Genomic DNA, 48623 nt, shown 5'->3' with positions numbered 1-48623 from the left:
CTTATCCGGATGGCAACCGTTCACTGAAAAACAATGATATTACCGACGACACCACGCCGACCTTTAATGGTAAAGGTGTCGCGGGCGACATTATCAAGCTTTATACGGTTGATGATAAGGGTGAGCGCACGCTTATCGGCCAGACAGTGGTTCGTGAGGATGGAACATGGTCTGTTACGCCGACGGTCGCTTTGACCGATGATCCAAAGCATAGTCCGACAAAATATACATTTATTGTGACAGAGACGGATAATGTCGGCAATGAAAGCAATCCGACAGACGACTATAATCTTTTCATCGACCGCGATCCACCGGTTCTTGATGACAAGACCATCAAGCTTGTCGATGACAAGGAAACGAATGTCGGTGACTTCCCGAACTGGATCGAGAAGGATGACGGTAAGGGTGGAAAAATCAAGCTTACCAATGATGATACGCCGACAATGAGCGGGCGTGCGATTTCAAGCGACACCCAATCGGTCAATATTTATGACAAGGATTCGGACGGCAAGTTGATATTGATCGGTTCTGCCAAAGTTGACAAAAATGGCGACTGGAGTTTCACGCCGTCAACAGAACACGGTCTTGCCGATGGCGTGCATGAATGGATAGCGCGTCCGGTTGATAAAGCCGGCAATGAAGGTCAGCCAACACCGGCCTATAAATTCGAGGTTGATACCAAGGGACCGACAGGGACACTTGGCAGTGACATCGGTTTGTGGGATGACGAGGGGCCACAGACTGGCGAATTTGATGGCGCCAATGGCACCACGGCATGGAACATAAACGATGCCGGGCATAAAGTAACCGACGACAAAACACCTGAGATCAAGGGCAAACTTCCGGCAGGAAGCGATGTCACGAAAGTCCATATCTATATTGATGGTACGCTTGCCAGTATTGTCGATGTTGCAGCTGATGGCACATGGTCCTATACGCCGCATTTGAGCTCGGGCACACATAAAATCGAAGCCCGTCCGGCAGATGATGCGGGTAATGAAGGTGAGGCCAAGACCTGGGATTTCGACATTGCGGGGGCGGCCCCGGGAATGCCGGCCATTACCGGCATTTACAACAATGAAGAAAAAGAGATTGATGCATCCCATCCGGATGGCAAGTTCATTGATAAAAACCAGTTTACCAATGATGCCACACCGCTCATCAAAGGAACCGGTGATGCCGGTTCGTTTATCAATATCTATATTGGTGACAAACTTGTTGCCAAGGGTGTTAAGGTCGGGGGTGACGGCCATTGGGCTGTCGCGATTGATCCTTCATTGGCCGGTATTTTACCAAATGGCGAGAGCTGGCAAATTCGCGCTTCTGCAAGTGACAGTGCCGGACAGGAATCCGACAAGACAGGGTTCTGGCCGATCAATGTCGATACGTTGAAGCCGCTCACACCGGATCTGCCGAAGTTGGACGACCATGTCGGTGATAAAAAGGGAGACGTAGAGAAAAACAGCACAATTGATGACAAAGCACCGACAATTCATGGAAAAGCTGCCGAGGGCAGTGTTGTTGTCAATATTTATGATACAGTTGATGGCAAGACAAAACTTGTTCAGACTGTTATGTCCGATGCCGAGGGAAACTGGAGCTATACGCCAACCGACCTCGGACAGGGCAACCATTCGATTACCACGACTTACACCGATAAGGCTGGCAATATCAGTGACAAGAGTCCGGCATTCGGCTTTATCATAGATAGTTCGTCAATTCTCGTTTCGATCAATTATGCTGCAGATAATGCAGGCCATATTGTCAAAGACCTTGCAAATGGTGAGACGACGGATGACACGACACCGACGCTTTTTGGTTCAACCAGTCCCAACACTGTTGTCACTATTAAAGAAGGTGACAAGGTTATTGGCACGGTTACGTCCGACGGGCATGGCAATTGGTCGTTCGAGCTTCCTGAACAAACAAATGGGCACCATGTTTATACCGCTGTTGTGACAGCTCAAAACGGCAACAATGCCCATTCCGATTTTGCCCTTGATATTGATAATACGCCGCCTGCATCACCGAACATTACGCGTGTTCAGGATGACGTACCGCTCAACACCGATGATCTTGTTTCGGGTGGCAAAACCAATGATACCAAGCCGACATTTTATGGCGAGGGCAATCCCGGCGATACAATAACCATTTATGACGAGATTGATGGCAAACTGGTCAAGATCGGCACGGCCACTGTTGGTAATGATCATCAATGGGTATGCACGGTTGACGAGCTTGCCCCGGGTGCCCATCATTTCAAGCTCCAGACAACCAACAAGCTTGGTGTCGATAGCGAAAAATATACCGAATATGATCTGACGGTGAAGACAGATGCACCGACCGAGACGACAAGACTTGTTTCGATTACGGAAGATCGCGGTTTGAGCGACAGCGATTTCAAGACCGGCGATGACAGTCTTGTTTTCAAATTCGGTGTTAGTGAAAAATTGCCGGCCGGTTACAAGGTTCAGGTCAATGTTGACGGCAAATGGTATGATGCCACCTATGACGAGACTGACGGTTACTGGTATTATGACCACTCGAACATTCATCTTGCTGAAGGCGTCCACAAAATTTACGGGCGTGTTGTCGACGATGCAGGCAATGTCAAAGACGGTCCGGCGCAGGACGTTGTTATCGACAAGACTGCGCCAATCGGTGGCGACTATCAGATTGTGATTGACAGCTTTATTGATGATGTCAATGAGGAAGGCGGGTCGAAGAGCCGTTCCAATGGTGAAGCAACCAATGATAATACGCCGACTTTGATTGGTCATACATCGGGTATGAAGCCTGGTGACTATGTCACTGTGCAGGTCAAAATCGGTGACGATTGGGTAACAATCGGCACGGCAAAAGTTGATGGCTCGGGCAATTGGAAGTTCGACGTCAAGGGAATACCCGGAGGCACGGCAAAAGACCATCTTGATGACGGCTATCACGAGTTTAGAGGCGTTATCACCGATGAAGCGGGAAATCTCGGACAAGCTTCTTCAGGCTTTGGCCTGGATGTTACGACAACACCGCCACCTGTAATCAACGAAAGCGGCCTTGATCTTTTTGACGACCAGTTGCCGACAACCGGCACAATTGAAAAGGGTACAACCACTGATGACAGCCGTCCGACATTAAAAGGGGCTGCCAATTCGGTTGACCCGACAAAAGTGGAAAAAATCAATCTTTATGACAATGGCAAACTGATCGGAACGGGTAAAGTCAATAGCGACGGGTCATGGAGTGTCGAGCCGACTGTACCGTTGCGTCAGGGTAATCATAGTTTTGTTGCCAAACCGGTTGATTACGCCGGAAACGAGCAACCGCAGGGAACAACGGCATGGGATTTCAACTTTGTCGGCCATGCACCGGCAACACCTTCTATCATCAATGTTCTTGATGACAATGGCGAAACAATCCAGAAAGATGCGGTTACAAGCGATTCCACACCGCTTATCAAGGGCACAGGCACAACCGGTTCGATTGTTCATATTTACGTTGACGGGGTGGACGTTGCCCAAGTTGCTGTGAAGGAGGATGGAACCTGGGAAACTACGCTTCCGGCGCTTGCCAATCCGGCAACAGACCCGAATGGTACCCGCCATGTCATTACAGCCAAAGCATTGGATAAGGAAGGCAAAACATGGAGCCATGAAACGGGCGAGTATCCGGTTGTTGTTGACAGACAAGCGCCGGATGCACCCGATGCACCGACGGCCAAAGATGATCAGGGCAATACAATTACCGGAACAACGGCCGATTCAACACCGACTTTAAGCGGCAAGGTCAACGGGCATCAACCCGGTGACAAGGTCAATATCTATCAGGATGGTGTGAAAGTCGGGGAGGCGAAGGTTAACGACCAGGGAGAGTGGTCATGGACACCGAAGGATCCGTTAGGGAAAGGCAATCACCAGTTCCAGACGTCTTTAAGTGATGCGGCCGGTAATGAAAGCGGCAAGGGGACGGCGACCAATATCACGGTTGACACAAGTACGGTCAATGTCAGCATTGACTATCTTGTTGATGATCAGGCACCGCTTGAATCACACATCACAAACAATAGTAAGACCGATGACAGAACGCCGCTTATTGTCGGTAAAGCAACACCGAACTCCGATGTTGTTCTGACATATACCGATGCCAATAATCAGGTTCATGAGCTTGCAAAGGTCAAGGCCGATGGTGAAGGCAATTGGTCCTATCAGGTCAAGGATAGTGAAAAATTCGGCGAAGGCCATTATATCATTCATGCTGAAACCACGAGCCCGTCGAATGTAAAATCGACAGCCGATTTCAATTTCGATGTTGATATAACCAACAATCAAAAGCCGTCGATTGATAAAGTAATCGATGATGTCGGCGCTATTCAGAATGATGTTGTAAATGGTGGCAGCACCGATGATACAACCCCGACAATTATCGGCAGTGGTGCAAAGCCATATCAGAAAGTCAATATCTATGATGCGGGCGAAGATGGCAAAAGCCAGCTGATCGGTTCGGTCATAGCTGATGGCGAGGGAAAATGGAGTTTCACGCCACCTTCTCCGCTTGGAGGAGGGGAAACACATCAAGGGGGAATACATCATTTGACAGCCACCACTGTCGACGAGGTTGGCAACGAAAGCCAGCATTCGTCCAATTATGATGTGATTGTTGATATTAGGCCACCCGAACCGATCGCCGATGACACAGTTTCGGTGACCGATGATGTCAAAAACGATGCCAATGATTTTACCGGTCAACTTAAAAAAGACCAGTATACCAATGACAATCGACCCGAATATTCCGGAAAAGCACCTTCGGACGCAAAAACTGTCAATATTTACGACAATGGCAAGCTGATCGGTTCGACCGACGTCAAGGAAGACGGGACATGGTCGTTTACACCTGACGAAGATCACAAGCTTTCTGAAGGTCAACATACATTGACTGCCCGTCCGGTGGACGCAGCCGGCAATGAAGGCACAGATTGCCAGGGGTCGGAATTTATTGTCGATACAATTGCACCAACTGCAATACCGACAATCGACGGCTTGTTGACCGATACCGGTACATCAGACAACGACTTTATCACGCAGGACAAAAATCCGACGATTTTTGTGAGTGTGGATAAGCCGCTTGCTGATAACGAACATGTCGAGATTTCGCTCGATGACGGGCTGACATGGATAAGAGCCGAATACAATCCGGAAACCAAACAGTATTATTATTCTGTCCAAAAGGGGCATGAACTGACCGATCAGGTCTATCATGTCAAGGCTCGTGTGGTCGATGCGGCAGGCAATGTCGGTCATGATACAGCACGGGATATGACGGTTGACACCACCCCGCCTGACGATGGTTGTAAAGTTACGATTGACAAATTCCATGACGATGTCGAAAACAATGTCGGCGATTATCCGTCAGGAACGACGACCAATGACAAGACGCCACTTCTTAAAGGCACGGTGAGAGGTGCACATGAGGGCGATGTTGTTCACCTTTATTATCGTGATTCCCAAGGCAATCTTCATAGTGTTGCCGACAATATTCACCTCACACAAAACGGTGATGGCAGTTATAGCTGGGAGTACCAGCTTCCCGAACTTGCCGAAGGCGATTACCAATATGTTGCAATTGTCAAGGATGCTGCCGGAAATGAAGGAAAACAGAGTAACGATTTCTATCTTGCTGTCGATACGACACCGCCAGTTTGGGAAAATACAGACGACATCAAACTCTGGGACAACCAAGGGCCCCAGATAGGCCCGATACCGCCTTCGGGTGGCTACACTGATGACAATTATCCGGAAGTTCAGGCGGGCCCCGGAACTGTTACGGGGACTGAGAGCGGCATTGTAGAACTTTATGATGGAAAAACCAAAATCGGCGAGGGTATCATCCAGTCGGATGGCTCGTTCACGATTGTTCCAAGCAAAGCCATTACCCCCGGCGAACACAGTTTCCATCTGGTTGCTGTTGATCCGGCAGGTAACCGCACACCGCTTGATGATGTCAAATGGGACTTCAATTTTGCCGGACATGCTCCGGGTACCCCATCCATCACCAATATTATTGATGATTATAACAATCCGGATGACAAACCCGTTTACCTGCAAAAAGGCCAGTCTACCGACGATTCAACGCCGACCCTTCATGGTATGGGAACCAAAGGCACAACCGTTTACATTTATCTGAACGACAAAAAAATCGGCGAGACTGAAGTCGACGAGAATGGCACATGGACTTTCAAACTTCCTGCTGCTTATGCCTTGAAAGATACCTCGACCGATGGTCGTGGAACGGAATATAACTTTGCCGCTCAAGCGGTTGACCGGTTAGGTGCGCTGAGTTCAAAAACCGGTAATTATCCGATTGTTTATGATAATCAAGCGCCAAACCAGCCGGATGTTCCTGCTCTTCAATCCGATCAGGAACCCAAGATCGGTTCGATTCCAGATAATGACACAACACCCGACCAAACCCCGACATTCAGCGGTACTGTTCAAAACCCGCAAGTGGGCGACAAGGTTACCATTTACAAGATAGTCGACGGTCAATATGACAAAATTGGCGAGACAACGGTCGACCCGTCGTCGGGCAAATGGTCATGGACACCGGAAAATCCGCTTGATAAAGGTTCTTACGAATTTGCAACATCGGTTACCGATGCGGCAGGAAATGAAAGTGCAAAAAGCCAATCAACAACAGTCACTGTTGATCCGACAAATGTCGATGTCAGCATCCTTTACGCTGTTGATGACAAAAATGTTTCCACCGGAGATTACACCGGAAGGATTTCCGACGGTGGTCTCACCAATGATACAACACCGGAATTGCATGGACGCGGAACGCCCAATTCGAGTGTCACTATCTATAAAGTTATTGACGGAGTGAAAACAGAAATCGGCACGGTCAATGTCGATTCCAAAGGCGACTGGACATTTGTCTGGCCGGAAGGCAAGTCGCTTTCCGATGGTAGTTATACGATTGTCGCGGAGGCATTACTTCCAAATAATTCGACAAAGTCTGACAGCTTCAATCTTGTTGTCGACACGAAAAATAACAATGTTCCGGTGATTGACAGTGCCGGCGATGATGTCGGTGCGATCCAGTCGAATGATCTCGCCTCCGGTGGGGCAAGCGACGATACAACACCGACTTTGAAAGGCCATGGCGCCGAACCGAACGGCATAGTCAATATTTATGATACGGTTAATGGCAAGACGCATCTGGTTGATAGCGTGAAAGCCGATTCCAACGGCAATTGGGAATATTCGGTTCAAAGCCCGTTACCGGAAGGAGAACATCATTTTCAGGCCTCATCTGTTGATGCAGCCGGCAATGAAAGTGCCAAATCACCCGTTTTCGATTATACGATCGATTTGGAAGCGCCGAAGGCTATCGACTCCGATTCATTGGATCTTTTTGACGATGTACCGGAAACTGTCTCAACCATTGCCGAAGGTGGCAAGACAAATGACGACAGGCCGACCTATAGTGGTTTGGCCACATCGGACACCAAGAAAGTCTTTATCTATGACAAGGGTGAAAAAATCGGGGAAGCAGATGTTGTCGAAAAGGACGGGCAATATACATGGAGCTACACACCCGATACGCCTTTGGAAAATGGCGAACATCATTTTCAGGCAAGGCCGGTTGATGCTGTTGGTAATATCGGTATTCCGACCGATAACTGGGATTTTGAAGTTCTCACCGGAACTATTACAAACAATGCAAAAATTTCAGGTATCACAGAAGATACCGGTTATGAATCGGACGACTTGGTTACCAGTGATACGCGGCCGACAATCTACATTACGACCGACCGTCCGCTCGATGCGGCAACTGGTGAAAAAGTCCAGATCAATATTGGTGGACAGTGGTACGACACGGAATATGATGCGGAAAGCGGCCGTTATTTCTTCCGTCCGGTAACATCTTTGCCGGCGAGTGCCGATGGAACAGATTATATCATCAAGACACGCATTATTGATGATTATGGTCGCACATCGGATATTGACGAAAAAACGATGACCCTTGATAACGTTGCTCCCGATGGCTCGTTAACACTGGATAAATTCATTGATAATGTCGGTGTTCCAGGCGAATTCGACAGTCATACCGATAGAAACTATACCGATGACCGTACACCCGAATTGCGTGGAACAGTTACGGGTGCCAAGCCCGGTGATTGGGTTGTCATTTATCGTTCGGATAAAAACGGCAATATTTTAAAAGACGAGAATGGCAAACCGATCAAGGTTGGTTCTGTCCATCCTGACGGTACCAATTGGACATTTACCCCCGACCTTGATGAAGCCCATTATCCCGACAATTCGGAATACTATTTTGTTGCCGTGCTTGAAGATACAGCTGGTAATCAGGGATCAAAATCCGACCCGTTGGGATTGTTCCTGACCACGAAAGGACCTGACTGGTCCGGCTCGAAGGACTATGATGTCATTGACAATCAGGGTCTCGAAACAGGAAATATCGCGAACAATGGCGTCACTGATGATAACAGGCCAACAGTCAAAGGTAAAACCGGTTCGCTCGACCCAGCCAACGTTGATTATGTGCTTCTTTATGATGGTGATCCGTCAGACCCGAATGCCAAGCCGATCGGCAAAGGAACTGTCAATAGTGACGGTTCGTGGCAGGCTGAACCGGGTAGTCCGTTGATGCCGGGACATCACCATTTCTGGGTGGTTCCTGTCAACCACGCCGGTGTGCCAAGTGAGACAAAATCGGATGAGTTCGACTTCGATCTTATCGGGCATGCGCCCGGTACTCCGTCGATTACCCAGTTTGGCCATGATGATGATCCGAATGTTGATTTTCCGGATAACCAGATCCAGCAAAACGGGATCACGCGCGACAACACCCCTTTTATCAAAGGAACCGGTACAACAAGCTCTTCTGTCGATATTTACGACCGGGTCAATGGCGAAGACATTCATCTTGGACGAGTACCAGTTGATGAAAATGGCAATTGGGAAATGCAGTTGCCGCCACTTGCAGACGGGACCCATAATATCTGGGTACAGGCGTCAGATGCCGACAACAACAAGAGTGCGGCAACTGCACCTTATCCGTTTGTGGTGGATACAACTGCACCGAATGCTCCGGGACGTCCGACAATTACAAGCGATATTGCCCCTGATAAGGGCGAGATCTCCAATGCCGACACCGATCACGGAACAACAAACGACACAACGCCCACTTTCTCGGGCACGATAAATAATCCGCAACCGGGTGATGTTGTGACCATTTATGATGGTGACAAAGCAATCGGTGAGACGAAAGTTAATCCGGATGGTTCGTGGTCGTTCACACCGACAACACCGCTTGATAAAGGCGAACATCATTTTGCTACCACGGTAAAAGATGCGGCCGGTAATGAAAGCGATCGTGGTTTTGCAACCGATATTACAATAGCCGATAATGGAAATACCGTAACGGTTGATTATGCTGTTGACAATGAGGATCCGATTAAAGGCCCGATTGCCAATGGCGGTCATACCGATGATACAACGCCCGAACTTCACGGCACGGCACCGGCAGGCTCGACTGTCACCGTTTATAGCGATGCTACAAAACAAACGCCCATTGGCGGCCCGTTCACTGTCGGTTCGGATGGTAAATGGTCTATCGGTTTGACGGAACAGGCCGCCGGCGAACATAATTATTATGTCGAGGCGACAGACGCCGATGGCACTGTTCTTGCCGGCCAGGATTTCAAACTTCATATTGATAATGGTCAACCCGATCAGCCGACAATTACCAAGGTTATCGATGATGTCGGCCTTATTCAGGGTGAAGTCGCAAATGGTGGCTCCCGTGTCGACCATGGCACGACCGACGATACCAACCCGACGATTATCGGCAAGGCACCGAAGAACAGCCTTGTAATCATTTACGATAATGGCAAGGAACTTGGCCGTGTTTATGCCGATGGCAATGGCGACTGGTCTTATACAACCGGAGCAATGCTTACCGAAGGGGACCACACGTTTACGGCCGTTTCGCAAAATGCCGAGGGAAAGACCAGCACCCCTTCACAAGGGTATTTGATCAATGTTGATATTACCAGGCCAAATCAGATAATCGACGAGACTGTTCAGGATAATGTTTTGCCGAACAATACCAATGGTGAAGATGGCGAGCCGGTTATTCCTGTCAATCAAAATGACCTCACCAATGACAATAGCCCGATCTTTAGCGGAACGGCACCAAGTGACGCCAAGAAAGTGCGCATTTATGACAATAACAAGTTTATTGCCGAAGTGGATGTCAATGCAGATCATACATGGTCCTGGGAAGCGGGTAACGGAAACTCCGACGCAAAGCTTGGCGAAGGCTGGCATTCTCTTACAGCCCGTCCGGTGGACGCTGCCGGCAACGAAGGACCGGCATCTGAAGCGCATGACTTTGAAGTTGATACATATGTACCAAATGCAACGGTAACACTCATCAGTATCACTGACGATACAGGCTTTGAGAGCAGCGACTTTAATACGCAGGACAATACACCGCTCTTCAGCTTCAAAGTTGATGGAACGGTAAAGGCTACCGATAAGGTACAAGCCTTCATCAATAATCAATGGCGCGACCTTACCTATAATGACAAAACCGGTAACTGGGAACTTGATTGGCGCGATAGCAAGGAACCTATCCCTGACGGAATATATAACGTGAAAACCCGCGTTATTTCCCGTACAGGAAATTATGACCATGCTATAACTGAAAATTCCGCAACAACGGTTGTCATTGATAGTGATGGTTCGGCGCAACATTCGGAATTTATCGGCTTTACCGGTAAAGGCGGGAAACTCTTCCCGAGTGGTGATTATGTCGATGTAACAAATCCTGTTTTGAAGGGTAAAATCAGCGGCAATCTTGCCGACCTTGAAGACGGTGCGAAAATCGGCATTTATCGCGATCACGTTCTTCTGGGCTATGTCGAAAAAAGCCAGATCAATGCTGATGGCACATTCAGTTTCAAGCTGCCGGATAACAGCTTGACCGACCATCACAGCTATATCTTCACAACGGCAATTGTGTCGAAATCCGGCTATGTCGGCGAAGCACATGATGTTGAAGTGCGCGTTGATACAACCGGTTCTGCAAACGTTCCATCTTATGGAAAGTTAGACCCGACAAACTCAAATATTAAAGACAACACACTGACCCAAGCTGTTGCTCTTAACAATAACGGTGAATGGCAAGTTATATCAAACTCGCATGTTTGGGTGTTCCGTAACGATGGTTCTACTTTTTCGACTTATTTAGATTGGACTTCTATTAGTAACGATCTTAACAATAACTGGGACGGAACATATTATTTTGGCTCATTTACCATGGCTGATTATAACCATGATGGGTTTATTGATATATGGACAACGAAAAATAACTATGACGACAATATGACAGGTGCCTATGTTGGCCTTGGAGACAATCGTTGGAACTATGTCAGCGTGGCCTACGAGCAGATGGTAAATGGCAAAAAAATCAGGAACCACCTCGGCGGCATTGCTACTTTCGACATGAATGGTGACGGCTATCTTGATGTCATTCAGGGTGATTCCGGAGCGGATTCCGGTTCTATCTTTGTAAATAGAGGTATGATTTCATCAGATTTGACAGGTAGCCAATTTATTGGATTGGGAAGGAATTTTGGTAATAACCAATCCTCTCTCACAAACAATTTTATGACCGATCACCATGTTTCGGCAATCGACCTTGACAATAACGGGACGATTGATTTTGCCGGTAACGGGCTGATTAATGATACTAAAGGGTTCAGCGACAACTGGTATCAATTGATGACATTGATCAATAATGGCGATTGCACTGCCCAAGATGGCTCCAATTGGTCTCTTGGTCAATCATTTGCCAACTCGTTGCCGAGTTACGGTAATAGCAGAGATAGGGATATTAACGGCGATTATATTCGCGCTGACTCCTATAAGAATACCATTTCCATGACATGGGCCGATTATAATGGCGATGGTTATATGGATCTGTTCCTTGCCAAAAATCATAAAAATTGGAATAAGCAGAGTGAAAGCCAGATTTTTTATAATAAAGGTGATGGTTCCGGACAACTGCTTGAGGCGCAGAGGCTAGGAGACAGCCTTGACGGTCGCTGGTCCGCTGCTATTGACTGGGACCATGATGGCAAAATGGATATTCTGGAAGTACCTGGAGTGAATGGGAAAGCCAGTGATATCAAATTATGGCATAATTCCGGTAAGACGGATCTGCTAGGTCGTGTTATATGGGATGATTGGGATATTTTTGGTGCCAAGGGCGGGAGATTATCTGGTGCGAGTGGTGATGTCGATCCAAAGTCGGTTGACGGTAGCGGTGACAAGCCGGGCACCCAATCGGACGTAGAATTTAAAGGGATATTGGGTATTGGTCTTGTGGATTATGACTGGGATGGTGCGCTTGATGTCACTTTGCAAAGATCTGGAAAGTACGAATCACTCATTCTTGCCAACAAAAACAAGGTTGAGTATGGAACATCATTGCATCTTCGCATCACCGACAAGGATGGTGCCAATGTGTTCTATAACAATACCGTCCAGCTTTTTGACTCTGCCGGTAACCTGGTTGCCGTGCAGGTTATCAATGCCCAAGGTGGTATGGGTTTTTCCGACAATACCGGACTTGTCCATTTCTATGGCTTGAAAGAAAATGAAACCTATTCGGTTGTTGTCTTGCGCAATACCGAAGGGCAATCGAATGATGTCGGCGGTATTGCCCACACCCATACGACAGATTCGAACGGTAATGGCAAAGATAACGACATCGAAAACGTCAATAGTTCGTGGACAGGTCTTAAAGCTGTTGAAGCCGACCATGCTTATATCCTGAATGCCAATAAAGATGGTGAAACGGTCACAACCGGCGTTGGCAATGCCGACGATAAAACATCACAAGGCTATCGTCCTGGACTTGTCGGTACCGGTTATAATGACCTCTTTACAGCTGAAGCCGGTAGCCAAAGCTATTCGGGTGGTGGTGGCTGGCGCAACGATGCCGGTGAAAAATATTGGCAGGCAAGTGGTGGTGAAGACATTGTCGATTTTGGCAAGGCAACCACTGGTGTCACGGTCGATTTGGGTAATAGTGGCTACCAGTCGACAGGTTTCAACAACGCCAAGTTCATTGACATTGAAGGTATTTACGGGGGTAAATTCAACGATACCTTCACCGGTAATAAAGGTGACAATTTCTTTGACGGTCGTGGTGGTGACGACACCTATCACCTTGAAGCAGGTGGTCATGATCTTCTGCTTTATCGCCTCATTGAGCAGGATGATGCAACCGGTGGCAACGGCCATGACACAGCCTATGGCTTCACGGTTGGCACCTATATTGATGCCGACAAATCCAAGATTGATAAAGATGCCGATCGCATTGATGTCGCAGACTTGTTGCAAGGCTACCGTGCCGATGCCGATGGCGCTGCCCATTACGACAACAACGGCAAAGCCCAGATCGACTGGGGTGATAATATCAAGGACTACCTTTCAACCCGTGTCGAAAACGGCAATACGATTTTGAGTATTGACCGTGATGGCAAGGGGAACGCCTTCCAGTCGACCGACCTTCTGACTTTGAACAATGTCCAAACCGATTTGGAAACATTGTTGGCAAACCATCAGATCATCATCGGATGATCCTCTCTATGGCGGGCATTTTCCCCGCCATAGACCATTATTATCGGGCAGGTAAGGGTTCCTGTCTGTTGCAGTTTTAAAATCGCAGGTGGAGATAAAATTGCTGGATCTTGGGCAAGCAAAGAACATAGCGGTCATTGGTGGGGGGGTGACCGGCTGGTTTGCAGCGCTGATGCTGCGTCGGGTATTCAGCCCGAAAGTGGAAATTGTGGTTTTCGAGGATCCGAAGCGGCCACATTATTCAGGGGGCGAAGGCGGGCTTGGCAATTTCGTTCCTAATTTGCAACGCGCTTCTATTGATATTGACGAGTTTGTGAAGAAAACAGACGCGACATTCAAAATCGGGAACGCCTATCACGGCTGGCGCGACGGCGGGCAGAACGATATCTATTACCAGCTCTTCCCTTCCCCCAACGATCATGTTGAAGAAATCGATTTTTCATATCGCGGTGTTTGGCCTTACCTTGCCACACGTATTGCCACAAAGACGCCTCTTCATACGCTTTTTCCCGGTTTTTTGCTGATTGCAGCCGGCTCTTCACAAGTCGAGGCCAATGCGGTTTTCAAGTTGCGGCGAAGTGGCATTCAACCGACATTCCATTTTTCTGCCGGCAAACTCGTAACATTGTTAAAAAATGCAGGTATGTCCCGGCAGATTTCTTCCCGCAATGGTCGGATAGTCGATCTTGTCAGTGCCACGAACGGTGACGTCACTGCTTTAAAGCTTGATAGCGGTGAAGAAGTCGCAGTGGATTTCGTTATTGACGCTTCCGGTTTCGAGCGTATCAGTGCTGGCAAAAAATATAAATCCGAGTGGCGATCTTTTTCTAGAAGTCTGCTTGAAAACAGCATGTTGTCATTTTCAATGCCGAATGGACGAAAAAATCCATCCTTTGTGAGTGAAGCCACCGCACTTGGCGCAGGCTATTTATGGCAAGTTCCGCTTGCTGGTCACGTTTCGGCGCAATATGTTTTTTCGGGTCAATATACCGACGCAACACGTGCCAAAGACGAGTTGCAATCCTATCTTAATTTTACAATCACTCCGACCGGAATCACGACTTTTGAACCGGGAAATTTTAAAAAAATCTGGACAAACAATGTTGTTGCGTTGGGGGATGCATCGGGTTTTGTGAGCCCGCTAGAGACGCCATCGCTGGGGCTTATGCTGCAACAGCTTGGCGAATTGGAACGGACTTTTCTTTCTTGCCACGGGATCATCGGTGAACAGACAATTGAGGCGTTCAATAAGGCAAATGATAAAAGTTTCAGCGAGGTAGCGGATTTTCTGCGGATGCATTATGATGGAGGCCGGTGTGATTATGCGTTCTGGCGCGATGCCGGACTGGCAGAACGATCGACAAGTCTGGAAGCCATGGAGGCCTGTTTTCATAAACGTTTGCCACGCATTATTGATATTGACGGCTATAACACCGGCTGGTCGCCGCTTTATCATTTGATGAACTGGATATTTGTCGCTGCTCCTCTAGCTATTGTGAGTGTCGAAGGTGCATTGAGCGAACTTAACAATATGCCACCGCAAATACGCCAGAGAATGGAACAATATGGTCAAGAATTGATGCAGATGCGTGGTACGCCGGTTACGCAACCACAACCAAGAGAAGTACAAAAAAGAGAGTGGGTAAACGGGCAAAACTTTTTGTCTCGCGGTGTATCTTATGGTACACCACGAAGCAACGTGCAGGTTTCGGCCAAGCCGGATAGTTTTCAAGAGGAGGAAGGAAACTTACGTGCCACACACCGCTAACTTGATCCTTTTGAATAAATTGCTTGTGCTTGGCGCGAGCCTTATTGTATTCGGCTTTGGTGTTAGTGGTTGTAACAAGACAGCGTCTAAAAGCCCCCGCGTGATACGCCATCAACCTGCAAAGCCGCTTGCCCAAAATGGCGAATCATTGTCGCCAAATGTTGCGATATCAACCGGCAATGGTCAGAATAACGGCAGTGCAAAAGTTAACGCGGGTGACGTGCCCAACCAACAAACAGCCACTGGCGGAGCTGTTACATCTTCCGGAAATGTCGACAATGCGACAATCGCAAAATTACAAAGTGTAAGCGGTAAAGATGGGCCTATCAAAACAATCGGTTTGAACGGCATTGACATCAAGGATGCAGTCGGGGTTGCTCTTGCCCGCCACCCCGATATCGGGCGTTCCAATGCGGTTGTCGCTCAAGGCAAGGCGCAAATAGCTATCGAAAAATCGGCTTGGTATCCAACCCTTCAATATAGCGTCAATCCCGGTTATAACCGTTATTACAGCTCTTCCAACAACAAAAATGACCCTGGAAATGTGCGCGGCACATTGGGAGCCACGCAACTTATTTACGATTTTGGCCGTACTTCAAGCCGCATTGGTGCGGCACAAGCTACCAACGAAAAACAGATACATCAGCTTTCCGGCACGATGGAAGATGTTGCCCAGAATATGGCGAATACTTTTATCGAGCTTTCGGCTGCCCAGGATCTCATCAGTGCTGCAGAGCGTGAAACCAATTTGTTGCGCGATACACATGATAAAATTTCCCAGCGCGTCAAAGCCGGTCTTTCCGACGCTTCCGATCTCAATCAGGCTGAAGTGGCAATGGAGCGGGCAAAGTCGGATTTATTGCAGGCTACAACACGTTTTGATGTGGCAGCAGGAAAGTTTGCCCAAATTAGCGGTTTTCGCCCGACCAAGGTGGCAACACTTGCCGAGACGGCCCGTTTCATGGATAGTTTGAGCAAAGGGAAGGATGATATTGACAAAACACCGGCAGTTCTTGCGGCAGAAGCTGAAGTGAGAGCTTCCCAACAAAGAGTGCGGCTTGCAAAAGCCGATCGATTTCCTTCTGTAAGTCTTGGTGTCAGCCAATCGGGAGCGACCGGCCAACGCAATGCAACCAATGACAGCACATTTGTCGGTTTGCAATTGAGTGGACAATTTTCGACAGGAAAACGCGAAAAATACCAGATTGAGGCGGCCGAAGCCGAGTTGCGTGCGGCAAGGCAGGCACGCGACAACGAACGGCTTGTCTCGCGCACCACCAAAGGGTCTGCCGAAACGGAAGAAAAAGGCGCGAGTGCCCGTATGGATAATGCCAAACAATTGATGAATTTGTCGCTATCCTCGCGCGACTTATATTGGCAACAATATACTTTGAACAAACGCCCGCTTACTGACGTCCTTAACGCCGAGCGGGATACATTTTCGGCCGAAAGCGACCAGATCACAGCTATTTCTGATCGGCTCTATGCAAAGGTCAAAGCCTATTACGCGGTGGGGCAGTTGGTCACCCGTTTGCGTGAGCGCAGTTGAAAGTTTCAAAATGTTCGGTTCGAAAATTATCTCTGATTGGTTATCTTTTCCCTGGAGGAAAAAAACAAACAAGACGAATGCTGTGTCGCCGCTTCAAAACCAACAGGCGGAAGGTGCTTCTACATTTCAAAAAAACGCACGTGAAGAGGAACAAAAGACGTTTGCGCAATCGGCTGCAACGCTTGAAAATAAAACGCCTCGCAAGCCGGAGAACCAGTCCCCTCGCAAGCCGGAAAAAGATCGTGACGCGTTTCACAAATCTTCCGACCGGTTTGAACAAATTGATGCCTCTTTGTTGATTTCCAAATGGGTAGATGTTTTTTTATTGGCTGCCCGGCAGCTTGATATTCCGATATCGGATGAACTTGTGAGAAACGCTGCCAAATGGAGCGGAAGAAAGGCAACCGAACAATCAATTATCGATGTCGCATTGGCCTCCGGACTTGCAGCAACTTTCGTCGAGGTGGGGATTGGCGAAATCACGTCGGTTATGTTGCCCGCAGTTATACAGGTCGATGGCACCTTGGGGCTTTTGACTGGTCGTGACAAAAACATAGCCATTATCCATTTTGTAGCGGACAAAACCGCTTTTGAAAAACGGATCCCGTTTTCCGATATTGTCAAAACCGAAAAAATCAAACTGCTTCTTCTTGAGCGCCACCTTGCGGTTCACGATGACCGGCTTGACGAATATCTGCAAAAAAAACCGAAATCCTGGTTCAAAGGACTTTTTGTTACCAATTGGCCGATATTTCTGCAATTGGGATTAGGGTCACTTGTCGGCAATATGCTTGCAATCGGCACATCGCTTTTTGCCATGCAAGTGTGGGATCGGGTTGTTCCCGGGCGTTCGACAAATACGTTATGGGTTCTTGCTTCCGGCGTTGCACTCGCTCTCTTTCTTGAATTTGTTTTAAAGACCGCACGCGTTGCAGTTACCGATCATTTTGGCAAACAGGCCGACCTAAAGTTGTCAGCGATGTTTTTTGCCCGCGTCTTGAATATCCGCAATGATGCGAGACCAAGGTCGCCCGGAACATTGATTTCGCAATTGCGTGATCTCGACCAGATGCGCGAATTGTTGACGTCAAGCACACTCGGTGTTTTGATCGATTTGCCGTTTATCGTATCTTTTCTTGTTATCATCTGGATTATTGGTGGACCGGTTGTTCTGGTTCCTATTGGTGCCATTCCCTTCATTGTTCTTCCAGGAATTATAGCGCAATATCCATTGGCCAAGCTTTCCAATGAAGGGTTGGAGGAATCGGCCATGCGTAATGCCATTTTGATGGAGTCGATCTATCGGGCAGAAGATATAAAATTGTTGCAGGCTGAACCGCGGTTTCGCCGTATGTGGGATGAAGTCAACAAGGTCAGCAGCAAAATCAGCTTAAAGCAGCGTGAAATTGCTTCAATGCTCATGAATTTTTCTCAAACAATGCAGCAAATCGCCTATGTTGGCGTGGTGATCGTCGGCGTTTACGGCATCCTTGATGCCAAACTTTCATTTGGTGCTGTTCTTGCCTGTTCAATTCTTACAAGCCGCACTATCGCACCGCTTGCGCAAATTCCGGCTATTTTAAGCAAATTGCAAAATGCAAGGGTTGGGAAAAGAGGCCTTGACGGGTTGCTTACTTTGCCTGTCGATCATGATACCGACAAGGAGTACTACCATAAGCCGGTTTTAAAAGGTCAGTACCAGATGCAAGACCTTGTTTATCTTTATGGCCCGCAGGAAAAACCGGCTTTGATTATTCCCAGACTTAGTGTCCGTCCCGGTGAAAAAATTGCAATCCTCGGTCGTGTTGGAGCCGGTAAATCGACTTTGCTTCGCTTGTTTGCCGGTCTTTCCGCGCCGGTTCAGGGCAGAGTGTTTCTGGATGGTACGCCGATCGGCATGATCGACATTGCAGATATCCGTCGTGATATCGGAGCAATGTTTCAGGAGTCAAGTTTGTTTTACGGCACATTGCGTGACAATCTTCTAGCCGCTAATCCTTTAGCAACAGACGAACAACTTCTTGAGGCTTTGCGGTTATCCTCGGCCGATCAACTTCTTCTCAACCAGCCACACGGGCTCGACCTGAAACTTCGTGAAAGCGGTGTCGGCCTTTCGGGAGGGCAAAAACAAACATTGATGCTGGCGCGCCTTTTCTTGCGTTCCCCCCATATTGTGCTTCTTGATGAGCCGACGGCATCTCTTGATGAAGCAACAGAGGTAGCAGTGCTTGAGCGGATGCAATCATGGCTCGGCAAGAGGACATTTATTGTAGCTACCCATCGTTATCCGGTTTTGCAGCTCGTTGACCGTATCATTGTTGTTGATAAAGGACGGATTGTCCGCGATGGACCGAAAGACGAGATTTTGGGTATCCATCCGGTTAACACGGTAACACCCGAAGGATCTTCGCGGTCAAAACAGGGGGCATGACGATGAATGTCGATTCACTTGTAAAAATTCACGGCATCAATCGGCGAGCCCATGTCATTTTGTGGGTCATCATTGCAATGATCTTGATATTCATGGTCTGGTCTTATTTTGCCGTACTAAACGAAGTGGCAATTGGCGAAGGCAAAGTGATGCCGGCTTCAAAAGGCCAGATTATCCAAAACCTTGAGGGCGGAATTCTTGCCGAATTGATGGTGCGAGAGGGAGACGAAGTCAAGGAAGGGCAAATTCTTGCTTCTCTTGATCCGGCAAAAGCCAAATCCAATGTTGATGAAACGCTTGCAAAAATTGTGGCTCTTAAAGCGCGCGCCGCACGCCTTGACGCTGAAATGAACAATCAGGAAAAAATCAATTATCCGCAGGATATACGCCAACAGAAGGAAGTGATTGATCGCGAGACCCAGCTTTTTTACACCAATAGACAGGCTTTTAAGGAAAATGTCCTCAACCTCACTGAACAAGTCAAACTTGCAGAAAATCAGGTTGAAATTGCCAAACCGCTTCTTAAAACTGGTGCGGCAAGCGAAGTCGAGGTTTTGAAACTTCAACAAAATGCTGCCGAACTTTCTTCACGCCTTGCGGCTACAAAAAACGAATATTATGTCGCATTGCGTGGTGATTTTACTAAAACCATGGCCGATCTCGAACCATTGTTAAAAGCACGGGAAGGATTGGCGGACCAGTTAACCCGCACCGTCATTCGTGCCCCCACAAGAGGCATTGTCAAAGATATCCGCGTCACCACCATTGGTGGTGTTGTCGCGCCGGGTGGCACGCTTATGGAAATTGTGCCTCTTGGTGACCAGCTTCTTATCGAAGCCAAATTAAATCCGCGTGACATTGCTTTTATCCATAAGGACCAGAAGGCGAATGTGAAAATCACCGCTTATGATTCAGCAATTTATGGTTCGTTGCCTGGCCATGTGCAAATGGTTTCACCGGATTCCATTGAGGACGATGTCGACAAGCGTGTCTATTATTATCGCGCCTATATCCTGACAGACCACAGCTATCTTGAAACCAAAGATGGCAAAAAACACCAGATTATTCCGGGAATGGTAGCAACTGCCGAAATCAGCACCGGTGAAAAAACCGTACTTGATTATCTTATCAAACCGCTCAATCGGGCTAAGGAGGCTCTACGCGAACGTTAGAAAAATGGGACAATTGCAGGGTGATAGACCAAACCCTTCTTTCACCCATTTTGTCCCAGGCCCGCTCTTTAAACCCCAACAATAGAAGAGTGGGCCACCTATCTTCATCAACATGTATCCGAGAACACATGTTTTGAAATGTCGTTATTTGTTAATAACAAAATAAAGTAGATTAACATAGTAACATTTATTGATAATATCCCAATTAACAATAAACTTTATTCTTAATATACGAACCGGGCAAAGACAGGATTTGCTTCAGGGGAATTAAGGCTATACTATGGTCAATTTTGCCGAACTGCTCAAGAAGTCGATAAAAAGGCAGACATTAGAGCCGACATTGCAGGTGCGGCAACGTATTTATGAACAGGTACGTTCCAAAATCAAGTCCAGACTTGTCGAGATGGGCGCTCCGGAATTGCTCCGTCGTTCCTATTTGCTTAAGCTTGAGGCCGCTATCTGTGAAGTCGAAGCTTCTTACGTTATGGTGCCAGGATTTTTCGACCACAAAAACGACAGTGCCAATAGGCGATTTTCCTACAATGCACCCCTTCCGGATTATCTTGACCAGTATAGCGATGGCGGCAGTGCCCTGAAGAACTTTCGCACTTTTTCGGCAAAGCCGGCGCGTATAATGGAGAATCAGAGCAGGGTTGAACCACGGCAGGCATTCCCGTTTGAGGAAGAAGATAAAGTTTTCGCGTTAGGAAATGGAAGAGGGAGGCATTCGCAAGTTCTCTCTGAAGAGCCCTTTGATCTCGACTTTGCAGATTTGCGTTTTAATGGCGATAGAGCGGGTTCCCCGGACCGCAACAATCAGATTAATCGAGCCAAGCCCGGTCATTCGGGTTCCGATTTTGATGAAGGCTATACCAACCTGTTGGATGAAGGTCTTGGGGAATTTTTCAACGAAATTTCAAACGATAAAGAATTTGTAGAACAAAACGACTTTGTGGATCAACCCGGTAGGCAGAAAAAAAAGGTCAATGAAATCCGTTCGGAAGTTGTGCCGCTCGACCTATTAAGGCAAGAGCGGAAAAATCGCATTAAACGGATGATGACAGAAAATGGTTTTGTGGACGATGCAAAAAATCGGACAAGATTAGAAAACAATCAATCGACAAAGCAGCGGGCAGTTTTTGCCAGTCGTGACAAAAAGGGGATAGAAGAGACATCAATTAGTGCCGGTCAATCGGAAGCTCCATTGCCAAAACAGAATAGTTTTGTTTCGGCAGGCAAAGCAGCCCAACGCATGACAGCTATTCGCGAAAGAAGCATTAGCGAAAAAGATATTGCAGGAAAAGATAGCGTCGGGAAAGATATGAACACGAGAAATTCTGAAGGCCTCAACGAAGTGGCTGGCGTCTTCGGTTTTGCGGGAGATGAACGACGGCTATCCCGCGCTTCGGGCATTGACGATTATCCCCTCTATATCGATACACCGGCCTATCCGGTTTCAGCGGGAATCCTTTCCGGCAAGAATGCTTTTGACACAATTGGTGGAATGTCGACTCGCATGGAAAGTCAGCCTTTCGACGCGTTTAATAGAGAGGCTGTCAATAATAAAACAGTTAATCGTGAGCATGCTAAAATAGCTGGCTTCAAAACAGAAACAGTTGTTATGGCGTCGACGACGCCATTTTCCAAGGGCGGCCTAAAACCAGAAAGTTTTTCCGGAGCCCCGAATGGGCAAGCGGGTACAAACAGTTTTGAATCGGGTCTAATCCCAACCGAAGCAAATCCCGTTAATATGCCTGTGCATGAAGGGAATAGGGGAAGTGCGAACCGCATTGTTTCAGCAGAAAACGCTGTTAATAAAGTGTCTACGGCGCAAGCATTCGAGCGCGATAAGCGGGGTGAAGCACAAAAAGCAGATATAATTCCTGAAACGCAAACGGATTTTTTGTCGGAGAGGACTTTTTCGGACGGAACCTCCGCTCTGGTTAATAAGATTTCCGGAGAAGAGAAAGAAACACGGGGCGGCAATCCCCCTTTTTCTGCGCGGCAGCAAAACGCAAATAGAAAAAGAGAGGTTGTTGCCGAAAATAGCATAATCACCTCCGTCGATAGCGGTACTACTCTTATTGATGAAGAGAGTGACATTTCCACGTCTTCCGTTCCGGATATTTCGGGAAAGGGGGGGGATGAACAAAAAAAAGGATTTCTCAATGGGGGATTGGGTAAAGGTTCACAAAAAGAGGGCACAGGCGATATTGCCGACACATTCGAGCAAAAGCGAACCGAATTTTTTAACCGGCTTGGTTACAAAGATAGCAATCGACCGGAACAAGATCTTTTTCCGCCAATTTCTTCTTTTGACCATAAAGACAAGGGTAAGACAATAAGTCGCTTGCTGTCGTGGCGATATTGTCAGAACGGCATTGCAAGGATGTTAGCTGGCCGGTCGGGTACTGTTGGCATATTCTTTATTCTTGCGCTGGTTTTTTGTGCTTATTTTCTCGGTCGTTCAGGACCATCGGTACCGCTTAGTGAGCAACAACCGCAAAATATCGCAACGAGAGATGATAAAGCCGGCAATAATGCTGACTGGGCACAAATGACTGCTGCCGATCGTAAAAAGCCAAATGATAACGCGAAAAATTTGTCGCGGAAAAATGACAATGCGAGGGCAAATCAGAAAAGCACTCCTAACAATCTCGCTAAAAAAATTACAGACGAAAAACTTGGTGAACCACAAAAATCATCCGGTCAAAAAGTGAAGCTGGATAATGTGCAGACAAATGTATCTGGAAAACCGCATGAAGCACCGTCCCAAATTGATAGAAAAACGGATGTGAGACTTGCTTCTCTTCCAGTATCGGTGATGCGGCCAGTTCTAGAAGAAACGCCAAGTGAAAATGTTACGGTTGAATCGGCCGTAAGTGTCAAGAATAAGCCGGAAAATCCTTCGCCTGCAACGGAAAGTGCGCGTGTGGAAAAAACCGAGCCTGGCCTTTTACTTGTCAATGATAAGAAAGGCAGTGAGCTTAAAATGCAATCAACTGTCACATGGTCGTTAAAGGCACCGCGTTCAGCGGAAAATCCATTGGATGAAACGGCCTTGGTTGCCGATTTTAAAACCGATGATGGTAAACTCGGTGCGCGCATGAGTATTCGCAAAAATTATCGCGATAATCTCGGAGCAACCCATTTGATTGACCTTTCCTTTTCCGAAGCAGATGGTTTCGATAGTGGCGTTGTTGTCGATGTCAAAGGCTTTTATTATGGCGACAAAGCCAATGTCTTGACCAAACAGGCTTCAACAATCGTTGCCGACCTTTATGAAAACAATTTTGTAGCGTCGTTGCGTGATGATAAAGAAAATTTCGAAAACAACCGGGATTTTTTGAATAGCTCTGCCGTTATCGGTTTCCAAACGGTCTTTACCGATGGGAAAACCGCTTTGTTTATGTTGAACAAAGGAACCGACGAAAACCAACTCTTTGATATATTTAACGCTCCGACAACCCATTAAAACCCGTTTAGTGATAGGTTTTAAACAAGCCTGTTAAATTGTTCAATGCTGGTTTTCAGGAATAATTTAATCCGACAAAACGTCACTATAATAAGTCGACTTATAGTTTTGAGTGATCAGGCTTTACCGTTTTATCAAACGACCAGATTTTGCGATTTTGCATTTCATTACAGGATTTTCCTTTTGACACAAAACATGATAATGAGCGAGATCGGCGTAGAGCTCTGGAATATGGATAATTGGAAATGAAGCAGCTCCGCATAAGTTTGATACGCCAATGTTTAAAAAGCTATTCAAGCGACTACGTAAAATCGTTCAGACAAAAAAGGTTTTAATGTTATCCACAAATTTTTAAATTATTTAAAATTGAAGAAAACATTTCAACAAAAGTAATTTTTATTATAATTTACAAATTAAAAATTAATTACATTAAATAAAACAAAATTTATAAATATAGTTATAATTTAAATTAAATATAATTATTTTAAAAAATAAAAATACAAAATATATATTTGTTCAATTGAATATATTATTCATTGAATAAAAATTATAACGTTTAATTTTTATAAATTACGATTATAAAATAGTCGGCCGGATATCAAAAACAGTTTTTTAAAAATGGTCTCTTGATCTGCATTAATTCAGTGGTTAATTATCAACCTCAGATTGATTAATTTTTTGTCAAACAATATTAATCACAAGGACGACCGAGGTTGTCTATGGCTATTTTCAGGTTTTCTGATATATTTTGTATGGGGTCAATATGATGCGAATACACCATGATGATTTCACGAAATTAGTTAAACAAAAATTAACCATGCCTTGAAAAGTTCTGCCAAATCGTTAAAAGGTGGAACTGATTCTTAACCGGCAACTGCATAGGAACATGCGGATGGGGTTCAAAACGGGTTGCTAGAAACAAAATTGTCGGGACGAGTTTTCGGTGATTAACCAATGTAAAGAAAAGGCTGAATACAAGTCATGCTTTGTTTCTTTTTTGAGAGGGTCATATGAGATCTACACGTTCTGTGCTTTATTTTTCACTGCTTCTGGCAATGTTGTCGCTCTTTGCATTGCTCTATACCTTAATTTTCCACGGTGATTTTGTAGCACATAATATAGTTTTCAACTCGATTATCGCTTGTTTCGATGTTATCGTATTGTCTTATGCCCTCTACACAATTTTTTATCTCAAGCGCGGAATGGCGCAGTGGCAGAAATTCAAACGAAGCTTCCCACGTGATAACGAAGAGCCGGTTTTGAAAGGCTGCATGCGGTTGTTGCGTGGTCGTTTGCGTGATCTGATCAGCTTTAATGAAGATGAGCGCAATTCGGCTATTTCCCTCGTTTCAACCGCGCTTGATTGGCGTGTCGATTTTCTGTTCTATGCAGCCGGCGCTGTTATTTCCATGGGGCTGCTCGGTACGTTTTTCGGTCTGACATTTACTATGGAAGGTATTCGCGGGTCTATCGACGTTTTGTCATCAGCCGATGAAATTCAGGCGAAGTCGCTGGTCAATTCGTTAGCAGCACCTCTCGGTGGTATGGCAACCGCGTTTTCTTCATCCATGTTCGGTTTGGGGTCATCTATTTGTACCGGTTTGATTGCCCATTTCATAGGGCGTACAACAGAAGGTATCGTATACGATATCGAAAAATGGTCGTTTGTCGCAAGTGGTGAAGAAGCTTCCAAAATGGCTGGCGAGACCGGCACAATCGACGCGACAACACGTGCAATCAACAGATTGGCGGCAGTTCTTTCCCGTCATGTCGAGTTTTCGCATGAAGATACCGGAAAATTTATTGAAATATCCAGTAGTTTCGTCGAAGGGCAGGCTGCCCAACAGCAAACCATGGACAAGATGCTTGCTGTTGTGTCCGAACAATCGGAAAACAACAAGCGTTCTGTCGATGCGATGTTATCGACTGTTGCAGCGAATGGTGAAGCGACAAGACAAATTGTCGAACTGATCCAGAATAGCTATGAGATGCTTGTCCATCTGAGCGACGTGGTCAAAACCAATAGTGCCTATATTGCACGGGGAACCGAGGCTCAGGAAAACAATAGCCAGACAATTGCCCAGGCAACTGCCGGTTTGAACCAGATGCGGATTGAAATTACGACCGGCATCGAAGCAGTTCTTGAAAAATTGAAACAGATTCAAGGGTTTGCTGGTTCGATTGACCAATCGGCCGGGCGGCTGGTTTCTCATAATGACGAACAAAAAGAAGCTTTGGAGAGCGCAACGCAGGTTATGCGCGCACAACAAAAAGCTGTAATGGAGGGGATGCGGGATTTAACTGAAGCACGTGTTTCCATTGTCTCTGCCATCAAAGCCGCACAAAAGGTCAGTGATGTTCCACCCACGAAAGGCTAATTCTAATGAATTGCTCAAACAGTTTTAAGCGTGTGGTGTCTATTCTACTGGTAAGTTGCAGCGTTGTTTCGACCGGCTGTGCACAGAATAGGGGTGCGGTTGCCCGTACAGGTGTCGATACAATGACAACTCAGGCGGTCAAGGATAGCAACCGTTCGGAAGACGGTCAAAAAGCCGGAGCTGCCAATGGTATTACTCCGGTAACAGAAAAATCCAAAGAATTTTTCAAGCGGGAAAAACAAAGATTAACTCTTGATGAAGCGTTGAAGAAAGCCCACGATTATTCGTGGACAATCAAAGTGGCAAAGAGCCAGCTTGATATTGCTGAAAGTCGGCTTGATCAGGCGAAAGCCAAATATTATCCGACGGTCGGTGCCGAATTGACCGCTCCGAATTTGCGCTACGATGGCGGTATCACCAGTCGCGACAGAGATTTTGACGATACAGCTTTCGCCGGTCTCGATGTTAGCTACAGTATTTATGATTTTGGGCGACGTGATGCCGACAAAGAGGCTGCAAGTTATAATTTGCGGGCGAGCGGCCACGCAAAACATGCCGAAGATCTAACGGTGCTGTATAATACGGCCAATGCCTATATGGCTGTCCAGTCTTATACAGAACAGCTTCGTTCGGCAATTGCCTATGTTGACAAGATTACATCTCTCAATAAAACAATCGGCGAAAGTGTTGTTGGCGGTATTTCGCCGCAATCGGATGCTGTGCGCGGGCGTCTGGCTTTAAGCAATGCAATTAATCGCCGCAAGAATATCGAGCTCAAATTGTCGCGTGCCCAGCAGAAGTTGAATGCTCTTGTGGGAATAGAGGTCGAGGCATTGCCTGCCAAGCGTATGGCACTTCCCAAGGTCAGAGATCTTGATGATGTTGCAGTCAATGCGGCAGATCAGAATCCGGCAGTGCTTGCACGAGGTGCGGCGCTGGAGGGAAGCCGGAAAAATGTTGTCGGTGCCAAAGCGAGCTTGAAACCGAGGCTGGATTTGACAATCGATTATAAGCGTACCTTGGAAAATGTGGACAATCTTTATAACGTGTCGGACACTGATGGCGGGGTTCAGCTCAAACTGACATTCGATATTTTTGACCTTTCGAAAAAGGCTAAAATTCGTGAAGCCTATGCACAATTGAATGTCAACGAGGCACAGCTTGGCAAGGAACGCTCGACAGTGAATGACGAGGTGCGGGCTTTGCTTGGTGATATTGATATTACGTCGCAGCAATGGACAATCAGTGAAGAAGCGTCCAAAGAGGCCGATAAGACACGTGGTCTTTACCTTGAAGAGTTCCGTCTCGGTGATCGGAAACTTTCCGATCTGATCACAGCAGAGACCGAATATTTTACATCAAGAACGGATGCTATCGACGCCCGTTATGGCTTTATGCGCGCTGTGTTCAGTATCTATTATCTTGCTGGTAAGCCGCGTGACGGACTTGTGGCTCTTCAGCTTGTGGAGCGTTGATAATGGCACAAAAACGTGGTGGCGAGAATATCTGGATTGCATATGCCGATATGCTCACTGTTCTTTTGATGGTTTTTCTTTTGCTGGCTATGTTGTTCCAGGTTATTGTGGCAACTTCTAAAATAGCGGGACCGGAAGAGCAAGAGGCAGGCAATCAGAAATCGCAATCCGAGCAGAATGCCAAGCAACCTGCCTCAAAATTCGGTGAGACAGTAGAAAAACAACAAAATAAACCGTCGTCGGATGGAAACATTAATGACGGCACGGAACAGGTTGCAACCAAATTGCCGCTGGTGATGGTTGATACAGCAGTCTTGCAACCGCGCGACGGTGATTTGCGTATCAATGTCGAATTGAACAGGACCTATTTGACAGGTGTTCAACAAAACGAAGTGCGCGCATGGGCATTAAGAAATAAAAGCATTCTGGCAACTGAGAAATTACGCATTTATTCGGTCGGACGGAGTATAAATGTTTCAACAGGTGATACATTATTGATGCAGGTCAATCGTGCTGTGGCGACGATGGCCGTATTGCAGAAAGAAGGTGCCATCATCAAAAACATTAGATTTGATAATCTGATTGTGCCTAATAATACAGACGACTTTATTATATTACGTGTTGAAGATACCGATGCAAATAACCGCAAAACACAGTAGATCGAGAAAAACAAACGAAGGGCTTTGGCTTATTCTCAAAGGGAAGTGGCCTTTGGCTTTGTGTATTCTGGCTGCTATTTTGTGGGCTGCATTCTGGCCATTCGATGTTCTGGTGCGCGGGCACGGAATTATTCGTGTTGAAGGCCATAATATCGAGATACAACATCCGGAAGGCGGGGTGTTGAAACAATTGCTCGTGACCAATGGTGAAACAGTCAAAGCAGGACAGGTTCTGGCAAACGTCGAAAATTTGACAGTGGCTGAAGATAACGAAAGCAATTTTATTGCCCTTCGTGCTTATGAATTACGTGAACAGCGCCTGCGTGCGGAGCTTGCCGGCAAGGACTTCAAGCCACCTAAACCGGAAAATCCGAAATTGGCCGAAATCTACCAGAATGAAACCGACTTATATAATGCCCGCCGCCGCGCACTCGACGAGTCAGTTGCTATAGCCAAAACCCAATATGAACAAAAAGAAGCCCAGCTTGCGTCGAATGCGATTGCAATCGACAATCTTGGCGCCGAAATGCAATTGTCAAATGAACATATCAAGCTTCTCGAGCCGCTGGTCGCGAGAGGCGCGGCACCGGAAGCAACGCTTGTCCAGCGGCGTCTCGAATATCAGAAAGTTTTGAGCACACTTGCCGACGCGCGCTCCAAAGTGCCGGGAATGACCTCCGCGCGTGACGAGGCAAAACTCAAAATGTCGATGTATAGAACCGAATTCAACGAGGATGCCAACAAGCAACTTGCCGAAGTTCAGGTTAAACTCGAAACAGCGAAAGCACAGTGGGAAGCAAGTAGGCAGAGAGCAAAAAATTCGGAAGTTGTTTCGCCTGTCGACGGTATTATCCAACAGGTTGTTATGCCCCATGTGGGAGCGGTTTTGCGACCGGGTGAAAAATTGTTCGAGATTGCACCAAGCGAAGTACCTCTGGTTGCGGATGTCAAAGTTAACCCGCAAGATCGCGACCGCTTGTGGGTAGGGCAGGATGTGCGTGTAAGGGTGCTTGCTATTTCCAATTACAGCAGCCCCACTTTGAAAGGGAAGGTTTCGGTCATCAGTGCGGATGCTGTCGGCGAGGAAGACAAAGGGGGACGTTATTACGAAGTTACCGTGACAATGGATCCCAAGCAAAATGAAAGTTTGAAGATATTTCCGGGTATGACGGTCGAGACATTTGCGCTCGCCGGACAAAGAACATTCCTGCAATATCTTTTCAAACCGTTTATTGATGGAATGTCGGTTGTCTTCAGCGAGTGACAGAGGCACTGTGTCGCAATTGAGCTTGTTAAAAAGATCGGCTATAACTATATTCTAGTCGAGGGATTTTTTTCAATGTCGGGGTACTGGATTATCTTAAGGGTTATATCGAAATGAAACTACCTTTTCCGCAGAAGGACGGTGTGTCCGTTCTTGTTGACACTTATTCGGATAACGATGTACCGCTAGCTATTTCCCAAGTCGAGATTATTATTCGCGGGAGTGACGTTGTCATTCGTACGCAGGATGGTTCCGAACTGACATTGGTTCAGGCGGCGCAAATGTCGTCTATGCATGAAAATTTGTTCAACCTGAATTTTGCTGATGGGACAGTTGTTTCGTCGAATGAATTGTTCCAACGTGCCGATCTGATCGAACCCGGCCCCGAACTTAGTGAAATTCGTGAAAACAATATCAAGAGCGATGCCAATGTCGATCCTCTGGTTGCTGTTGTCCAGTCGGCGCCGGTAAGCGAATCGACAGATCTTGATTCCGACGACGTAACAGGCGGCCAGAGTGGCGGGAAAGGCAACAGCGATGACCGTCTGTCTGTGGCCGATTTTTTGGGCAATCCGCCATCTATGCTTGATGATACGATAAGTTTTATGCCGTCAACGACATCGGGAGGCGGTGCACCGCTGCCAACCAACACTCCTTCCGAGCCAATGCCTGCTCCGGTATTTCCATCTGCGCCTTCGGAACCGTCAACGCCAACAACGCCAACAACGCCAACAACGCCAACAACGCCTACCAACCCTGATCATGGCAGTGATCATAACGGTGGTGGCAATAACGATAACAACAATGATCAAAATGGCGGTAATAACGATAACAATAACGACAATGATCACGGGAACGGAGATAATGACAACCCGGCCGGATTACCATTTGTCGACAAGGCTAACCTTTATCAGGTAACAAACACCAAAACGGTTGTTGAAAATGCAGACGGAACCGAAACGTCCGTTTGGCATATGGGCGGCGGTTCGCCTGCTGCACGTACAAATCCTGATCTTGGCGTTCAATATGGCGAACCTGCTATTCTTGATTTGCGCAATGAAGCTGATCAGGAAAAAGGTTTTACAGTCCATGCCGATAACGAGGCCTTCAAATATGGTCAGGTCAATACAGAAAACAACCCGAACAATCTGGATCGTCGTTTAGGGCGTATTGTCAGCTTCGACCAATTGGTAGGTGGAGAATCTGTTGCCGGTAAAAGTATCAAGAACGTAACCGGCATTCCGGACGGCATGACCATCATCTGGAAGGGAGGCCCCGGATATGATGATTTTGTTGCCAAATACGGTATCGAACTTAAAGATAACGAGATATTCGTTAACTATAAGGGTAATGTCGATTATAACGGCAACAACGTCAATATTACCTGGGTTGATGCTCAAGGCAGGATAACCAAAGCCAAATCCGAATTTACCAACCAGTATAACGGAGATCATCCGGATACGATTATCAATGGTAATCATGCGATTGTTTTGCCGAAGACGCCGAATGCACGTGAAATTTATGGCGGCAGCGGAAACGATACGATTTATGCTTCCCAATTCAATAACCATATCAAATACGATGGCGAGGGTGGTACAAACCGCCTGATCTTCGGTGATGATTATCCGATTACCACCGACGAGGGGTCAAACGCACTGCCAGGACTGGTATACGATGTTGCCAATAACAAGATAACCGATACCGGTAATGGCGATATTGCCGAAATGCATAATTTTACCGAAATTGTCGGTACCAGGGGCGATGATCATTTTTTGATTGGCGACACTGCGACTTCCTATTATTTCGACGGACGTGATGGCAATAACGTTTTCGACATGCAGATGACCGATCCACAAGACAGCGCCATTATTAAGGGCTCGAGCGGTAATAACCAATTATTTGCCGGCTCTGGGGACGACATCTATAATCTTGTCAATTCTTCGGGCAACAATACCGTTGTCGATAGTGGCAAGGCGGACTCGAATGATACCTATAATTTTACTTCCTCAACCGGTGAAAACAAGCTTACCGATAAGGGTGGAAGTGATATCTATCAGTTCGAAGAGGCGACCAATCGTGTAGAAATTAATGACTCGGCAGCCGGTAACGATCAGTACCAGTTCCACAATATTAAAGACAATCATGTTACGATCAATGATCTCAATGATGGTGACAGTTTAAGCGGCAGCGATGTCTATGATTTTGCTACTTTGGCTTCAGCCGGTAGCACCGCAATAGATCATGTCGAGAATTCCATTGTTACTATTCTTGATGAAAATGGCAGCGATAAATATCAATTTGACCGCACAAAAGGTGGTTCTGTCACGATTGACGACGAAGGTGTGATCAGCGCAAAAGATGCAGCCGAGGATGAGTACCATTTTTCAGGCGCTGACACAAAAATCGATATTACCGATAAGGATGGTGCTGATAAATATTCCTTTGATCATGCAAAGACGAGTGCGGATAACACAATCAAGATCAAGGATTATGGTACCGCCAACGACAGTTATAATTTCAATGATGTAACATCGGCTAGCATGGCAGAAGGCGATGCCGCGAATATTTCGATCACGGATAATGGCGGCAAGGACGAATATCATTTTGACAGGGTTCAAAGCAAAGTCCGTATTGATGATATTGGCTCGGGCGATAACAACTTTACGTTCCACAACGCCGATAAATCCGATATTACGATTAACAATAAAAACGATGGCATCTATCTTGGTGGCAACGACATTTATGACTTTGCAACGCTAAAGGATAATGACGAAACCGCCACTGACCATATTAAAGATACGACCGTTGCTATCGCCGATGAGCATGGCAATGATCTTTATAACTTCGATCGCACGACCGGTGGATCTGTAACCATCAAGGACACCGGTGTTGGAAGTCCAAGCGACAGAACACTGGCAGCTGACGAATATCATTTTTCGGCTGCCGACACGAAAGTCGATATTACCGATAAGGATGGCGCTGATAAATACGATTTCAGCGATTCTACAACATCGGCTGATAATACAATTAAAATTACCGATAACAGCGATAGCAATTATACGGACGATTATAATTTCAACGGAACCAAAGCAACAGAGCTTGCCACGGGAGCGGATGCAAATATCGTTATTTATGACGCAGGTGGCGCCGACCACTATCATTTCAATAACATCACCAGTAAGGTGAAGATTGACGATCATGGAGCGGGTAACGACGATTATACGTTTCATGAGGCAATTGACTCGGATATTACCATTCACGATTACTTCGATAATCGTTACACATCGCAATATCTTGACAATGTTTACGATTTTGCTACCCATGGTACGGGTAGTCAGAACCCGACCGATCATATCACCAATACGACTGTCAATATCACCGACGAAAGCGGTCAAGACCAGTATTATTTCGAACGCACGCAAGGTGGCTCGGTCACCATTGTGGATTCTGCATTCAACAATAATTATTCCAATGATAGGGATAGTTACTTCTTCAATGACTCCCATACAAAGGTTTCAATAACCGATGGTGGTGGCTCCGATTACTATTACTTCAACCGTATAACGGTTGATCAGACTAACACTGTTACTATCAACGATCAGGGTGGCAGTAATTCGGGAAATGACAACTATTACTTCAATGATGTGAAAGCGACAGCTGCAGCTGCATCCGGTGCGGCTCATATTACTATTTCTGATCAGTGGGGTTCGGACAACTATAATTTCAACAATTTTGGCGATGCCAACAGTTCGGTTGTCTCGACAGTAAAAATCGAAGACAGAGGCAACTATCAAGATACGTACCTGTTCCACAATGCGGTGAACGCGAAAGTCGATATTCATGAATATCAAGGGAATTCCGTAGACGATACTTACGATTTTGCTACCAATAATGATACGGCTACTGACCATATTTCGAATGTCACTGTCAATATTCAGGATGAGGATGGACAGGACAAGTATTTGTTCAACCGGACAGACAGTTCAACAATCACGATTATCGACAATTCTACTTGGAATGATATTTATTATTTCAATGACATCGTTAATTCTACAGTTTCAATTAATGATGGTGGTAGCACCTCAAATAGGAATATTCCGACTGACAATTTTTACTTCAATCGTGCCAAGGGCGGTAGTGTGACGATAACGGAAGGTAGCGGAGCCACTAGATATTACTTCCAAAAGGTAGAAACAAAAGTCGATATTACCGATCAGACGGGTGATGACAACTATTCTTTTCAGAATTCGCTAACGAGCGATTCAAATACAATTACAATTAAAGACAATTACGGTGCAGATAATTATTTTTTTAGTGGAACGGATTCGACCAGTTTTGCTAGCGGGGACAACTACAATGTTAGTATAACGGATACTGGAGTAGGGCGGAACTCTTATGATTTTACTTCTGCTCACTCGAAAGTCTATATTTATGATGCAGGTGCTTATAACGATACATATGGCTTTACCAAAGTTCATGATTCTATTGTGACAATTGTTGATACCAGTTTTAATAATTATGCCGGCGATAAATATAACTTTGGCGATGGAACGTTTGATAGCCGTATAAGAAACACCGTGGTCAATATCACCGATAACGGCGAGGCCGACACCTATTCGTTCCAATATTCGGATGCCGGTCAGGCAGATGGTCAACGGGGTACAGTGACCATTGTCGATAAGGGAACCGATTATACTTATTCTGTTGATGACACCTACCTATTTTCCAATAGTCATTTGAAAACTGTTGATATTACCGAGGCTAGAGGCTCCGATTCTTATAACTTTACGAATTCGACAATCGACAAAGTAACCATTAACGATAATGGCGACAATACAACGGGTAATGGAGTAGCAGGAACTGATACTTATAATTTCACCAGTTCGGCAAACAAAGAAACGATCATCAAGGATATAACAGGCAAAAGCCAATACACGTTCGAGAATTCCGGATTTGTTAATAAGGACGGTGAAAATGTAACGTCATCGTCGTCTGTCAAGATTAGCGATGGTGACAACACCGATAAATACAACTTCGAGCACGCTAAAGGCGATGTTACGATTTTTGACGGTGGTGGTAATGCAAGCACCTCCAATAACGCCGACAGAATTGTTTATGATGAAGAAGGGCACATGTCGGTTTATAAGGACAAAGATGGCAATAATACCGACCAATCCGGCAATTTTCTTCCCAGTACTGTTACTCCGGTTGCAAAACATGAACATTATACCGCACAAGATGCCGACGTGTTCGATTTCAAATATTCGTCTGCTTCGACAACCATAACGGATGGCATTACCAATGCCGCTGATAGCAGCGCGAGCGGCCTTGGCACCGATGATGGAAAATCGGACGGCATTTATAACCTGCAATATTCAACAGGTCGCACGGTTATCAACAACCGCGGTGGCTATGACAAATATTACCTTGGCGGTTCAACCGGAGAAACCATTATTAACGGCGGAACAGGTACCGATATTGTTTATGTTGGTAAAGGCAAACTCGCCTATGATGGTGGCACACGAACCGATGGTGGCAAGGAAAACGACTGGATTTCGTTTCAGGATGTTCTGGAAAGCACAGATGCCAACGGTAATCCGGTCGCTGATAAAGTAGATCCGAATGCGCGCACTGAAGGCGTTTATATCAATCTTGGTGCAACTGAAAAAGGTTACGCGGACTATAGCTCTGTTATCAGCCATGACAGTAATGGCGCGGTACTTGCTGATGGTGCCGATAAAGGCCATATAACCAATGTCGAAAACGTTATTGGCAGTAAATTCGATGATCTGATTTACGGCAACGAGAAAGACAATTATTTCTTGGCAACACAAGGTAATGATGAATATTACGGCGGTGAAGGTTCTGACACCTTTTTTGTCGGCGCACCGGATTTAGGCGGGCGTGTTGACGGTTTGTTGGATGATAACGAGCGCGATCTTTATCAGCTTGGTCCATGGGCAGATAAACCGAATCTCGGTCCTAGAGAAAATGTGATAATTAATCTTGATACCGGAGAAGCGCAAACGCTTTGGAAGGACAGCAATAGCCAGCGGTATACAACCAAGCTTCATGATTTTGAAAACGCTTATGGTGCATATTTTGTCAACAACAGAATAACCGGCCGCTGGGGTACCGACGGAACATTGGTCGGTGGTTATAAGTCCGACCAGATCTATTCTGTAGAAAATTCAAGTAAGGATGGCATCAGCTATATTGATGGTAATGATGCCGGTGCTTCCAAGGATATATTGGATTATAGTTATGAGAGCCAGGGTCGTTTTCTTAATGGCGTCTATGTCAAAATGGATGATGGCCAAAGCTATTCAGGAAAAACGGTAAAAGGCTTTACCGGTTTTGATGAACACAATGTTGCCGTAGGTACCCAAGGCCACGATGAATTCAAACGCATCGGGACCATAAATGGTACAAAAGGTGACGATTTGTTTGAAGGTAGCAGCGCCGGCGGACATAAATTTAACGGTGGCACGGGCGGTAATGACCGTTTCATCAGCCATGGCGGTGCGAGTTCCAGTTATACACACGGCGTTGTCGATTACAGTCAGACGGATGAATATTTGGACTTCGGCCTTACAAGTGAATATGGTGGCTACATTACGCGTGGCGGTAATCCGAACCATAACGATGAGTTGGTCAATATATCGGGCATTATAGGTTCGAAGAGCGATGATATGGTCTATTTCACCACTCACCCGGATAACGACAATACAAACCTGATTAGTTATGATGGTCGTGAAGGCAACGACTATATGGTAAAAAGCGCTACAATCCCGAATAGCCACCATGGTTCAATCTATAATGTTTCCGGTGGCATCAGGAATGTCGAAGGTATCGGCTTTATTGATAAATATAAAGATACCGTCAACCTTGATATGGACAAATTTTTCGATTATTTCAAAACCGGCACGGCAGATCAAGACGGTAAATACCACGCCCACTTCTTCGTCGACGATCATGACGAGTTCAACGCCTTTTCCTCCGGTACAGGTGATTGGCAATGGAAGCTGACGCAAGATAACGGTGGCTTTAAGCAATGGTCTGCTTTCGAGAAAGATTCGGATGGCAATTACACGCAGAATACGGGCAATACCATCGACGTTACGAGAGGCACTGTCGGCGACTCGCATCCGCAAGACAATCGGAACCAAAATTGACAATTCTCTTGTAGCGCCTGACCGATAACAGCTGGAAAAAACCGAATGACTCCTTTGATCGACGCTCTGGAAACCGCGTGTAACAAAATACGCGGTTCTCTTCCTTTTCACTGGCAGCGTCTGCGTACTTTGCCAATGTCGGGCGACGAAACCTTGATCAAGCTCGTCGAGCGTCAACTCGGCGTTCACATCGTTCGCGTCAACAAACAATCGGCTTTGCAAATTGGCGGCGTCTATATTGTGCTAACCCCTGCGGGTAATTACCGCGCGGTGGAAATAGCAAATGACGGGACATTCGTTTTTCTTGATGAAGATAAAGAGCAAAGCCGCCACACAGCCGAAGCTGATGATATCCGTTCTGCTGCTGATGTGGTGACCGTTGAAAGCAAAATCGAACCTTCCCTTGAACTGGAAAAACGGCCTCCCGAGGTAAGCGAAAAGCCGCAGGCTCTCAAAAAAGCTGTGCATCCGGCCGAGGTTGTGAAACTTGATGCAATTGCCAAAACGGATGACAAGCGCGATATAGCGCAATTGGGCAATGCGGAAAATCGCGGCTCAAAAACTGCTCAAGAAAAAGCTCAAAAATTTACTGATCAATGCATTCCGCAATATCAGGTTTTCAAAGCAAGCCTTCTTGATAATTTCGATTTGCGCCGCCTTATTTCTTCCGATCCGGTGGCGGTTTCTATTCTATGGAAATTGCTTTTCGGCTCGATCTTCATCAATCTGATGATTGTGGTCACACCGCTTTATCTGAATGCAATTTATAGCCGCATTTTACCGGCCTATGCATCTGCATCGTTATGGACTTTTTCGATTGGAGTCGCATTGGCATTGCTCGGTGAATTCCTGCTTCGTCGTGACCGCCAGAAGCTCAATATTTCGCTCATCCAGCGCATTCACACAACAATCGAACCCAACATTGTGAGGCGGCTTTTGCGTGTCAATGCCAGCCAGTCGAATGAATGGGGCGCTGCCCAGTTCCGGGCACTTGATGACTGGAAAATGGTGCGCAATTTTGCGCTTTTGACTTTGAATCTCAATGTCGTGGATGTTCCCTTCATTCTGCTCTTTCTTTTGGTTATTGCCATACTCGGGCAATGGGTTGTCATTGTTCCGTTATTTATCATCGCCATTATTTTTTGCGTCATGTATTACTATTGGCGACAGGCAGAGTTGCAGTTTAAAGAACGGCCACTTCATCGCGACCCTCCGACACCCGTTGATATGATGGTGGCTTCGATTATTGGTCGGCCGGATGTTGTCAGTGATCGCTATATGTCCGATTCCGAGACCGATATTGAAGCCTGGCAAAAGCGTTATCAACGAACTGCTGCTTTCCAGCGTTTGAATTATGCAATCAATGGCATTCAGCTCGTGCTCATTGTCATTATGGCTTATTATCTGGTGCTTGCCGGTTCTCTAAATCAGGGTGCGATTTTTGCGGTTATTCTGCTTGCCGGCCGTATGTTGATGCCATTGTTCGGTGTTTCAAGTATTGTCTATGAGGCTTATGGAGCCCATCTTAGTTACAAGCGGTTGAAAAAACTTATCGGCGAAAGCTCCGACAATCAGGAACAGCCGATCCATCTTGAAAAATACGAAAATCTCAAATCGCCATTATGGCTAATTGAACATGGAACTTTTGCCTATAACAGTGAAAAGGTTATTCTCGATGATCTTGATCTTGTTATACCGAAGGGACAGAAAGTTGCACTTTTCGGGCGCAACGGGAGCGGCAAAAGCACGTTGTTAAAATTGCTGGCCGGCTATCTGTCACTTGAAAAAGGTACAATTACGTTTTCAAAACGTCCGCTCCATGCCGGCGATGAATCGATCAAACATCTCATTCATTATGCCTGGCAGGAACATGTGATGTTGACAAGCTCGGTTTATGAATTTTTGTGTCTGGAAAGGCGGTTGTCGCGCGAAGAATGTGAAAACATTCTCCATCAGCTTGATCTTGTAAGTGGCGAAATGCAAATTGCCGATAAACTGGAAGTAACATGGCGCGATGCCGGATTTTATCCCAATCCTGCACATCGCCAAATGCTGGCCTCGGCACGCCTTGCACTGACAAAACGCAAGATTCTCATTCTGGACGAGCCGACCTCGCAATTGTCGCAAAAACAGGAGGCACGCGTTGCCAATGTGCTTAAAAACATACTACAGCCCGATACAACAATGGTCGTGTCGACAGACCGTTTTGATATTCTGAATTTGACAGAACGTGTTATTGTTCTCGATCAGGGACATATCCAGTTTGACGGGCCAACACGCGAATTTCTGCGCCGTTCCAACCACCCGCAAAATAGCTGAAAGTAAACCTGAAGAACATAACAACTCTTGAAATGTCCCAAGGAAAGAGGTCCTGAATTCAATCTCAAGGTTTTATGCTTGGGGGCAAAAATCGTTGTTTCCACTTTTTAGCTCGTCAATAATTTTTAACATATCAGGTGGAAATTCACCGACCTACAATCGGGATTTTTATTCATAATAATACATTACAAATAGTGCATTATAAAAATCATAATAGAAAACGGTCTGAAATCTGTTTCATTCAATTTTTTTGCCTGCTTATTGGCGAAATTTGAATGCAAAATGTTGCACATGGTTTGGTACGACACTTCTCTCTCTTTTTGCTATCGCTTCGCGCTGCCGGCACAAGCAAAATAGAGCAGGACGATAACAAACAACAAAGTCTTTTCGATTAGTGTTTTGTGTGATACAATCTAAGCGTATTCATGAAAAATACATTATCGGATAGCGTGAAATCATGAGGATTGGCACTCGTCCATGATCGTTGTGGAGAGAGACAATGGTTACATCTGTACATTCTTTATCCGGTGTGCGCGGAGAGATCGCGCTCAAGCTTATCACTGATATAGCGCACCCCGAAGCCGCAAAATCCAAGAAAAACGAAGAACCGACTGTAAAAGTAGGTGCTGATACGACTGTTTCCGACCGAACACAATCCGCAATTTCATCAATTACGTGGGACCCTAATAAAAAACCATCAGCTGAACAAGTTGCAAAGCTCGTTGAATATTACTCAACACATGATGAACCTATGAGTTATGATGCTATGATGATGATCCATTGCTCTGATTGGGCTAAAGTCAATCTACAAGGTGGTAAAATAAATCAACGTGTGCCGTCGGATATGTCGATGGATGAATTTAAGCAGCTTGCAAAAAATGTTGTCCGCGCTCAATTAACCGAAGCTCAAAAAATGCTTGGCGATGAAGATGGTAGTATCTCAAAACAACTAGCCGCTTTGAAAAACGGTAATTTTGAGATTTATACAAATGGAGAACAATCAGACCTATTCGGTTCTGCCAGTGTTGAAAGCACCTGGCATAACGGTGCTTTTGGATTCAGCTGGAACGAGGACAATGTAGATCAAGATGTTGTTCAGCAAAAAATAAAAGACGGTTTAGGAATTGCAAGATTTCAAATAGGCGGTTTTGTTTTCACATTTACCTACTGGTAAATGTGCTTTTTGTTAAGTGAGAGGAGAATAATAGGCGTATTTTACCTGCTGTTTTATCATCTATTGCTATTTTGACTGTTTCTATTGGATCGTCTTATGCCGCAAACAGTATGAGTGTGGGCATCCGGAATGCTGTTAAGGATGATAACGGCCGTACATATTCGGTAAGCCGGACAAGCGAACGGTGGTGCGGTTCTGGACAAACATGTGACGCACCTTCATCAATCAGTTTTGGCGGTTATGGTACAGCAACAAATCGATAAATCGGCTTTGGAATTGGAAACATTTCCGGATTCGACGGGAACATTATTATCTATCAAAAGTAAGGCCATCCAATCTGCGAGCGAAGGTTGAACGCTGATAGTTGGATTTATTTTGCACTCAGAGTCTATCTTGACCGAAATTCTACCGGTCCGCTTCTCTATCAGATACGGCCGCTTGGCCGCGACTTTCAGGGAGCCTATGAAGCCATAGAATGTATCGGTTTCCATTTTAACGACAAGTTGAAACTTCCCCCGTCGATCGACCGGAAAATTCGCGATGACGAGGAAAATGAGAAGGTTAATATTGCTACGTCAAGGTTTTCGGCAATATTGCCAATTAATTCCGACATTTCAAGTTGCAGCTTTCCCTGGTGTAAAAACGATCTATTAGACCAAACTGACTGGTATGATTATGTGTCAGGCGGTTTGCGGAACTCTATAATCAGCTATCAGTGGAAATTTACCCCACAAGAAGAGGTATTTTCCGATTGTTCAACATTTTTAAAGTTGCGCACACGCGTAACCGGCCCGAAAGTTTTGCAACACTACATACCGAATATCTTCGTCGTCAGTATCTTAGGGAATATGACAGCTCTCATCATGGGAGCATTGGTTATTAAATTGGCGGCATTGGTAATGAGTGTCATTGTGGACGCTATAGCCCTATTCTTTCTGTATTCTGTGTTTGAAATGATTCAAATTATAATCAATACAAAAAGTTGAAAATATGAATTGTTTTATAAAAGTTAATATAAGACAGGAGATTTATATGAAATTGCTGAAACATACATTATAAAGCACAATGTTGTTGGTGAAATTTGTAATTAGGTAAATTATCCTTCCGTCAAAAATATCCGGTGTTGCTATGTCAGATATAATTCCCCACATATCAATATTTCACATGCTGACAAACGGTTAATTGCTTTTGAAACAGGATTTTAACAGATGCAAAAACAGAAAATCACTGTTTGAGAAACGTATTTTGAAAGATTGTCGGGCGGGCTTTTAAAACAAAATGAAGATTTTCGCAGTCTCGCCAATTTGAATACCAGCTATCTCTATGATAGGAAGCAATAAAATATACTTACCCGAGGGAGAATAAGGGGATGTCCCGACCAGAGTTCAGACATAGAAATGTTTCTTCGAAATCGGTAAATCTTTGCCGTTGATAAATTTTTTGCGGGATGAAATTGGATTTTCTGGAAACAACAAAGCCGGCGGCGAAATTTGCCAGTGCCCGTTTTTGGCAGGAACGGGCAAGTGATATAGCAAAGATAGTACAAAGTGACATCACGCAAATTGCGCAACGTCTTAAAAATGCTGACAAAGCGGATATAGGTGCTGTTTTCGACGAGTTTTCAGAGTTTCTCGGCAAAGACATTGATAGCCTCTCTAACGAGAATGCCATCGTTGAACTGTTGGCACAATATCTCGTTAGCAAACCTGTTTTCGATAGTTTATTTTCACGTTCCAGTATTGCCGAACATAACCCGTTATCGGGAAAAGCCATTCGCAAAATTTTCAACACTTTTGACGATATTCACAGCATTTTACCAAAGGAAAGCCTCGATCAATTCTATCAAGCTGTTGCAGAACGCGCAAAAGGATTGGAACAAAAACCGGAAGCCCGTCAAAAATTCATTGCCGAATTGTATGACCGATTTTTCAGCAGAGCTTTTCCGAAAATCACCAATCGTTTAGGGATTGTTTATACGCCTGTCGAAGTTGTGGACTTTATTCTTCACAGCGTCGATGACATTTTGCGAACCGAGTTCAACCGGTCGTGGGGAAGTCAAGGCGTGCAAATCCTTGATCCTTTCACCGGAACAGGCATTTTTATTGCCCGTTTGATCGAGTGCGGGTTGATCAAAGAAGAAGATTTAGAACGGGTTTATAAGAACGACCTTCACGCCAATGAGGTCGTTTTACTTGCCAATTTTATCGCCAAGCTCAATATCGAAACAGCCTATCAAGTGAAAAACGGCACGTTCTATCGGGCTTTTTCAGGTGTCCATTTTTGCGATACATTTGTGACCAGTGAAAAAGACAAATCCCGATTGGTGGACTCTGCCAACAGCCACGATCGCCAACCGGATCATAGGAAGCTCAATTATGAGAACAGACGCGATTTGCCGGATATCCGGATTATTATCGGCAATCCGCCTTATTCGACAGGGCAGGAGAGCGCCAATGATGATGCGGCCAATCAGAAATATCCGGAAATTGACCGGAGGATTGCCGAAACCTATCTTGCTTCGACATTGACAAAAGGTGGCAAGCGTTCTTCTTATGACAGCTACATCCGTGCTATCCGTTGGGCGTCCGATTATATCGGCAAATGCGGCATTATCGGCTTTGTAACCAATGCCGGTTTTATTCAATCCGCCTCAGCCGATGGCATGCGCAAATGTCTTGCCGAAGAATTTTCCAATATCTACATTTTTCATTTAAGGGGAAATGCACGCACATCCGGCACATTGCGACAAAAAGAAGGGGGCAATATATTCGGTGTCGGTTCACGCGCACCTGTTGCCATTTCACTCCTTGTCAAAAATCCTCTTGCCAAACAAAAGGGGCAGATTTTTTTCTACGATATTGGCGATTATCTCGACATTACTCAAAAGCTTGAAAAAATTAAAAAGCTCAAAAGCATTGCCTGCCTCAAAGATAAATGGCAAAAAATTTCTCCCGACAATTATCACGATTGGCTTAATCAACGCGACGGGTGTTTCAGAAATTTTCCTGTAATGGGCGACAAAAAGAATAAACAGCGCCTCACCATTTTCAAACTCTATTCAAGCGGCGTTGTTTCGGGGCGGGATGCCTGGGTCTATAACGCGTCAAGAACGAAGCTCTTGCAAAACGTCAAGCGGATGACAGAGTTTTATAATCAGGAAATTGACCGATATTCCCGCTATAGGAAACGCTTTCCCAATACAATCGTCAATGTGCGAGATTTTGTCAAAAAAGACGTAAAAAAATTCAGTTGGGGCGGCGGCAATTGGCAGGCAAGTTTTAAAAAACAGATCAAAGAAACCTTTTCGGAAAATTTGACCGAAATGTCCAATGTCCGGCCGTTTACAAAGTCATGGCATTATAGCGCCCCGCGATTCAATCACAGTTCATATTCGATGAAAGAAATATTTCCGGCAAGGGCTTCGGAAAACCTTGCTATTTGTGTGTCCGGTAATGGCAAGCGCGGCGGTTTTTCAGTCATTATGTCGGACAGAATTACAGATTTCCAGTTCGAAGATAATGGCCAATGTTTCCCGCTTTATTTTTATGAAAAACACCATGCGCGTGAAAGGGGAAAAGACGGCGCTAAACAGGGCGGCCTCAAGCGTTGCGATGCTATCACCGACGAGGCGTTAAAATATTATCAAACCGCCTATTCGGATAATCACATCACGAAAGAAGACCTGTTTTATTACATTTACGGGATTTTGCATTCACCAGACTTTCGAGCCCGTTTTTCCGACAATCTCGTCAAAGAATTGCCGCATATTCCCGCTGTCAAAACGCTTGAAGACTTCAAGGCTTTTGTGAGCGCCGGTCGTGCATTGGGGCACTTGCATGTGAATTATGAAAGCGTTGAAAAATATCCCGTCAAACTTGTAACAAAAAAGAAGAAACTTGGGCCGGCCGATTTTTATGTAACCAGAATGCGCTATGGCGGGAGGGGCAAAAACAAAGACCGCTCGGTCATCCATTACAATGACAAAATTACCATTACGGGAATTCCTCTTCTTGCTTATGACTATATCGTCAACAATAAAACCGCGATCGACTGGGTGATGGAAAGGCAAAGTATACGCATTGATAAAACAAGCGGAATTATCAATGATGCCAATGATTTTGCACGCGAGACGATGCATAATCCGGCCTATCCGCTGGATTTATTATTAAGAGTTATTGCGGTTTCATTAGAAACCATGAAAATTATTCGCGACTTTCCTGTATTGGAGATTTGATATGGCATCTTCCCAAAAGATATTAAAACAATCTATCGCAGAGCTGTTGGCAATCTGTGACGTATTAACAAACATAAGTAAGATATAGCTTTGGTTTTGATGATTTTTTTCAAAAGCCGGTAAAAAATGAAGAGTTTGGGGGAGGACTAAAGTCGTGAACCTTATGTAAGCCTAAACCGGCATGGGGTTCATGCGTATCTTTTTTATTGGTGTTTGATTATTTTGATTTTCTATCTGTCTTATGGCGGTAGCGTGCCAAAGGCACTGACTTTTTATCAATTAAAACGGGTAGGGAGCAATACCGCAAAAACTTTAATTTAATGATAGCTGCATGACTTTCACACATTAAAAAACATCATTTTAATGAAAGTGTCTTTTCATTTTTGATGATTAAGGTATGACTTTTGTACATAAATCAGTCAAAGGCTGCGTACATTTTAGCGGAGGCAATAGCATGAGCGAGGTACTAGAACAGACATCCCTTGAAAAGGTCTTGAACCGTTTTCGCAATGCTGCGGCGTCCGAGCGTGAAAAAGGTACCTATTTTGAAGAGTTGATCGTTGCTTATCTGAAACACGAACCTTTTTATGCTGATCTTTATTCACAGGTATGGACGTTTAGAGATTGGGCGGTGTCACATGGCAAAGATGGGACAGACAAGGGGATTGATCTTGTAGCCCAAACCAAAAAGGGTGAACTTCATGCTATACAGTGCAAATTTTATGCCCCGGACCATAAAATTGAAAAAAGAGATATAGACAGCTTTATGGCGGCATCCGGTCAAAGACCTTTTGTAAACCGCTTTATCATCTGCACAACCAATCATTGGGGTAATAACGCTGAGGCGATGCTGGAAAACCAGCAAATTCCGGTCAGCAAAATTGATCTTGCAGCTCTTGAACAAAGTGTTATTGATTGGGAAAAATATGCACCGGATAAAGCGCTTGTCATTCACGACAAGAAAAAGTTAAGGCCACATCAAGAAACAGCTGTAAAAAATGTACTGAAAGGTTTGGAGACGGCCGATCGCGGCAAGCTTATTATGGCTTGTGGTACAGGTAAAACTTTCACCAGTCTTAAAATTGCAGAGGCACAGGCCGGCAAAGGAAAACGGGTCTTGTTTCTTGTGCCAAGCCTTGCCTTATTAAGCCAGACATTGACGGAATGGACACAACAGAGCGAAACCAAATTGCATAGCTTTGCTGTTTGTTCGGATGCAGAGGTTGGTAAAAAACGCGATAGAAAAGACGATGACAGTGTGCAGACCTTTGTGCACGAGCTGCAATATCCCGCCACGACCGATGCCAAGAGACTGGCCGAGGAGATGATTGCTTGGTACGAAGAAAACGCCATGAGTGTGATTTTCTCGACCTATCACTCTATCGATGTGATTTCTCAAGCGCAAAAAAATTATGACTTGCCTGCTTTTGATCTTGTCATCTGTGACGAGGCGCACCGCACAACTGGACAGACCTATGAAGGTGACGAAGAAAGTGCTTTTGTTCGCGTTCATAATAATGATTTTATTAAAGCGGCAAAACGTCTTTATATGACCGCTACGCCTCGCATCTTTAGTGATGACGCCAAACGTAAAGCTGAGACTGAAAAAATACAACCCTACTCTATGAATAATCCGGACTTTTATGGCAAAGACCTATATGTTTTGACTTTTTCGGAAGCGGTAGAGCGCGGCCTTTTAGTTGACTACAAGGTGATTTTGTTGTCAGTTGAAGAACGCCTGATCAACCGCCGTTTGCAAAATCTTCTCAAAGACGAGAATAACGAATTGCGGGTGGATGATGCAACCAAGATTATCGGTTGCTGGAAGGCGCTGTCGAAACAGGATTCGAGTGAAAGTCTTCAAGGTGATGTCAGCCCGATGCAACGCGCTGTTGCCTTTTGTCAGGTGATTGACCGGAAAAAAAGCAATAAGGTTGGATCCCTCCAGATTGCGAGCATGTTTCAGGCGGTGGTGGAAGAATACCAGCGCACCGCAACTGATGAGGAAGAAACGTCCGTTAAGCTGCATTGCGAGGCGCGCCATGTTGATGGCGGCATGAATGCCAGTGAAAAGGAAGAAAAAATCCAGTGGCTTAGATCACCGGCTCCCAAAGACACGTGCCGCATTTTGTCAAATGTGCGCTGTCTGTCTGAAGGCGTGGATGTACCAGCCTTGGATGCAGTTTTGTTTTTAACTGCACGCAATAGTCAGGTTGATGTGGTGCAATCGGTCGGGCGTGTTATGCGCAATGCGCCAGGTAAAACCCGTGGTTATATTGTTCTGCCAGTGGTTATCCCATCAGGTGTAGAGCCGCATGAAGCCCTGAATGATAACAAGACCTACAAGGTCGTCTGGCAGGTTTTGCAGGCACTACGTTCGCATGACGATCAATTCGATGCGATGATCAATAAAATAGCTTTAAATGGTGTTGATCCGCAAAAAATGGAAGTCATTGCTGTTACCGATCTTGGTAAGAGACGTAAAAAAGTAATGAAAGAAGCAACAGGTCTTGCAAAGCGTCAATATAATTTAGGTAAAGCCCAACCCGCTTCAGATGCGGCAGAGGAACATCAAGGCGAATTTGTTTTTGAGGTAACTGAGTTTGAACGGGCAATTATAGCCAAAGTAGTTGAAAAGGTCGGTAATCGACACCAATGGGAAGAATTGGCCAATGGCATTGCCCAAATAGCCCGCACTCATATCGATCGCATCAAGGCCATTTTGGAAAATCCAGAAAACACCAAGGCCATTGCGACATTCAGGGAATTTTCCGCCGAATTGAAAGATGATTTGAATGATGCTCTCACCGACGACGAGATCATCGAGATGCTGGCACAACATCTCATCACTAAGCCGGTTTTTGATGCCTTGTTTTCGGATTATAGCTTTACAGCTCATAACCCGATGTCGCAAGCTATCCAGAAAGTTTTGGATGTGCTAAGTGAATTCAATATTAATAAAGAATCGACAAGCCTGGATGAATTTTATCACAACGTTGCCATGCGTGCCGGGGGTATCAACTCGGCAGAAGGCCGCCAGAAATTGGTTGTTGAACTTTATGACAAGTTTTTCCGTAATGCGTTCCCAAAAATGACCGAGCGACTGGGTATTGTCTATACGCCGGTCGAGGTGGTGGACTTTATCCTGCACAGTGTCAATGATGTGCTAAAAGCTGAATTCAACCAGAGCTTGGGTAGCGAGGGCGTGCATATTCTGGACCCTTTCACTGGCACAGGCACCTTTATTACAAGGCTGATGCAAAGTGGGTTGATTGCAAAGCAAGATTTGCCGCGCGTTTATAAACACCAACTTCATGCCAATGAACTGGTGCTGCTTGCTTATTATATTGCTGCCGTCAATATTGAATCGGCCTACCATGCCCTTGTCGGGGGAGACTATGAGCCTTTCTCCGGTATTTTGCTCACCGACACATTCCAGATGAGCGAAAAGGGCGACTTGATTGACAACATTTTGGTTGATAATAGCCAGCGTCGCAAAGACCAGATGGCCTTGGATATCAAAGTTATCGTCGGCAACCCGCCTTATTCGGTTGGGCAAAAAAGTGAGAATGATAATAATCAAAACTTATCATATTTGAAATTAGATCAGCGCATTGCCGACACTTATGAGAAATTTTCAAATGCTAAATTAAGAACGTCGTTATATGACAGCTATATTCGTGCAATTCGTTGGGCTTCAGACCGGATTGGCGAGGCCGGTGTCATCGGTTTCGTCACCAATGCCGGTTATATCGAATCTTCATCGGCAGACGGCTTGCGAAAATGTTTGGCAGAAGAGTTTTCCAATATTTATATTTTCCATTTACGTGGTAACCAGCGTACGTCCGGTGAGCGTTCCCGCAAAGAAGGTGGGAAA

At 45.6% G+C, this 48623-nt stretch carries 16 protein-coding genes (1 of these 16 running past the window's edge); all 16 read left to right on the top strand.

What is annotated here, in order from left to right; genetic code table 11:
- The first annotated feature begins 23 nt into the window (after nt 1-23).
- Nucleotides 24-13673 carry an Ig-like domain-containing protein gene (locus tag H3S83_RS10175; protein WP_246741797.1) on the top strand — a complete coding sequence of 4550 codons (13650 nt, stop codon included), beginning with the start codon at nt 24-26 and terminating at the stop codon, nt 13671-13673.
- A 100-nt stretch (nt 13674-13773) separates the two neighbouring features.
- Nucleotides 13774-15441, top strand: coding sequence for a tryptophan 7-halogenase (locus H3S83_RS10170; RefSeq protein WP_198239614.1), 1668 nt, complete (start codon nt 13774-13776; stop codon nt 15439-15441).
- Nucleotides 15425-16990 carry a TolC family protein gene (locus H3S83_RS10165; protein WP_343211500.1) on the top strand — a complete coding sequence of 522 codons (1566 nt, stop codon included), beginning with the start codon at nt 15425-15427 and terminating at the stop codon, nt 16988-16990. Before H3S83_RS10170 ends, H3S83_RS10165 begins: the two co-directional genes overlap by 17 nt.
- 82 nt (nt 16991-17072) lie before the next feature.
- A complete protein-coding gene (locus H3S83_RS10160; protein ID WP_370541353.1) occupies nt 17073-19421 on the top strand; it encodes a type I secretion system permease/ATPase in 2349 nt (782 codons plus the stop codon).
- Between the two features lie 2 nt (nt 19422-19423).
- Complete coding sequence (locus H3S83_RS10155) at nt 19424-20593, top strand: HlyD family efflux transporter periplasmic adaptor subunit (protein ID WP_198223798.1); 1170 nt, start codon at nt 19424-19426, stop codon at nt 20591-20593.
- 280 nt (nt 20594-20873) lie between these two features.
- Nucleotides 20874-24068 carry a hypothetical protein gene (locus tag H3S83_RS10150; RefSeq protein ID WP_198239611.1) on the top strand — a complete coding sequence of 1065 codons (3195 nt, stop codon included), beginning with the start codon at nt 20874-20876 and terminating at the stop codon, nt 24066-24068.
- Between the two features lie 1010 nt (nt 24069-25078).
- Entirely contained in the window at nt 25079-26446 is a 1368-nt protein-coding gene (locus tag H3S83_RS10145; protein ID WP_198223802.1) for a MotA/TolQ/ExbB proton channel family protein, read from the top strand.
- 5 nt (nt 26447-26451) lie between these two features.
- The gene (locus tag H3S83_RS10140; RefSeq protein WP_198223804.1) at nt 26452-27921 is read left to right on the top strand and encodes a TolC family protein; all 1470 of its coding nucleotides are present in this window, start codon (nt 26452-26454) and stop codon (nt 27919-27921) included.
- A 2-nt stretch (nt 27922-27923) separates the two neighbouring features.
- Complete coding sequence (locus tag H3S83_RS10135; RefSeq protein WP_198239610.1) at nt 27924-28580, top strand: hypothetical protein; 657 nt, start codon at nt 27924-27926, stop codon at nt 28578-28580.
- A gap of 52 nt (nt 28581-28632) precedes the next feature.
- On the top strand, nt 28633-29844 hold the full coding sequence (locus H3S83_RS10130) for an HlyD family type I secretion periplasmic adaptor subunit (protein WP_198239609.1): 1212 nt from the start codon (nt 28633-28635) through the stop codon (nt 29842-29844).
- A gap of 113 nt (nt 29845-29957) precedes the next feature.
- Nucleotides 29958-37019, top strand: coding sequence for a hypothetical protein (locus H3S83_RS10125; protein WP_198239608.1), 7062 nt, complete (start codon nt 29958-29960; stop codon nt 37017-37019).
- A 45-nt stretch (nt 37020-37064) separates the two neighbouring features.
- Complete coding sequence (locus H3S83_RS10120) at nt 37065-39338, top strand: ATP-binding cassette domain-containing protein (RefSeq protein ID WP_198239607.1); 2274 nt, start codon at nt 37065-37067, stop codon at nt 39336-39338.
- 499 nt (nt 39339-39837) lie between these two features.
- Nucleotides 39838-40512, top strand: coding sequence for a hypothetical protein (locus H3S83_RS10115; RefSeq protein ID WP_198239606.1), 675 nt, complete (start codon nt 39838-39840; stop codon nt 40510-40512).
- Nucleotides 40513-40862: 350 nt separating this feature from the next.
- Nucleotides 40863-41498 (top strand): hypothetical protein, encoded by a 636-nt coding sequence (locus tag H3S83_RS10110; RefSeq protein ID WP_198239605.1) that lies wholly within the window; start codon nt 40863-40865, stop codon nt 41496-41498.
- Nucleotides 41499-41965: 467 nt separating this feature from the next.
- A complete protein-coding gene (locus tag H3S83_RS10105; RefSeq protein WP_198239604.1) occupies nt 41966-44746 on the top strand; it encodes a DEAD/DEAH box helicase in 2781 nt (926 codons plus the stop codon).
- Between the two features lie 454 nt (nt 44747-45200).
- Nucleotides 45201-48623, top strand: partial view of a type ISP restriction/modification enzyme gene (locus H3S83_RS10100; RefSeq protein WP_198239603.1) — the 5' portion only. It continues 1455 nt past the right edge of the window; the window shows 3423 of its 4878 coding nt (coding positions 1-3423); the start codon lies at nt 45201-45203; its stop codon lies beyond the right edge, outside the window.

This window comes from Bartonella sp. W8122 (assembly GCF_016102485.1).
Lineage (GTDB): Bacteria > Pseudomonadota > Alphaproteobacteria > Rhizobiales > Rhizobiaceae > Bartonella > Bartonella apihabitans.
This window is presented reverse-complemented; position numbering and strand designations above follow the sequence as displayed.

What these genes read in the sequence shown, in the direction of transcription:
- H3S83_RS10145 (WP_198223802.1), top strand. Translation starts at nt 25,079, where the DNA reads ATGAGATCTACACGTTCTGTGCTTTATTTTTCACTGCTTCTGGCAATG.
- H3S83_RS10140 (WP_198223804.1), top strand. Translation starts at nt 26,452, where the DNA reads ATGAATTGCTCAAACAGTTTTAAGCGTGTGGTGTCTATTCTACTGGTA.
- H3S83_RS10150 (WP_198239611.1), top strand. Translation starts at nt 20,874, where the DNA reads ATGGTCAATTTTGCCGAACTGCTCAAGAAGTCGATAAAAAGGCAGACA.
- H3S83_RS10120 (WP_198239607.1), top strand. Translation starts at nt 37,065, where the DNA reads ATGACTCCTTTGATCGACGCTCTGGAAACCGCGTGTAACAAAATACGC.
- H3S83_RS10115 (WP_198239606.1), top strand. Translation starts at nt 39,838, where the DNA reads ATGGTTACATCTGTACATTCTTTATCCGGTGTGCGCGGAGAGATCGCG.
- H3S83_RS10155 (WP_198223798.1), top strand. Translation starts at nt 19,424, where the DNA reads ATGAATGTCGATTCACTTGTAAAAATTCACGGCATCAATCGGCGAGCC.
- H3S83_RS10125 (WP_198239608.1), top strand. Translation starts at nt 29,958, where the DNA reads ATGAAACTACCTTTTCCGCAGAAGGACGGTGTGTCCGTTCTTGTTGAC.
- H3S83_RS10135 (WP_198239610.1), top strand. Translation starts at nt 27,924, where the DNA reads ATGGCACAAAAACGTGGTGGCGAGAATATCTGGATTGCATATGCCGAT.